This window comes from Synergistaceae bacterium (genome assembly GCA_031267575.1).
Classification (GTDB): Bacteria; Synergistota; Synergistia; order Synergistales; family Aminobacteriaceae; genus JAIRYN01.
On record JAIRYN010000067.1, the window covers coordinates 1 to 40,559 of the forward strand.

Genomic DNA, 40,559 nt, shown 5'->3' on the forward strand with positions numbered 1-40,559 from the left:
GCGTCGAGGTCACACCCGGATCCATGCCGAACCCGGAAGTTAAGCTCGACCGCGCCGATGGTACTGTATGGGGTACATACGGAAGAGTAGGTCTCTGCCAGAGAACTAGAAAAATAAAAAAGAGGGAAGTAAATCTCCCTCTTTTTTATTTTTCTAGTTCTTATTTTTTAAGCGGTAACGGCATTCTCATTATGGGACGTAAATATAAATTCTTCTCTCACGAGATTATGGGGAAAATAAAAATCCTCATACCAGATTTTGCTATATCTCCCCAGATTTTGCTATATCTCCGGTGCGAGCAGAGCGATTAGGTCGGTGGGGGAGGAACCGGCGAAGAGCGCGTGGGTGTCGAACCCCTCGATCGCTTGGGCGACGCTCTCTTTCGTGTAAGAACAACCCACAAGGCACGAGAGAAGCGGCGCATATTCTCCACTGCCGAAGTAATCCCCACGGAACGAACATTCGGAGATCTTTCCCTCATCAACAACTAAAAAGACCTCGACCCCGCCCCAGGAAAAACGCGTCTTTTTGCGCTCTGTGAAACAGGGCGACGAACCGTAATTCCACTCCCAAGTAGAGTATTTCTCAGTTTCAAGACGTTTGACCTCGGCTAGAATGTCTTCGTCCAGAGCCAGGGGCGTCAAACCTTGGACTCCGCGTTGCAGAGAATCTTGAAACTCGCTTACCGATAGAGGAGCTTGCAGGTAGGGCTTGATATTTCCCACCCTACCACGGATGGACTTGACAGCTTTGCTCTGGAACTTGTCCTGGGAAGGGCGCAGGGCTTGGGATAAAATCTCCAAGTCGGCGTCGTAGAGGAGAGTCCCGTGGTGCAGCATGACACCGCCCCTTCGATATTGCGCGCCGCCGGAAACCTTCTTGCCCTCGATAGCCAGGTCGTTGCGCCCCGACAACTCGGCCCGAACCCCCAGGATTGCCAGGGCCTGAATGATCGGCTCGGTGAAAAAAGCGAAGTCGAAATCTCCGGAATCCGGCATGACGAAGCTATAATTGATGTTTCCTAGGTCGTGGTACACCGCTCCCCCCCCGGAGTTGCGGCGCACCACATGTATGTGTCGTTCCTCGACAAACGACGTGTTGATTTCCTCCAATGTATTCTGAAAACGCCCCACGATGATGGACGGTTCGTTCCGCCACAGCATGAAAAAACGGGATTCCTCGCGCGCAGCCCGGAGACAAAGGTATTCCTCCAGCGCTAGATTGTACTGGGGTTTGGTGTTTCGGTTTTCAATCACGTACATCTCAGGCCTCCTCAGGGTTCTTCGGCGCCGCGCCGTTTTTTTAAATTTTTTATTGAGGAATTTCTCCGCGCAAAATCAGGTGACGAGCCGCCTGTACCTCGTCCGGGCGCGACACCTTCGTGTTTTGGGGCGCGTTTTTCACAACGTCGGGGTTCGTCGCCGCCTCCTCCGCCACGGTCTTCATTGCCTCCACGAAACCGTCAAGGTCGGCCTTCGATTCCGACTCCGTGGGCTCAATCATCAAAGCTCCCTCCACTACTAGCGGGAAGTAGATCGTAGGCGGATGATAACCCAGGTCGATCAGGCGCTTGGCGATGTCCAGCGTCGTCACTCCCTGTTTGTGCTGAGCGGCGTCATTGAAAACGCACTCGTGCATACTGGGCTGGGGAAAGGGGAGGTTGTAAAGTCCCTTCAGTCGCGATTTGACGTAGTTGGCGTTCAACACCGCCAGCTCCGTCACGTCCTTCAGATGCCGCCCCAGGCTGCGAGTGTAGGCCAGCGCGCGGGCAAGCGTCGCGAAATTGCCGCAGAAAGAGTGAAGCCGGCCGATAGAAAGAGGCGTGTCCCAAACCAACTCGTATCGCTCTCTTTTTTTCATGACCCTGGGAACGGGCAGGAAGGGCTCCAAAACATCTCGCACCACTACGGGGCCAGCTCCAGGACCTCCGCCTCCGTGGGGCGTGGCGAGCGTTTTGTGAACGTTGATGTGAAGCACGTCGATGCCCATCTTTTCGATATCGGCGTAGCCCATGAGGGCGTTCAGATTGGCACCGTCTCCATAGACCAACCCGCCTTTTTCGTGAACGATCTGCGCGATTTCCGCGATGTGTTTCTCAAAAATCCCCAAGGTGTTCGGGTTGGTGACCATGATGCCCGCGGTGTCCTCGTCCATGACTTCGCGGATTGCCTCTGGAGTCACGATCCCATCGGGGGAAAGCTGCACGGGAACCGGAGTGTAGCCGCACAGGGCGGCGGAAGCTGGGTTGGTTCCGTGAGCCGTGCTGGGCATAATGATCTTGTGACGCTGTTTGCCCTTATGGGCGTGATAGGCGTGGATCATCAACATTCCCGCCAGCTCGCCATGGGCGCCAGCCGCGGGTTGGAGCGACACGGCGTGCATCTTCGTGATCTCCAGTAGATCCCGTTCCAACTCATACATCAGCTTCAACGCGCCTTGAGCGTAAGCATAGGGCGTCAAGGGGTGCAAGTTCGCGAATCCCGGAAGCCCGGCGAGGTGTTCGTTGATTTTAGGGTTGTACTTCATGGTGCAGGACCCCAAAGGATAGGTTCCCGTGTCCACGCCGAAGTTCCAGGTAGAGAGTTTGGTGTAATGCCGAGTCACGTCCACCTCCGAAAGTTCCGGCAGTGCCGGTTTCTCGCCAACCAGACCTTCGTCCAGTTCAACTCTGGGAACGTCTTGTTCGGGAAGGCTTATACCGATGCGGCCCTTCTTGCTCCTTTCCCACAGCAGTCCTTCTCTAAAAGCCAAACCTTGAGTGCCTGGATGCGGGGCCATGTCAGGCCACCTCCTTCAGAATCGTGAAAGTAGCGAAGAACGCGTCCAATATGTCGCGGGTATGGGCTTCAGTGGCGCAGAAGAGGTAGGCATCCTTGTACCGGGGATCTTGGTACTCAGGGAAGAGATCCAGCTTCAGGCCGGCGAAGAACCCCCGCTCCAACAAGGCTTCATGACGCTTCTCGAAACCAGCGGGGGCCGTCATGGCGAACTCGTTGAAAAATGGGACGTCGAAAAGAGGTTTAAAACCTACCTTTTCCAATCCGGTCTTCAGGTAAACGGCTTTGTCGTGATTGAGTTGAGCGATTTCCCTCAGCCCCTCTCTGCCCGCCGTACTCATGTACATGGCAGCGATCAGGGCGTTGTGCCCGGAGTTCGAGCAGATGTTTGAGACGGCTTTTTCCCGGCGGATGTGCTGTTCTCTGGCCGACAGGGTCAGAACGAAGGCGCGCTCGCCGTTTTTATCAACGGTCTCACCCACCAGGCGTCCGGGGATGGCGCGGACGAAGTCTTTTTTGCAGGCTAGCATTCCCACACCGGGGCCGCCGAAGCTGTGGGGGATTCCAAAACTTTTCCCCTCCCCGGAAACGATGTCCGCCCCCTGGCTGCCAGGATTTTTGAGGAGCCCCCAGCTCATGGCCTCGGCAAAGGAGACCACCAGAAGAGCGCTCTTGGAGTGAGCAGCCTCCGCGGCGGCTTTCAGATCTTCGATGACTCCCAAAAAATTGGGGGACTGAACGACCAGAGCGGAGACGTCGTCGGGCATCGCGGCGTAGTCCGTTGTTCCGTCGACCCGCGCTTCCAGCTCCACCACCTCGAAGGCAGTGGGTCGGAGGTACGTCCGCAGCGCCTGAAGATAGTGGGGATGGTTGAGTCGCGAAACGGCGATCTTGGGCTTTTTCTTCACTCGGATAGCCATCAGCGCGGCCTCGGCCAAGGAGCTGGCCCCGTCGTACATGGACGCATTGGCGATTTCCATGCCCAGCAGACTCGCCGTCATGGTCTGGAACTCAAAGATCGCCTGGAGCGTCCCCTGACTAATCTCTGGTTGGTAAGGGGTGTAGGCCGTGAGGAACTCGGAGCGGGACGCCAAGTAGGGAATGTGGGCTGGCACATAATGAGCGTAGGACCCCGCACCGACAAAAGCCACGAGATTTGAGGCTCCTGCCATTTCCTCGAACTCGCGGGACAGACGCCATTCGCTTCTCGGCTCGATGTCGATTTCCGAATCCCGCCTGACGTCGAGAGGAATGGAGTCGAACAGCTTTTCGATGCTTTTGACCCCGATGACCTCCAGCATTTCCCGAATGTCGTCGGGGGTATGGGAGAGATAGCGCATAGCACTAGTCAACGGGATCCAAGGTTTTCAAGAAGGCAAGGTAGGCGTCGCTCTTCATCAGGGCGTCGAGTTCTTTCGAGTCCGCCATCTCTACCTCGATAATCCACCCGTCCTCGTAAGGAGAAGTATTGACTAGGTCAGGGTTGTCGGAGAGCGCTTCATTGACGGCCACGATCTTGCCCGTCACGGGGGAGTTTACATCACTGACGGCTTTGGTGGACTCCAGGGATCCAAAAGACGCTCCCGCCGTGACCGCTGTTCCCATAGAGGGTAATTCCACGTAAACGACGTCTCCCAGGCTGCTCTGAGCATAATCGTCCACGCCTATCCGCGCGTTGCCGCCAGTTTTTTTGACCCATTCATGGGTTTGCGCGTAAAACAAATCGTCTCTGATATCCAGTTCTTCAAAAGATTTCATTAATAATATACCTCCCCAATAAAATAAAAGTCTCAAAAATCATGGTTAAATTCCAACGCGCGCTGTGCGGTTCGGCCGAATATCCGATACGATCTCTACTTCTATGGAGCGGCGAGAGTCTTTCAGCGTCACCTTCGCGCCCGGCTCTAGAGGGCGCTCCACGCGAACGAACCCGCAGACTAGGCCCTTGGGTTTGAATGACGCCGGCTTATCGGGACTGGCAACGCTGTAAATTTTGCCTTCCATCCTGCCGATAGCCATGTCGATGGCGCAGGTGGATACCGTACCGATGGGTGCTTCCTCCCAAAGAACGGATGTGCCGTGGGTTTCGGTTTTCCGGGGATCGAACCCGCAGAAAGGGTAAGTGTACGACGAAAGGGGGTTGTCATAGATTCCAGAGCCGATAAAGTCCTTCGTGAACTTGCCCTCTTTGTCTCGAGGAAGAGCAAAGTCCCACGGGGTATGGACGAAGGGCCAGTTTCCGATGTCCTGGTGAGAAAGAGGCAGCACGGCCCCTACCCGTAAGGAATCGCGCGCGGCGAGCCCACAGGGGATGACGTCGCTTCCTCCCGCGTCAAGGATCATGTTCCAAACGTCCAGAGTCTTGCCATAGGGCATGATGATCTCGAACCCGACCTCGCCCGTGTAACCCGTGCGGGAAAGCAGAATCGGGATGTTCCCATCAAAGGCAATTTCGGATACGGGGTTGGAATAATCGCCGCGGAACTGAAAATACCGGAGCCCCTCTATCGTTCCCCGACCCTTTTCTAAGAGCCTTTTTATGATGGCGACCGAGGCGGGGCCTTGGAGGTCGATCTTGCTGAAGCATCCGCTCTCGTCCGTGACGGTCACATCCTGAAAAACGTTATGTTGTTCCAGATGCCGCTGTACCGCCGGACCCATCGCGGCATTAACAATCAGGATGTACTCGTCTTTGCCGAGATTGTCCTTGCCAAGGTTATAAACGATGGTGTCGTCTACAACATGACCCTGTTCGTTTAGAATCATACTGTACCCGCACGCTCCAACTCCTAACTTCGAGATATTCCGGGTCAGACAAAGTTGAATCAGGTTGAAGGCCTCTTTACCTTTGACGCGTAAGAGGTCCATGTGCCCGATGTCAAAGACTCCGCTTTTTTCGATAACGTACAAATGCTCTTTGACGCTGCCTGTGGAGTACCAGAGCGGCATTTCCCATCCACCAAAGTCCGTGAGTTCTCCCTTGAGTTCCCTATGGATCGCGTTCAACACCGTTTTCCTAAACAAATTTCCATCTCTCCTTTCCAATGAAATATTGAAAGCGTTTATGAAAAAAATAAAAAACAACCCAACAATAAGCTATCTTGATTGGCGAACGCCAACACAAAATATTCCGTGAACAACGCAAAGTTTTTCAGTGACTCACAGTAACTTATCGTGTGAATATCTTACTTGAATTGGACCATTATGATTACTTATATGGGATACCACATGACACAGTTCCCCCTTAAGACAAAATTCCTCTGTCACGACATCATAGGCACTCAAAATTCGTCATTTCAGAGTCCTGTCCAGGTACGATCCCTTTTGCCTGAGAGTTTCCATTTCGACCCGCGGCCAGCTCAAAACTTGCCCCTTCGGCGCCTCGGTTTTACGCGTCGTTCACGAAACGTAAGACCAAAGTCTCTCACGTACCTTTCTTTCAGGGTTATGTGATAGTGTATTATGGGAGAGTTTTAAAATTTGTCAAGAGGCAAATCAAGCCTGTGTTGTTCGTTGCTCCTCATGGTTGCGAGGCTTTGTTATGTTCTGTTTTTTGTATACTTTAACAGTAACAGTGCGCGCGGTGGTGTGAGAGGACGGCCACTCGACTAACGGGCGACCGTCTACTTGATTACTCCGTCTACTTGATTACTCTATAGGTAGAACATCAATGGAATAGAACGTCAAACCGTTGAGATGACCGAGGTCGGAATTTTCAACGCGCGCCTCCAACTGAATGAGGTTGGGATGCAGAGGCGAATTTTGTACGACTTCCTCCGGAATCTCGAACACGAATCCGCCGTCGTAGTCTTTCAGTTTCGTTCTTTTGACTTCAGAGCCATTACAGTAAAAAGATACACCGCTTTCCTGATCTTCGGCATTGAAGGGGATCGCGTGTACGATAATTTTACAAGCCTGAATTTTATCGATGGGAAGCGCCAAAACCATTCTCTCTTCAGCGGAACGGCGTCCTTTCTCTGGGGCTCTTCCCAAAAATTTCCCAAGATACCCGATATTTTTTCTCCAGCCGCTTATCAGGATTGTCTGCTCAATATCCCGATGCGGAGACGAATGCTCAATAAAACGAAACCATCCATTGGGGCTGAATTCGGCAAGTGCGGTATCCGGCGTCAACGGCGGAGCGGGGTCGAGGGCGGCGTCTCGCATGAGAATATCCCGCAAGCTCTTTTGGAACGTGTTCTCCGGTTCGGCCCAAACGGGGAAGTAATAGACCCTTGGCGCTCGCCCAGCCTCCGCGAAAGTCTTCAGGCTAGGATAAGGTTCACAGGAAGACAAGGCTTGTCCCAAATTGATAACTTGGACATTCTCGTAAGATTTCAGCCGATTCAAAAAGTCATCGAACGCCAGCGTTTGCGCCACGCGAAAAGCGTTGACCCGCGTAAGGCCAAGAATGATCAGAACGCTTACAAGACCCAGCGCCCAGCTCCAGCGCAGAAGGTGACGCCTGAAAAGCGCATTCCCGCGCCACGCGTATGTCAATGTCCTCCGCAAAGGAAAAAGGGCGACGAAAAAAAGCATGACTAAAAACAATTGTTCCACATATCCATATCGGGACACCAAGCCAGTGTCACCGTTATAAAAAATGAAGTTTCCTAGAACACAGGCCGAGAGCACGACCATCGCGGCACAGGTTTTTTTCGTGTCCTCTATTTTGTTCTTCGCAAAACACCAACAAACATAGAAAAGAAGAAAAGCTGCCGCGATGATGGCGGCGCGTGGTCCTTCGTAGAAGAAATCAAAGACCACCCTTGCTCTCGCGAACAAAGATAATGATCGCCCGTAAATATCCACGGATTCCGATAGTCTGGAGGTATAAAGAGCAACGGAACCCCAGACAGCACAAGCCATGCCCCAAGGAAAAAGAATGGAAAAAACTTGCCGTCTGATCGGGCGTTTTTTCAGAACACTGTACGCGAGTACAGTCAGTAACGGAAGCAACAGCAAAACAAAATTTTCCTTGACGCCTATCGCCATGAAAGCGGCCAAGCACATCACAGACCAGGCGAAAGAATAGTTTTTGACATAACGGGCAAAGCCGTAAATGAACATTGCCGTCCACAGGCAACCTTCAATTTCGGACGGGCCCAATCTTCCCCAAATGTCCACATAACAGGGCAGCGCCGCAAAAAACAACATCCCTAAAAGAACGAAAGGCGCAGGGTAAAAATAATGGATGGACAGCCCTATGCAGATGATAGAGAAGAAAAAGACGAAGAAATTACACAGAAACCAAGTTTCAGCGTTCATCCCGAATAAATATATTTTTGCGGTTTGCCAGAAATAATATACCGGACGATAACGTCCCGTCTGCCCCCATTGAACGACTTCCGTTTTCGAGAGAACCGCCCGAAAAGCCCGCAAAACATCATGATCGTTTTTCTCCATCACCAAACGTGAAGCTACGATCGCGTGATCATCAATGATCCATAATTTTCCTCGGTAGAGGGGCCATAATAAGACAATAGTGATGAGAAATCCTAAACAATAAATATAACTTCGTCGCACAGTCTCTACCCCCCCCCATAAGCGGATAATTTACGCCGCCTATTGTCTACTCCGATTTGTCCTTTATGACAAAAAAAGGTCTATATTTTGCCTGCATATGAACTTTTCCAAGATATTCCCCAATAATGCCCATACACATCAACTGTATTCCTCCAATCAACAGAATACTCGCTAAAATCGAAGTCCAGCCAGGCAAAGCCGAACCTCGTAGGTAAGCGATAATCGCATATAAACCATAACTCCACGCGGCCAAAGAAAAAAATACCCCTATCAACAATGCCCAGCGTAAAGGCCTGACACTGAACGATGTAATTGCGGAAAAAGCCAACATGAACATTTTTTTAAGCGTGTATTTCGATTTTCCATACAATCTTGCTGGTTGCTCATAATCGACATAACCGTGAGTGAATCCCAACCATGCTACTATTCCCCTTATAAACAAATGTTCTTCTTTCAAATTATTGATGTACTCCACAACGCGCCTATCTATAAGGCGAAAATCAGCGACATCTTCCTCTATTCGACATTCGGTCAACACATTGTTCAATTTATAAAAAGCCTTTGATGTCAGCTTTTTTAGTGCGCCTTCCTTTTCATTTTTTCTCCTGGCGCTCACCACTTGGCATCCATTTATCCATTGTTCCAACAGTAAAGGGATTATTTCGGGAGGATGCTGAAAATCTCCATCCATCGTTATGACGCCGTCGCCTTTACTGTACAATAACCCCGCTCTCAGCGCCACTTGGTGCCCAAAATTTCTGGCAAAAGAAATATAGCGTATTCTGGATGGAAATTGTTTGCTCAGACCGCGCAAAAGCTCCAATGTGCCATCTGTACTGGCATCATCCACAAGGACGATTTCATATTCGATTTGATTGGCGATCACCTCGTGTATTTTTTCAACAAGAAGAACAATATTTTCCTTTTCATTGAAGACAGGGATCACTATTGACAACAACTTTTCCGTATTCATATTCTTTATATTTTTTTATAAATCGTCAGTGTGGCAAAAGACATGTAATACGCTAAACAAGTTCTCCATAGACATCTGTCTTCCAAGGAACTTAGCAGTGACACCATTTTTAAATATCCATGATTTAAAAAAGGGAAAGCATCCGGATTGTACCATAAAATGTAAGCTAAAAGCCCCGGATATAAAGTATCAATGGCCTTTAAGTCGTGATTTAGAAATAATCGGCGCAATTCAGGAGTTTCAAAGGCTTTTTCTGTTGAATCATCGAAGAGAGCGTTATTTTTATAAATTGACGACCTTATTTTTTTGAGAAAGTAATTATTGTTAGTAGGTTCAAAATTGATGAAAATACCTCCCTTTTTCAGAACTCCGCTTAAATTGCGTATAGCTCTATCGACATTGGAATAAACGTGATGCAAGCCGCCAATAAGAATGATTAAATCATATGTTTCTTCAGAAATATAGCTCGTGACATCTTGAATGGAAAAAGACAAAAAGGGATATTTTTTTTGAGCGTAATGTATCATTTCTTTAGAATAATCGAAGCCATGATACTCGAAATCTAACCTCAGATTATCTTGCAGGATTTTATATCCGTCCGCAGAACCACACATCGCCTCCAATACCTTTACCGGATCGCTCAAATTCCATAAACGTGCGTTTCTAAACGCGGCTTTCCAGATATTCTTCTTTAATAAATCAGACCTCGGATTGTCGCGCGCTTCATGATATTCACGCGCGATTTTGTCGAAATGTTCTTGTTGATGTTGCACTAAAGAGTCTACCATTGCCCATTCCCCAATCCGGCCTCTGTGATAACCAAGGTTTTACTTTTTTACTTTTTACGAATACCTCTGCGAAGTATACCAAACGATTGTCAAAAAATCATCTGTCACCTGGAAAATATGATTGTGACAAGTATCAGGATCCTCACCTTCCGGCCTTTTCGTGAGTAGGAACAAGTGTTAATATGACAGAACGTAACCGAAGGACAAAAAATCACTCTCGGCGGAAGGACGGGATGGAAGATGCAGTTGCAAAAAGAGAAGTTAAAAAGAAACAGAAATCTGGCCAAGGGATACTCTCCCGACGCAATAGAAGAAAAGTGGTACGACGCTTGGGTCGCAAAAGGACTTTTCAACGCTGAAGTAGACAAGTCCAAGCCTCCTTTCTCTATCGTGATTCCGCCGCCCAACGTGACGGGTTCACTTCACATGGGGCACGCCTTCAACAACACCTTTCAGGACATCCTGTGTCGTGCGCGGCGAATGCAGGGCTACAGCGTCTTATGGCTTCCGGGTACGGACCACGCGGGCATCGCGACGCAGAACGTCGTCGAGAAAGACCTGGCCGCCAAGGGTAAGACGCGCCACGAGTTGGGGCGTGAGGCTTTCGTCGAAAAGGTCTGGGAGTGGAAGAAAATCTACGGCGACCGTATCATCACCCAGATGAAAAAGCTGGGGAACTCCTGCGACTGGCGGCGCGAACGCTTCACCTTCGACGAGGGGCTGTCGCGGGCGGTACGGGAGGTCTTCGTGCGACTCTACAAAAAGGACTTGATCTACAAGGGAAAGTACATTATCAACTGGTGTTCCCGATGCCACACAGCCCTCTCCGACCTGGAGGTGGAGTATGACGAGAAGCCGGGCAAGTTCTACACCGTCCTCTACCCCTTCGAGGAAGGCGAAGGAGGCATAACGGTGGCAACGACCCGCCCTGAGACGATCCTGGGCGACGTGGCTATCGCCGTTCACCCCCGGTCGGAGCAATTCAAGCATCTGATCGGCAAAAAAGTCCGAGTGCCTCTGACGGGAGACGGAACCCAGCGCGCGATTCCCATTATCGAGGATAATATGGTAGACCCGGAGTTTGGAACCGGCTGCGTGAAGATCACCCCTGCCCACGACCCCAACGACTTTCTGGTGGGGTTGCGTCACGATCTGCCCCAGTTGCAGGTGATCGACGACCAAGGGATCATGAACGAGGCGGCCGGCGCGTACCAGGGGCTTTCTGTGCAGGAGGCCCGCGTCAAGGCGGCGGAGGAATTAGAGAAACGGGGATTTCTGATCCGAGTGGAGGAGATCACCCACGCGGTGGGTCATTGTCAGCGATGCAGCACCACGGTGGAGCCTTACCTGTCGGAGCAGTGGTTCGTCCGGGCAAAACCCTTGGCCGAGCGAGGGGTGAAGGCGGTTCAAGACGGCCTCATCCGCTGGGTTCCCGAGCAGTGGGAGAAAACATATTTTCAATGGATGGAAAATATCCGGGACTGGTGTATCTCCCGTCAGCTCTGGTGGGGTCACCGTATCCCCGCCTGGACCTGCGGGGATTGCGGGCACGTCACCGTCTCCGCCTCTGACCCCGACGAGTGCGAGCGCTGCAAAAGTAAGAACATCACCCAGGACGAAGACGTGCTGGACACATGGTTCAGCAGTGCGCTCTGGCCTTTCTCCACTATGGGCTGGCCGAACAAGACGCCGGAGCTAGAGTACTTCTACCCTACATCCCTGATGGTAACGGGGTTTGACATCATCTTCTTCTGGGTCGCTCGCATGATCATGATGGGGTTGGAGTTCATGGGCACGGAACCCTTCAAAGACGTCTATATCCACTCCCTGATCCGGGACGAGCACGGACAGAAGATGAGCAAGTCCAAAGGCAATGTCATTGACCCCCTGGACATGATCGACAAGTACGGCGCCGATGCCCTGCGCATGGCACTGGCGGCACTCTCGACCCAAGGGCGCGACATCTTGTTGTCCGCGGGGAAGATCGAAACTTACCGCTTCTTTATGAACAAGCTGTGGAACGCGGCCCGGTTCGCCCTGATCAATCTGGACGACGAATCTTGGAGCATCGACCCAGCTTACTTGCGGCTTCAAGATCGTTGGATCCTCTCCCGAATCCAGGAGGTCCTGGAGCAGGAGACGCGTTTGATTGACGAGTATGACATCGGCGCGGCAGCGCGTATGCTATATGATTTCATCTGGGGCGACTTCTGTGACTGGTACCTGGAGATGACTAAACCCGCCCTCCGGGGAGAAGAAGGGGAAGAGCGCAAGAAAACGGCCCAGGGGGTTCTGGACGAGTCCTTCAGGACATTGTTGCCCTTGCTGCATCCTTTCATTCCTTTCGTGACGGAGGAACTGTGGGCTGCCTTTGGCTATGACGCGGAAAGCGACAACACCGAAGGGAAGAGTGCCATCAACTCCATCAACTCTATCAACTCTATCAACTCCATCATGATGGCGCCTTGGCCGAAGATCAAAGACGAATACCGGGACCTTTCGATCCGAGGAACGATGCAGAGCTTTCAGGACGTGACACGTGCTTTGCGGAATCTGCGGGCCGAGGCGCACGTGGCTCCACAGCAGTGGATGGGTAAAGCCGTCATTCGCGTGGATCGTCCCGATGTGACGGCGATGCTTTCGGAGACCCTGCCCTTGGTTGTCATGCTCTGCCGCGTCAAAGAAATTGAGGTATTGCCCTTGTCCGCGCCACGCCCGTCTGCTTGCCTGTCCTCGGTGGTGGGAGAAGGGGAAATTAGTCTCCAAGTGGGGGACGTGCTGGATCTGGACGCGGAGATTGCGCGTCTGAAGCAAGATTTGGCGACGATCGAAAAATCTGTGGCCGTCAGCCGAGGACGTTTGGACAAGCCGGATTTCGTGGCCCGCGCTCCCCAGGAGGTCGTGGAGAAGGAGCGCGCCCGCGTCGCCGAGGGGCGAATTCAGATCGCGCGCCTGGAGGAAAATTTAAAGAGTCTCAATTCGTAAAAAGCAATGACCGACGGTAGAAAGCAACGACCGACGAACGAGCTTCAATAATTATTCATTAATAATCGACATTGGGGGGCGAAAATATGTATCTTGTCATCACGGCAAGTCCAAACGCGGATGGCCTTACGGCGGCATGTGGCCGCGCCGCGCTACGAGGGCTCGAACAGGCCGGGAAGACCGGAGAAATCATTGATCTGTGCGCCTTAAAGATACAGGGGTGCCTTGTCTGCGGCGATGGTTGGGGGATTTGCCGAGAAGAGCACCGTTGCGTGATTGAGGACGAATTTTCCGTGTTGCAGGCGCGCCTGAAGGAAGCGGAAGGATTGGTTTTGGTAACGCCTGTTTATTGGGGTCAGCAGTCCGAGCGGATAAAATATTTTTGCGACCGTCTGCGTCGTTGCGAAGCTAGAAAAGGGAACGGAAGCGTTTTGGCGAGAAAGAAAACCAACCTGGTGGCGGCGGCAGGGGGAACGGGGAATGGTACGGTCTCCTGCCTCACCGACATGGAACTTTGGTGCCGTCACGTGGGCGCGATTCCCTTCGAACGTATAGGCGTCACGCGATTCAACCGGGAGCCGATGCTCGCCGTGATTGAGCAAGCGTCGAAAGAATTGGTCGCGACCCCGTAAAGAGACCGGAACGAACGCAAATGCAGACGCAGACGTAGACGTAGACGTAGAGACGCACTACCGTGCGTCTCTACGTGGTTACGCATTTCTACCGTTTTCTGGCTAGGCAAAAATGTCCACTCGGTCGTCAATTTGTTCTTTCAGGGCTGCGAGGAATTTTATCACTTCGTCCGCGGGCACTTTGCGAACGACTTTTCCGTCTCGGCTGTCGATCACCTGAATTTGCACCACGCCAGCTTCTTCCAAGATCTCGTACTTTAATTCTCTGTCGAATATGGAAAGGAGGTCGACCGTGTGTTCCAGCAGTTCGGAAAGTGTTTTATGGTCGAAGGCGTCAGCCTGGTCCTGGAGCGTCTGTTGGGGTAGGACCGCTTCGACGGAAGGCGTGGCTCCTCCAAAAACCCCGCTCTGGATTTTTTCGAGAAGCAGGGAGCTGGAAAAAGGAGTTTTCGGCAACTTAATCTCCATAGTCCTCACCTTCTTTAAATTACAAACTTTAAATTATAAACTTTAAATTACAAAGAAGGGGGCGCCGAAACGCCCCCTCACGTTGAACCCCTCGCTAGCAGAGAGCGGAGCAAGTTGATCGAGTGGGTTAAGTCTTTACCGGAGCAAGCCCAAGACGTTCTGCGGCAGGCCGTTGGCTTGAGCCAGCATACTGGTGCCGGCTTGAAGCATGATCTGAAGTTTTGTGAAGTTCATCATTTCTTTCGCCATGTCCGTGTCACGGATACGGCTCTCGGCCGCCGTTAGGTTCTCGCCCGCCACGGTTAGGTTGTTGATGGTGTGCTCCAGGCGGTTTTGGTACGCGCCGATCTTCGCGCGCTGCATGGAAACCTTGTCGATGGCGCTGTCGATGATGGTGATGGAGCGGGCCGCCGCTTCACGGTCGGTTACGAGCACTTTCGTCAGGCCTAGGGCCTCGGCGCGCATGTCGCCGATATTGATGCCCATGTCCTCGCCCTCGTTAGCCCCGATCTGGAACACCGTGGTGTTGTCAGCAAGGTGGAGAATCGTTGATTCCTGAGTCGCGATGTTGTACTCAAAGTACCCCGTGTCGGTGTTGAGATGAGCACTGATCCCGGTCATCGCGTCGAACACCACATCCACGTTCTCGTGGACCATACCGATCAGTTTGTTACCAGTCACTTTGCCTGCCGTAATGTTCTTACCCGTGTGGGCATCAGTGACATTCACGTCATAACTGCTCTCCCGCGCTTCCTTCATGATGTTCATAGACAGGGCCTTTATCAAGTCTTCGTCTCCCGCGAAAGAGAGTTTCCCATCCGCGCCCGCGACGACAGAACGGATTACGAACGTTCCCGGCGCGGTATCCGCGGATTCGCCAAAAGCCGTAATGGCCGAGACGTTCGACTTGGCGTTCGCCGCCGTCGTGTAAGTGACGAACTTGTTCGCGTCGTCCCCCACGTACTTGTTCTGCTTGAGGTCGACGGCGATGGCATTGTTGAGCTTGTTCATCATGTCATGTATGGTGTCGTCCCCGTAGAGGGTGACTTGACTTTTCGTCCCGTCGCCCTGAGTTATCGTGAGAGTCTGGGCGTCCGTCAAAAGGAAGCGCCCTTCAGAGTTCCAGAACTTGTCGATGTCACGCAGTTTCGTATTCAGTGTTGCGATGTCGCCGATCTTGGCGAATACGAAATTCTTCGGAACTTTGACCTTCACGCCGAATTCCTTCTCGGGTCCCTTGGCATCGTAGCCGTAGCGTGTTAGATCCAGATTTTTGCCTTGAATGCCATTGGTGTCGAAGTTATAGACGACCTTAGAGCCATCGGTCCCCGTGACCTCGATGCCCACGTCCGCCGCCCTGGATTGGGAGAAGAACACCGAAAATGCATCTCCACTATTGAAGAGCGCTAAATCTTGTTGCGGCGCGTTAGTGGCGGTTAAAACATTGGTGGCGCTGCCGAGTTCGAGCGTGTCGCTGCTTGTGCCACCGGCAGCCCACGTCAGCGTCTTAAGAGCGATGTCGGTTTTCGTTCCGTCCACGTCCCAATACGTTCCCTTCACTTCTAATTCGAGCTCACCAGTAGCACTGCTCTGAGCGACTTTGAAAGTCAATGCCGCGTTGCCTTTGGTGAAACCGCTCATACTAAACAAACTTTTAATGAGCGTCTCATCAGCCCTACTCTTGCCCGGATCAGACCTGTAAATATCTGTCACCGTAAACGCCGTAGCCTGCGCTTCCACCGATTGCGCGCTATAGGTGACCGTGCTGCCGGGGATTTTGTTCGTTCCAACGATAATCGGAAGAGATTTATTGGTAGCGTTGTTGGCCGTGGCCTTAATAACCTGCTCAGTGGGCATCAGGAATTCTAGGTCAGGGACTGTGCCACCGCCAACATAATCGTGTAGCTTCAGGGTTGAATTTTTAACGTCCGATCCTTTAAGCGCATAGTCCGTACTTCCCACAGTGACAATAACATCATCTGCGGTAAGTGCTGAAGTACCCTTCGCGACGTCAGTGGGTTTGTGTTTGAAGCCGGCTCCAGTGTAATCTGTGCCACCACCCACGCCGAACGTAAAGCCAACTTTGAAACTCCCTCCAGTAATATTGAGAGTCCCGTTTACCTTCGTAGCTTCCGTAAAAGTGCCGGTTATCGTTTGATCCTGAATTTCGCCGTGCGTACCGTCGGTCTTCGTGTACCAGCCTTTAACTTTGAACGAGCTGACCGCCGTGGCGGTACCGATAATATCGGACACTTCCAGGTACATTTGTGAGACGTTATTCACTGAAGCCTCAGACATATCAAGGGCCAACGTTTGGGCGCTTGTATGAGTGGGGTCAAGCGTGCCACCGCTAGCGGTGATGGCACTAGCGGCTTTAACGGTGATGTGGTTGAGAATCGGCTCGTTCAGCTTATCTGGGGTTTTCCTATCGACTGAAGCGGAGGTGATCTCGACGGGTTTGTGCTTGATCTTGAATTCGTCGGTCTTCTTGACCTCACCTTGTCCCGGCGTCGCTTTGATTTCGATCTTATAATTGCCTTCGGCCGCGTTCTTTTGGCCGAACTGGTCGATGGTGCGAAGCCCGCCGTTGATGTTCGCCTTGGTCGACAGCTTGTCGCTGGACCATAGTACGGCAGCTGACCCGTCCAGCAGTTTCTTTTTGTTGAACTGCGTCGTGTTGCCGATGCGCGTGACTTCCTCCCGGAGCTGGTCGATCTCAAGCTGGATGTAGCTTCGGTCCTGCTGGGTCAGAGTGTCATTGGCCGCTTGTACGGACAGCTCGCGCATACGCTGTAGGATGCTATGGGTCTCGGAAAGAGCGCCCTCTGCCGTCTGGATCATGGAAATGCCGTCTTGAGAGTTCGCGACAGCGCGGTCAAGGCCGCGGACCTGGGCTCGCATTTTCTCGGAGATGGCTAATCCTGCTGCGTCGTCAGCGGCGGAGCTGATGCGTAATCCGCTGGAAAGTTTCTGGATGGATTTCTGCAACGAATTGGTGGTGGTGGTGACCGCGTTGTAGGTCTGAAGCGCGGGGATGTTGTGATTGACAATAAGCGCCATGAGAATATACCTCCTTGTGTTTGAGGGGTTTGACTTCAATGTCTATCCCCGTTTTACGTCCGTTGGCATCCATGTCCGACGGACTCGATCCTTCAAAATAAAACAACATAAAACAACATAAAACAACATAAAACAACGTGGGCGCTTTTGTTGAATGCGCGGCTGAACACGCGGTGAAAATATGAAATCAAATAAATAGTTCTATGACGGGCATCGACCTCCTCGCTTCCGTGCGATTTTCCGCGCCCTCTGTGGCGCACCCGACGTAAAGCCCACTACGCCGGAAATAAAGTTGACCCTAAATATGCTTTTCCTTGACCGCTATCCCATAAATCTTGAAAGCAAAAGTATCAAAACTTCGAGGAGAGAACAAGTTTGTGCGCTCCGCTTCCCTTACCCGATGTTATATCATGTAAGCTAAAAGATCGTCAATGGCGAAAATCCGAAAAATAAATGAGAAACGATCCGTGCCAATCACCTATTCTCACGCGCGTGATCCTAAGTCCTAATGAGGTATATTCTCATGGCGCTTTTTAATATATATATTTAATATATATATTGAATATACATTGATATTGGAGAGAAGTGGACGACGCGTCTAAAAAACTTCCGTTATAATGGACAAAATGGACAAAATCGAGTTGCTTACTCACGGAGTGACCGAGGTGACACAAGAGGTGACACAAAATGGACGAAAACGATCATTTCTGTAGAGTACTGGACCTTAAGCTCGGAGCCTCACCCGATAAAATTCGATTCGCCTACCGTCGGCTGGCGAAATTGTACCATATTGCACCATCCCGATTGCACCATCCCGACAAGAACCCGTCGCTGGACTGGAAAACGCCATGAGAGATCACTCCACATGGCCCAGGTGAAATACGCGATAAACGAGGTGTTTGAGATGAGTGAAGTGCCTGAAATGTCTGAAGTGCCTGCAATGCTTATGGAGGAATGTTACGCTTCCGGTTGGCCCGTCTTTGGTCCGCGAAAAGCAGCCGAGGCGTTGCCGCCCCGGCCATCGGGTATGAATAAAGGGAACCGAGGGCGGATTTTGGTGGCGGGCGGCTCGGAAAACTATCCGGGAGCTGCGGCGCTGTCCTGCCTAGGAGCGCTGCGAAGCGGAGGCGGGGTCGTCTCGCTGCTCTCCTCGCCAGAGGTTTGCCACGCTTGCGCCTCTCGCCTTCCGGAAGCGGTGCAGTTGCCCGTAGTGGGAGCGTGGGACTCGCGGATAGCCGCGGCGCTGGACGAGTTGCCCCGCGCCAACGTCGTCGTGGCGGGGCCGGGGTTGGGGCGTTCCGGCGCGGCGGTGGCTTTCGCTTCGGCCCTCTGGAAAAAGTGGGATAAGCCCCTCCTCATGGACGGTGACGCCCTCTACGCTCTGGCCACTATCGCGGAAGATCTGTCGCCTCGGGCAAATTCCGTCCTGACCCCTCACGAAGGAGAAGCCGCGCGCCTTCTGGGCTGGACTCCCGAAGAAGTGCGTGAGAACCGCGAAGAGGCGGTACAATGTCTTTCAAAACGTTGGGGATGCGTTCTTCTCAAAGGAGAGGGAACGTTGCTCGCCGCCTTCGAGAAAAGGGCCCGCCTGGACCAAGGGGGCGCGGAGCTTTCCGTTCCCGGCTCTGGTGACGTACTCTCCGGGTGTATCGGGACCTTTCTGGCCCAAGGACTGAAGCCTTTCGAGGCGGCGTGTCTCGGAGGAATACTCCATGGCATGGCCGGGCGTCGCATAAGGGAGAGCAGGGGCGTGGATGGGGTCTTAGCCTCGGAGATCGCGGACGGCCTTCCCTTTGTCATCGGCTCGTTGCGGGCACTGCGTGCTTAAAAGTCGCTCGCTTAAAATTTTTTCAGGAAGGAAGTGCTCTGGAATAATGAAGTTGGCGGATCGTTATAGTAAAGCGCAGCCGTCGGGGATGATTAAGATCTTTCAGGCGATAGAGACAATGGAGGATGTGCTGAACCTCAGCATCGGAGAACCCGACTTCGATACGGAACACGACATCATCGACGTCGCGACAAAGGCCGCGAAGGAGGGGTTTACCCATTACCCGCCTCTACAGGGGTTTCCCGACGTGCGCAAGGCGGTGTGCGGCTACTGGAAACGTCGCCACGGCCTCGATAGCTCGCCTGATGAGGTTTTGATGACCGTGGGCGGCATCCAGGTCCCTCATCTGGCGATGCAGGCGCTGCTGAATCCGGGTGACGAGGTCCTATTGGTGGAGCCTTACTTCGCGCCTTACCTCATCCAAGTGGAGGACAAGGGAGGCGTGGCGGTCCAGGTGAGAACCACGGAAGAAAACGGTTTCGCCCCAACCGTGACTGACCTCGAAAAGGCTTTGACACCCCGCACAAAGGTCCTTTTACTGAACTCGCCCTGCAACCCTACGGGACGCGTCGTCCCCCGCGAGCAGTTGGAGGAGATTGCCGCCCTCGTGACCCAGCGCGACCTCTTCGTTTTGAGCGATGAAATATACGAGTCCCTGATTTTCAAAGGAGCACACGTGTCCTTCGCGACGCTCCCAGGAATGAAGGAGCGCTCCTTAACGATGGGAGGACTCTCGAAGAGCCATTGTATGACCGGGTGGCGCGTGGGATACGGTATCGGGCCGGTAGAACTGATCCGCGCCATGACACTAATCGCCAGCAGCCAAACCTACGGCTTGAACGCCCCAACCCAAAAGGCCAGCGCCTACGCCCTGGCGAACCACGACCACAAGTTGGCCGAGCGCAACAAAATCTTCGCCGAACGCATGGATTACGTCGTGAAAAGACTCAACGCCATGAAGAACGTCACTTGCGCCGCCGCCGAAGGGGCCTTTTACCTCTTCCCCAACATCAAGGGCACGGGTCTCACCAGTGAGGCGTTCGTTTGGAAACTCCTGGAGAACGCGCACGTGGGCACGATTCCCGGTTCCGCCTTTGGAGTTAGTGGCGAAGGCTATCTTCGGGTTGCCTGTACCCAGTCCATCGAGATTCTAATCCAGGCCATGGATAGGATGGAAGATTTTTTAGTGACTCTGAAGTAATTTTGAAGTAATCGTAAACTTTTGGAGCCGGCGATCCGGCTCGAACGGATGACCTGCTGATTACAAATCAGCTGCTCTACCTGCTGAGCTACGCCGGCTTATTTACTATACCTTGAGCATATTCTTGAGCATATTAATAATATATAAGCCTAAACTACATATAAACCTAAGCTATTGATATAGCTAAAAAAATCTAGTAACATATTTTACAGAGAACATCTGTTTCTGTCAAGGGGTTGCTTATTGGATTTCGGCGCTGGCTCTCTGCTGATCGGTCAAAAACGGCCTCATTGGCTCCCTGAAATCTTCATATAAACTTCATACACACATACCAGCTAAACTTCATACACACATACCAGCCTCCACACATACACAGCCTCATCCCGTGTATAGCAGAAATGTATGCCCGTGCCGCGCCACCGTGCCCGCGGCATCAGACTTGTTCGCACTTGATTTTCGCCAGTATAAATGTTATTATTTATCACTAAATTAGAGAATTAACGACTCTGCGCACTACATTTAAAATATTCAAGGAGCCATGAGAGAAAGTGAAGGGAAAATCGAGAGTTCTATGTACTATTTTAATGTCGGCGCTGTTGCTGGGAGCGGAAGTTCGAGCTTTTGCTGAGCTTCTAGAGGTCAATATTGAACGCGCGCTGGGACTGGCGATAGCGAATAATAATCGTATAAAAATCGCGAAGTCGGACGTGGCACTTGCGGGAGAGGCAAGGCATTTGGCCCATAGGGCGAAAGGTGTGAACGTGAGCGTTACCCATAATTCCTCTTATACAGATTACCAAGGGGAAGGGTATCCTCAAAGCTACGGAGAGTCTTACAGCAACAGCATTGTCGGCTCCTATCGGCTCTATACGGGCGGAATCGTCGGCAGCACTATCAAAGAAGCCGAGAGCGATTACCAATTCCAAAACGAGGTCCTGCGTAAGACCCATCAGGACTTAAAGCTGGATGTGGTTCGTGGCATCTATACGATACTTCAGACCGAGGACGCGGTCCGCCAGGCGGAAGAATCGGTGAAACGCTTGACCGCTCACGTGGATAACGTGAGCATCCTCTACGAAAACGGCAGTGTGGGCAGAGCCGATCTGCTGAGGTCGGAGGTCGAGCTTTCCAACGCGAAACAAACTCTTATCCGCGCGTCGAGCTCCTATGATACCGCGGTGAAACAACTCAACAGTCTCATGGGAGTTTCGCTGGACGCGCAGCTTCTCATAGACGAAAAAATGACTTACGAGAAATACCCCCATACGCTGGAGGAGTGTGTCTCCTTTGCAAGGCGGATACATCCCGACCTGGCGGGGGCTTCTCACGCCATAAAGTCCGCGAAGGCCGGGGTCGGTGTCGCCCAAGGAGGGAGGCTTCCCCAGGCGTCTTTGATGGTCACTCAAAATCTCGGATCTATCAACTCGTGGCCCGGAGCGAAGGCGGACTCGCTTTCTGTGGGTATCAACATCGAGTTCACGGTCCTGGACGCGGGGGCGGGCGCCTCTAAGGTCTCCTCGGCTAAAGAGTCCGTCCAGAAAGCCCAATATCATTATGAACAGACCATGGAAACGGTTATTTTGGCGGTCAACTCTGACTATAATAGTATTATGGAAGCGGCTCAAAGGGTGGAAGAATCGATGTCGGCGGTGGGGAAAGCGCAGGGGGCGTATGACATTGCGGTGGACCGTTATAATGAGGGAGTCGGCACAAATATCGACGTGGTGGATTCTCAAGGCGCTTTGACATCAGCCCATTCAAACCATACCCAAGCTCTATGCGATTATAATATAGCGCTCGCCAACATCGAACATTCGATGGGAGGACCTTTGGAGTGAAAAAGTTTGAAGCAAAAAAATTCAAAATGAAAAAGACAGGTCAATTGCGTTCATGAAAAAATTTTTTATGGGGGCGATGGCTGTCATCATTTTCCTTTCTATCGCCTTTGTGGGGTATGGAATATACCTCAACCAGACCAGCGACAACCATATCGAGACGATGATGGCCTCCCGTGTCGTGAATGTGCGGGGAATCCGAGTGTCTTTACGGAACATCAGGCCGGAGATTGTCTTGCCTCGCGCGAATTTTCAGACGAACCGAGCGGCCGACGTCATAGCCCCAATAGAGGGAACCATCGATGAGGTTGCGGCCGTTCAAGGCCAGGCTGTGAAGCGCGGGCAACAACTTTGCACTCTCGTCAATAGGGATATAGCGCTTCAGATCTCCAGGGCGAACACTGACGTCGCCAAGGCCCAGGCCTCGTATGCCCAAGTCCGAAACGAGGCCGATAGGAGCAAACGCCTTGCCGAGAGGGACGCTATCTCCCAAAACGAGTTGGAGACGGCGACGGCGCGCCTGAAGGCGGCGGAAGCGGAACTGGAGGCGACCAGAATCGCGCTCAGACAACTCAATCAACAGAAAAGATTTCAGACCGTAACCTCTCCCCTGGATGGTTTTTTGGTTGCCTTTTACAAAGAAACAGGTTCCTATGTTCAGAGAGGCGAGCCTGTGGCTATGGTCGCTGATTTTTCACACCTCATGTCCAGGGGACAGGTTACGGACGCGCAGATCAAGAACATAACACCGGTGGACGACGTTTTTTTGATGCGCATGGACATGTCGTACCTCACGGAAAAAGCTCTAGATATGGCATTTGCGTCCGGTTTCGAGGAGAATTTCATCATAAAAACCAGAATACGGAACATTGATCCGCCCATGAGCGAGAACGCGCCTCTCAGGATCGTGACCTGGGAGATGGAGAATGATCGGGCTCTGCTGGAGCCGGGATATTACACGGACGTGACGATAAGCAGGAACGACATGAAAAACACGCTGGCCGTGCCTCTCATGCTGATTAAGGATATAAAAAACCCGTCACTTCACGCGCGAGACTCGAACTCGAAACTCGCCGTCAGAAAGGTCGAGACCGGTGTTTATGGCGAAGGCCTGATTGAGATTCTGAGCGGGATAGAAGAAGGCGACGTGGTGATCACGTCGGACATTGAGGGTATCGGGCTGGAAACCCAAGTAGACGTAACGCTGGAGGACTATTGACGATGAAAAAAGAGATATTCAGCGAAGCCGCGCTAGCGCGGCTTCGTTCGCCTGAACAGTTGGATTCCCTTTTTCGCGTGACCCAACCCGTGACGTGGATGGCTCTCGCGATGCTGTGTGTCTTGACGGCGTCCGTGGTGTTGTGGAGCTTTTACGGAGTCCTGTCTGAATCAGTGACCACCGTGGGCATGATCATCGACTCCGCTGGGGTCGTCAACGTCTATCACGACGTTGGGGGACGACTGACGGAAGTGCTGGTGCGCCCAGGGATGCGGGTGAAGCAAGGCGACGTGGTGGCCCGCCTGTCCCAGCCCTCCATGTTGAACGACATCGCCATGTCCAAACAGAACATTGCCGTATCCACGAACAAGCAACAGGTGGAAAGTGGTATCGCGAACTTTGATTCCGTGACGAGCAAATGGTATCAATCTGCAGAGGTTGTGAGCGCCTACGACGGGATCATCTTGGAGGTCGCCGTGAACGAGGGAAGCATCCTCGCCCCAGGGTCTATGGTGATCTGCACCATAAGGCGTGACCAAAATAGGGATGACGTATCGGCCCTCATGTACGTCCCCATGGAGTCCGGCAAAAAGGTGAATGTGGGGATGGTCGTGCGCCTTACGCCCAGCGGCTCGGACGCCGACGAGGACGGCAGCCTCATGGGGGTGGTACGGCAGGTATCGCAGTATCCGGCCTCCAGCGCCGGGATCGCCAAAAATATCGGCAACATGGACGTGGTACAGTGGATAACGCAAAACTTGGGAGGCGCCGTTGTCGAGGTGAGGGTGGACCTCGTCCGCGACCCGAAGTCTGAATCGGGTTATCTGTGGTCGTCCATCACGGGCAACCATCCCAAGGTAAGCGCGGGAAGTTTCTGCAGCGGCATGATCGTCGTGAAGCGCACCCCGCCGATAGAGAAAGTGTTCCTGAAATTGAGCCAGTGGCTCCGAAAATCCTGAAATGTTCCATGGCCGCTGGTTTAATAAGCGAGTTCACCATACTCCCACGTTGCTTCAAATGGAGGCGGTGGAGTGCGGCGCCGCAGCGCTGGGCATTATTCTGCGTTTTTTCGGCCGAATTGTCCCGTTGGAGACGTTACGCTCCGAGTGCGGAGTGAATCGTGACGGCAGCAAGGCCAACAACATGGTGAAGGCCGCCAGAAGATTTGGCATGAATGCCTCTGGAAAGCGTTTCACCGCGAAAACGGTTTTATCCGAGGTGCGCACAAAGGGAACTCCGATGATCATACACTGGAACTTCAACCATTTTATCGTTCTCGAAGGAAACAAGGGAAACGACGTTTTTCTCAACGATCCCGCAATGGGGCACAGGACGGTGAATAAGGAAGAATTCGTCAGTTCCTTCACCGGCATCGCGCTTTTGTTAACTCCTGGCCCCGAATTCAAACGCGGCGGTAAAAAGTTTAGCGTGATGAAAGAGGTCGCTAGGAAATTAGGGCGTGAAAAAGGCGCTCTCGTTTTCGTTTTGATTGTTGGGCTTTTGATGATCGTGCCGGGGCTCGCAAAGCCGGTTTTTGACGAGATTTTCGTGGACGAAATACTCAGCGGGCATCATATGAGCTGGATGATAGATCTCATCCTCGCTATGAGCGTTGCCTTCCTAATGGACGGATTCCTCTCGTTTCTGAGACAGATGGTTTTGATCAAATGGCAGACGAAACTCACGCTCTCAGACTCCAGCGAGTTCCTTTGGCACATCCTCAGATTGCCGGTGGCGTTTTTTCAGCAGCGCTTCAGCGGCGAGATCGCCATGAGGGTCTCCTTCAACGAAACAGTCGCCAATAACCTCACTGGCGAGGCCGCCACGGCTATTCTGGACATTTTTGTGGCTCTTTTCTATCTCGTCCTTCTCGTTCAGTACAGCCCGTCTCTTACCGCTATCGGGGGATCTTTCACCCTCCTCAACATCCTGCTGATGTCCATTTTGAGAAAACGCCTCACGGAAATGTCCATGAGGATTCAGCAAGAGAGCGGAAAAGCGATGGGAACTGCGGTCAGCGGACTCCAGGTGATCGAAACTCTAAAGGCGAATGGCAATGAGGCCGATTTCTTCTCGAAGTGGGCGGGCTACAAGGCGAAGGAAAACGCGAGTATGCAAGAGGTCACCCTATCGGCTCAGGTAATGTCCGTCGTTCCTGCCTTCTTCAACGGGCTGAATGTTGCCCTCATCATGCTGGTGGGCGGCTTCAACATCATGGACGGCCTGATGTCCTCGGGCATTTTCATAGCGTTCCGCAGCCTAATGACGAATTTTCAGGAGCCGGTGACGAAACTGATGAGCCTCGCGCAGACCCTCAAAACCACCGAGGTTCAGATGCAGAAGCTCAACGATGTGAGACGCTACGAAACGGACGCCATCAATTATCCCGAACAACCGGCGCAGCCCATTGGGAGAAACAAACTAACGGGGCTTGTGGAATTTAAAGATGTTTCCTTCGGCTATAGTCCGCTGGATCCGCCGCTGATCGAGAACTTTAACTTTACTCTCAAGCCGGGCAGGTGGGTGGCGTTGGTCGGCGCGTCCGGCAGCGGCAAATCGACTGTGGCGAAGTTGGCGAGTGGCCTGTACCACGCCTGGAGCGGAAAGGTGTTTTTCGACGGGCTGGAGAGGATTGATGTTCCAAAAGACGTGCTCGTCAGCTCTATAGCCTGCATCGACCAAGAAATATATCTCTTCTCCGGTTCGGTCAGAGAAAACCTCTCCCTGTTCGACCCGTCCGTCCCGGAAAATGACATTCTCGCGGGGGCCAGAGACGCCATGATCAACGACGACATAACGGCGCTCAAGGAAGGATACGATTACCGGATAAGCGAAGGCGGTTCCAATTTCAGCGGGGGCCAGAGGCAGCGGCTCGAAATTGCCCGGGCGCTTGCTGTCAATCCGTCGCTCCTGATATTTGACGAGGCCACTAGCGCGTTGGACCCGGTGACGGAGGAAGCGGTTCTCACAAACATCAGACGCAGGGGATGCGCCTGTCTCATGGTGGCACACAGGCTGTCGGCGTTTCGCGACTGCGACGAGATCATCGTTCTTGAGTTTGGCAAAGTGGTCCAGAGAGGGACCCACAACAAGATGATCACGGAAGATGGCCCGTACCGCAGGTTGGTTTCCGCCCAGACGGGCGGTTCGAGCAGCGACTGACATGGCGACGATTACGCTCGCGCAGAGCGAATACCACAGCGTCCCTTGCGACGATGCTTACGTCTACACTCTGACGTCGGGGAAGGTCGAGGTCTACGCCTGCACGCTGGAGGGATCGGCAAACTATCACAAGATGTTTCTGGCGGTTATCGGGCCAGGAGAGGTCTTTTTCCCTCTTCTGGAAGCTCAATCCCCCTTAAAAATTTCCGTGTTCGCGATGACCGACGCGGAGATTTTGGAAGCAGAAACGGCCCAGACGCCGCCGGATATTTTCGCGGAGATGGCGAGCAGGTGGTTCAAGAAATTGAGCGATTTGCCGTGGCTCCGCTATCTTGTCGGCATAAACGACGACGTGGTTTCCCGCTGGTTCAGCGAAACCGTATTTGACGAAACCGGTCAGGCTTCTTTTGGGGCTTCTTTTCAGGCCTCTCTCGGCACTGTGAAGGAAACATTCCTGTTTAATCAAGAGATTCTTTCCATACTCATTTCGGCTCGATTCAGCGCCGACGAACGGCGCGCGGGAGAACGCGCTGAGAATCGGGCAAAGCAGAGAGTCAAGACGATGTTCGCGGCGATAGCTTCTATCCTCAGCACGGAATACACGTGGTTCGATAGGATCAAAGATTCCGCCATGAACCTCGACGATCCAATTTCTTTCGCCGTCAGGATGGTGGCGAGGCATTTCGGCATGGCGACGGAAACCGTTAAACTTCCCCCGGACATGACGTCGAAAATGGACTCGCTGACCCTGATGAGACGCCTTGTCAAGAAGGCCAACATGCAAACGCGTCTGGTCACTCTGCCGAAAGATTGGTATAAAAGTGACGCGGGGACGCTTCTTGGCTATTACGGAGAAAATCGCGAAATTATTGCCATTATCTCGGAGGGCATCGGGAAATACCGCCTTTTCAACGCGTCGACTCCTCAAGGGCTAAAGGTGAACGCCGCCGTCGCGGCGCGAATACAGCAAGACGCGTTTGTGTGTTATCCTGGTCTTTCGGCTAAAAAACTGAATTTTCGGGACCTTCTCCGTTTCGCTCTGAAGCACGTCTGGAAACACGATTGGCTGACGATATGGGGGCTCAGCGCTCTATCGGGAATCCTGGCCTTCGTCTTGCCTATGGTGACGGCGACCGTGTTTCAGGATATTATTCCCATCAATGATCGCCAGGCTCTTGGTACCGTGACTCAGGTCATGTTGGTATCCGGTTTTACCACCGCTGTATTGGGTTTGGTGAGAAGCGTGGCGTTCATGCGGGTAAAGTCTTACGTTGCCCTGGTCGAATCTGCCCTATGGTCCAGGCTTTTGTCTCTGCCGGCGCGTTTTTTCAGACAGTACGAAATGGGGGATCTTCTGAATCGGATGCAGGGAGCGCCTATTATCATGGGGCTTTTGGACAACAACCTGCTTTCGGCCATTTTCGATTCGCTGTTTTCGTTCTGCAGTCTCGTCCTCATGTTTTACTATAGCTCCGAACTCAGTTGGAGAGTGATCATCCCTTGGGGTGTCTATATCGTGCTCTCAGCGTTCGTGTACAAAAAGCTTTTGTTCCTCTCCGAGAAAAAAATAGAGGCCATGAACAAAACTTCCGCCTTGACCCTTCAGATATTGAGCGGCTTGTCCAAGTTCAAACTGCAAGGCGCGGAGAGTTCCGCGTTTCATCTGTGGACGCGGGTGTTCAGGGAAGAGTGGAGCTGGAAGTTGAAGATGCGGTGGCGGCAAAGTTTCGTATCAATTCTCAACATTGTCCAGCCCACCCTCATGACGATGGCGGTTTACTGGTTCGTGATGGAGCCAGTGAGGGCCGATCCGAGTGCGCAACCGTTTTTGACTGTTTCGAAGTTCATGGGTTTTCAGGCCGCGTTCGCTGGTTTTAACGCTACTCTCGTGTCTCTGATCCCCTACGCGGCAAATATTTTCACCGCTAAACCCTATATAGAAAATCTAAAGCCCATTCTAGAAGCCGAGCCTGAGGTTACGGAGGACAAGATGGACGCGGCAACCCTGAGTGGGGACGTTGAGATAAAAAACGTGTTTTTCAGCTACGATCCGGGTTTGCCTATGGTATTGAAGGGAATCTCTTTACACGTGCGGCCTGGCGAATCTGTCGCGTTCGTCGGCAGTTCTGGGTGCGGCAAATCCACTCTCATTCGTTTGCTGCTGGGTTTTGAAACGCCGACTCAGGGCGCTATTTACTTTGACGGGCAGGCCCTGGCCGGCCTGAACGTCTCGTCGGTCCGCTCTCAAATGGGCGTCGTACTGCAAAATGGACAACTGATGTCGGGCGATATCTTCACGAATATCGTCGGGACTTTGCCGCTGACGGAAAACGACGCGTGGGAGGCCGCTCGCATGGTGGGACTTGACCGGGACATCGAAAACATGCCCATGGGAATGCATACGATGATCAGCGAGGGCGCTGGCAACATATCTGGAGGGCAAAGACAGAGGATACTTCTGGCGCGCAGCCTGGCCAACCGGCCAAAGATCATCATACTCGACGAGGCCACCAGCGCGCTGGACAACACGACCCAGTCCATAGTCACCGAAAGCATGAAAGCTATCCGGGCGACGAAAATAACCGTTGCCCATCGCCTGAGCACGATCGAGGACGCGGATCGAATTTTTGTCATGCAAGATGGTGTAGTAGCGGAAGAGGGCAACTACGAGACGTTGATGAAACGGGATGGCCTATTCGCCAAACTTGCCAAAAGGCAAATGGAGTAAAAATGGGGTAGATGTCAATGACTGATTTCATGGACGCTCTTGTGGCGAATAAGTATTTGGATTATCGATACTCGATTCCCGAAAAGATATTCAAAAAAGAAAACTTTCCTCTTCCAGACGAAGCATTTACCTCCAAGTGGATTGCTTGGCTGGAGAACCGGGATAGCGATTTTCCTGATGATGTTTGCGCCTTGCTCTCGGGACCGGGCGTGAGGGTGTGGCTAGAGGCGACGCCCGCTGGCGGAATCCCCGTCGTGTACGCGGAGGACAGACGACTCTTCGAGAGATTAACCGCTATTTTGAGCATGGAAGACGAGGAGAGGACGCTTCCCGCCAGTGTTAACGCGTTCACGCTTCCCGCCAAGCACCCCGGTTTTACGGGACACAGGGTGATATGCCTGGCCAAGGCGGGGTATAGCGCGCTCTCCGGTGAGGACGTGGGGATCGAGAACGGGGAATGGTTGGAGAAGTCCGCTACCATACGGTTGCGTCACGAGTGCTGTCATTACTTTACGTTGAGGGTCCTGGGAGGCATGAAGAACCACGCGCTGGATGAGGTGGTGGCGGATTGTGTCGGGCAATTATCCGCTTTTGGGCGTTACGACGCCTCGTTGCAGAGAAAATTTTTTGGTTTGAAAGATGATGGCATCGTCCAAGGCGGGCGTCTGGAGTTTTATGTAAAAAAATTGTCCAAAGGCGCGGTTGCTTTAGTTTGCCAGAGAGTCGAAGAAGCTTTGGATGGCCTGGAGAAATATCTCGAAAAAAACGACGAAATGGCCTTTAAGGATCGTGGGCCGGAATTGATCGTGAAGCTCGCTACTCTCGGCCTTTCCGGAATAGCGGAGCTGGGTCGTTAGTTTAGTTGTGTCTTGCGGTTGTGTCTTTCAGCTATGTCTTTCAGTTATGTCTTTCAGGGAAGCCAGTTCTTCAAGGAGAGGTGCTTATGCTTTTCACAATATCGCGATTGATATCGCGAGACGGAGTGGATATCGAGAGTACTCCCTACGCTGAACAAGACGAGATCAACTCCTGCGTTTTTGACGCGACGGATTTTTTCAAGGTGACCGGCATCGAAAAATACAAAATGAACTTTTCCGTACCGCGGAAAAGGGAGGTCGCAATAGAGGTCCTAAAGACGTCCTTCGCCTATGCGGCGCTTTCGTCGCGACTGGACGCGGTGAAAAACCGCATTCGGGAGTTAAGCGAGTACAGCAGGAAAAATTTTTTGTTCCAAAGCCCTGACTTGACAGAGGAGGAATCTCGCGTCGCTGGCGAAACCAGGCTTCTGCGGACGGAAAAGACGCACCTTCTGGACGAGATCCAACGCCTGACCGTCTCGGAGATCGGCGCTCGAAAAGAAAATCGTATTTTGACGTATAAAGACACGGTTTTGTGCAACTCTCTCGAAAATATGGAGACGATCCTACCCGAACTCCGCGGAATGGACGCGGGCAGACTGGAAAGAATCCCGATATTTACGAAGGCCTTCGACGAATTGCCCGCGAAACGAAAGAGTGGTCAGAGACTGGCCGTCGTGGGTGGCCCTTGTCTACTGGGGACCGGAGAAATGCTCATTCACGTGATTCACAGCAACGGCAGCTCGTCCTGCTTCGATTTCAACACGGGAAACTACAGCGGCAATCTGCGCGACGAGGACGCCCTCGGACCCCACATCAGAGAAAACGCTGACAGAATCGTGAAAATTCTCTTTGAAAACAAAAAGAACGCGCTGACGCTTCAGGACCACGAATTTCTGCGGTTGCCGATGGAATTCGCACGCATGCTGGAGGTTCCCGTAGTCATTCCCTTGCCCGACGCGGCCTATATGAAATATATCGAATCGGTCACCTCCTCTGCTGCTCCGGATGTCCGCGAATCGGTGAAGGGGGATTTTGAGGTGGAAATACGCCAGATTTCTCGGCTGTTCCTGGACGCCATCGAGGAACTGAAGCGCCATCTGTGCCCTCCGAAGCTGGCGGTGCTCCATGCCGGCGATGAAGCGGGGCTCAATGCCTTTTACAACGGCAGGCGATGCTATTATGACCGATTTCTCTCGTTCAGTCAGGGATTAGCGCCGATAACCAGGAAAGCCGATATGATTGAATCTGTGACGGATTATATTTTTTACCCCGCGCTACCTTTTTATTTGTGGGGTATCGAAAATATCATTCAAGTCGATTCCCTGAACGAAACAGATTCTCTGCGCAAATGCGCGAACGCCCATGGGTCCGCGATCCATCTTTTCGGCGTGCTCTATCCCGAAATGCTCGATAAAAGCGCCTCCCGGGCCATGTCGATGGCCCCCGTCGAGGACAAGGAGTACATGCGTTGAAGAGCAAACGTTCTAAATTAGATTTTTACAAATTAGATTTTTACAAATTAGATTTTCACAAATCAGGTTTTCGGGCGATATTTTACGTGATATTCTGTGCCGCCATAGCCTCAATCTTGTTCTTGCATCAAAACTTTCGCTACGGGCAACTAAATCCGTTTAGGGAGGTTGAGCTGCACAATATCCTGATGGCCAAGACGGACGTTGCCGGAGACACGTATATCATAGACAGCGGCAGGAGTCGAATCGTCAAAATGAATGAGGACGGCCGCGCCAGCTATGAGATAAAAGGGGGAAGCGACGGCGACGTCTTTTACAATGTGTGTAACCTCGCCGTCGAAGACGAAAAGAGCTTCTTTCTCCACGAAGTCGCGTGGGACGAAAGCGGAATGAGTGTTATCACCGAGCGCATTCTAGAGTTTGACAAGAGATCAGGGGCGTCGCGGGGGGAACTGTATCGACTTGACCGGAACGCGATTAGCGCCGATAAAAACCTGTCGGCTTTGATTGCGTTGAACATCCTGAAATTTGAGGCTGGGAAGCTGTGGTTTGTGCGAAAAGATGAGGATTTTTTCGCGCTTCACAGCCTTGTTCCGGGAGAAGCGGCCGTTACGGAATATACCTTCAGTTACAAGGAAGCTCTGTGGACCTTGGGCGATTTTGCGGTCGATGTCGTCGCGAAACGGCTTTTCTTCACGGACAAGACTGGCGTCGTCAAAATTGCCGACTTCGATGAAATCAGCAATGGGGGAAAAAATAAAATATCCGTCCTTTTCAATCCGGTATCTGGAGTTTCGGCGAGGGAATTTTCCCTTCCGTACCGGTTGGCCCTTGGCGAATCCGAGCTGTATTTTTCCGACATCGGCAAACGGGCAATTATGCGCTTGGACGGCGAAAACACGGCAAAAATCGTGTTAGGCGGCTGGGAGGATGATTCTCTGCCGGTTCTCTATTCTTTTGTGCATTTTAGAGACATGCCGCCTAAGGACGGCCTGCTGACCTTGAATAGCGACGCTTCCATCCTCGGTCTTACTCCGGCGGGAAAAGAAGTCTTCCGTGCCTCGTCGCTGCCGGTTGGGCATCGGATCCTGTTGCTGAGGATCTGTTTTTGGGTCTCCATGTTTGTTCTCCTGTCATCTCTAGTCCTGGTTTTCACGGGGACTGTTTTTCGTTTTTTGAACAGCGAAAAGACGAACGTCAAGGAACTGCTGTCGCTCTCTATTATCGTAGGCATGGGCTTGGCGTTTATTGCGGTGGTACCCACGGTCTTCAGCGAACTGAGAGCCACGGCGAAAAATGAAATGATGAACCGGCTCTCCTATATCATGGAAGTCTCCTCTCAAATTCTCGACACGAAGGCACTGGCCGAAATCAAGACCCCCCAAGACTACAATGGGCTAGCATACAGGAACTTCAGGGATTCCCTGGACGACCTTGTGAAAAGAGAAAAAGAGTGGAACAGACAAATATACTGCGATGTTTTCCGATTCAAAGATGGAATCCGGTATAGCGTCTGTTTTTTGGATGGAACGATCGGAGCGTTTTTCAACCCAACAAGCGTTGAAAATTCCGAAGCCCAGGTCTGGGAGGAGAAGGACGAATGGATTAAAAACATGGGCTACCAAGACGCCAGTGGAAACTACATGTCCCTGACCGGTCCGATTTACAACGCCGACGGTGGAGTAGGGGGAGGAATCGAACTTGGGGTCGATTTGTGGGCACTGGAAAATCGTATTCGCGTTCTGTCGAAGGGCGCTCTGGTTCGCACTCTGCTTATATTGGCGTTCTTGCTCTTTCTCGTTTCCGAGATCATCGAATCCATCCCCTTTACGAAAATCCACTCCAGGAATGAGGACGAAAGAGAAATCCCCATCGCTTACCTCCGTCCCTTTACGTTTGTCGTTTTCCTGGCGTTCAACTTGTCCACCGGATTTCTTCCCAACTACGCGATGAAACTGGGCGCTTCTTTCATGGGCTTCTCTCCCGAATTCTCCGCTGTTCTGCCGATCACCGTCGGCAATGTCACCCTAACAATCGCGCCGTTGATATTGCCTTTTATGATCGCGCGCTTAGGTTTTTATAGCTCTTTTGTTGCCGGTTTCGTTCTGTGTGTCGCGGGGTACACACTGAGCGCCGCCGCGATCACGGTCGATTCGCTTACCGTGGGAATGGGTGTTTTGAGTTTGGGTGCTGGTACGTTATTCACTTTGACGCAGACATGCGTCGCAGCGCGGAAAAACGCCGACGAAAAGGCTTTGGCGTTTTCTTCTTTCGCCTCCGCTAGTTTTTCCGGCATCAATTGCGGTATTATGATCGGAGGTATTATCGCCGTCTCCTTCGGTCAAAAAGCGGTTTTTTCCTTCGGCACCTTTGGGATGCTATCGGTGATGGCGGCGTTCCTGTTTTTGACGAAGAAAAAGATGGAAATCTGGCGTCCTGCCGGCGTGGGTGTCGCGCGCCCAGCTCGCGCGCCATTCGTGTTTCCCCGGAGGATTATCGAGTTTCTGGCGTTGTCGTTCTTTCCATTTACCCTGTATAGTGGGTTTATATACTATCTCGTTCCCGTGTTTGGTAGCCAGTCTGGATTTTCCGACGCGGAAATCAGCTTGGTTTTCGTCTTTTTCGGAATGGGCCTCATGTTCCTGGGGCCAAAAATCGTGGCTTTCACGCGCGGGGAAACGAACGACATCTCTTCTTTCCTCTGGACGGCTCTCGTCATAGAGCTGACGGGTATTCTTTGCTTCGCCTCCTTCCAATCCATAGCCGCGATGCTGGCGGCGGTTTTTGTCCTGGGAGGAGCGTCCGGTGTGGGCAACGTGTATTTTCCTCTTTACCTTACAGAAATGCCCGAAACCAAGAAACTCCGGGAAGGCAGCGATATGGCATTGTTCAATTTTACCGAGAATCTGGGATTCGCAGCTGGCCCCATGATCTTCAGTGCCATTTTACACTCCGGATCTTCCGCCTGGTATTATGTCCTGGCTGCCTCGATGCTGCTGACGTCCTTGTTGTACCGCACCGTCCGGCGCGACTCACAAGACTCTACTGGGCTTCCTCGATAAGAAAGCCTGGGCGATAAAAGAAAGCCTGGGCGTAAAATCATGATATAAAATCATAATAAAAGTGAGCCAAGCGCCAAATGGTACTTGACTCACTTTCTTTGACATACTTCCACGACTAAAGTCGTGTGATTTTAAGACCGACAAAGACAGCCAATTGAAGTGGGTCTTACGTCTTCTCTCTCAAGAGTCGATGCCCCGACTCTGCGGATATTCAGCGCCGCATTGATATCGCAATCATGAAAGAAGTCTAATATGAATTTAGAGACACGACAAGAAACAAAAACGAACACCACTCGTTGGCAGCGTTGCGATTCTTATCCAACGGCTGAAGCCCTTAGCTTTCTCATCGCTTTATCGTAAAGGGCTCTTCAAAGAGAGCAACCTGCCTCGTTCATCTCATTCATCTCATTCATCAATCCCAATCCTGTTAATCCCGTTTTTTCTGATTTTACTTTAAAAAGGCGTCAAAATTCTGCTGTTCCGGGGTTGAACCGGGCGCGCATTCCTGCCGATCAGATCCGTAAACCACTGTATCTGTCCTGCACCCGCCGTTCCGTGCTCGCTCAGGATAACCCAAGAGACTCCCTCGGTTGTTGGTGGAGTAGTCAGAGAACCGTTGTACCGGATGCCGCTCAAATTCCGTGGCAACAAGTTCGTCAGGGGAAATGTTTTTTCGATCTGCTCCGTCTTACCACGATCCCTCGGCGCCGCACTCCAAGCTAACGCAATCGCTTCGTTTTCGGGTCCCTCATCGATAAAAAGCCCCACGACGGCAAGACGTCCTTTGTCGTCGCCATGTACGAAGTGAATTTCCATTGGCGCCTGCGTCCCGTTCAGTGTGTGCTCCGATGGCGTGTGAAAGTGCAGTTGCTGAAGACGATACCGGACACCTCCCAGGACGATGTAATTTTCCGCTCCGTCTTTGGGAACTACCTGTAAGGTGTGTCCGTTATTCAGGATGGAAAAATCGCCATCTTTGTAAAAAAATTCAACCCCATTCCGTTCACTTTCTGTAGGGATATCAATAGGCGACTGGGCATCGCCCACCGCCTCTTTAAAGGCAGGCGAAAGATTCTCCCAGTTTTCGGGTCCTTCCGCTCCTGAATAGGACCAGTGGACTTCTGACGCGAGAGAAGAGGAAACAAATACACTTAAGAAAAACACACAACATATCGCGGATATAAAAACCTTCCATCTGCTCTTAAAGTTCTTGTTCTTGAAGTTCCGCCGCTCATTGACCTTGAAAATTTTCATCATTTTCTTTCACTCCTATCCGTAATAGTCAGAGTCACTTCCGTTCTAATTCATGGAAACCAACAAGTTCGATCTTGTTTTGTCGCACGATAACCTCCACCTCCTCTCTCTTTTCGCAGGGAAACTCGCAGGCCAAGCCACAACTGGACGAAAGTTTGCGAGGTACAGGGGCAATCCGCGCTTCGACACCCGCGCTCCGACACGCCCGCTCGAACAAAAGAGCCATGCTCGTCGTCTTGAACGTCGCCAGACAGATCAAAAATCCCTCTCCCTTTCGAGTTCTTTTCCCGCTATTATAACAGTGTTTTCGCAGAACGCCGTTTCGTTTTCCGGCGTGCGTCGTTCCTGATAACGTACTATAATGACAATACTTTTCTAACTGGAGGCCGAGCCTTGTTTTACTTAGTGATCGGAATTGTGCTTGTCGTCGTCAGCGCCATAATCACCCAGCGTTCGAGGTATCGGACGGAGCAGGAGGAGAACCAAGACAGCGGGGTGGAAATCCAAGGATCTGAAAGCCTAGATTCAAAGGCACAGAGTGTCGAAGCCGGGAATACCCCTTCAAACGACAAAGACGTGGCAGAACCCTCACGCCCCGCGGAAACAGATGTCGTGCCCAAGGCCGATTCGAGCCCCACGAAAGTGGCGTCTGGGGAGTCCTCTCCAGAAGCGGTAACCTCCGAAGCGGCTTCGTATGGGGTAGAAGAGGAGATCGTGCCGTTGAAACCCCTTTTGGCAGCCACTCCTATCAGTTCTCCCAACGCGTTGACCAGCGCCACTTATTCTGCCGTCGCGCCTCCGACCGTCGGCGATTCTCCCTACGCTTACGGCAACACGGAGGAAACGAAGACAAAACCCGAAGCGACGTTGCTTCGCTGGAGCGGCAAGACGGGTTCTATTCAGATCGGGGAGCTGATCATCCGGGGGCCGGTGACCTACTGGTCCGATGGACCCAGCAACACACCGGAACCGTCTTGTATCGACGTCACGCTTCCCGTGGAGTACCCCGATGAAGAACACGCGCTCCCCAACGAAGGCGCGGGGTCCTATCAGGAAATGACGCCGTTGCAGAGGGGCGGGTACCTTCTCTGGTTGGCCGGTGGGCGCATTCAGCCTCCTCCTCATGTTTCTTACCCGATTCTCTGGCTTTTCGGGTTGGAGCGCCGCGTCCTGTCCGACCGTCTGGATATCAGCATCTGCATTGGGGAGGCCTTTCGCCTGATTCCATTGATCCGGTGGGAATCGCTGCGACAAACCTTGATCAAATTCATCACTTGGATGGCAGCCAAAGTCTGGTTACCCGAAGAGCAGCTCGTGGCCTTCAGCCGTTCTCTTCCCACCGTGCCCGCGGAAATTTTGGACATGTTACTGAGGCCCTACGCCGACGCAAAACTACCGCTCCCCTCCGCGGTAGCCTTCACAATCATGCGCGCGTCTCCTTTGGCCGATGGGGAGGACCTGAAGCGGTCGCTACCCCACTCCGAAGATCTGGTTGCGCAGTTTGCGATCAAGTACAAGTCCAAGTGCCAGGGCGGGCTTATCCTTTCCAAGCCCAAAAGCTCCCTTTTCGTGGCCTACGTCCCCACCAATCCAACGCTCTCCGGGGACAAAAACGCCTCCGGAGGAGTTCTGGAGCTTCCAGATTTCTTTAAAGACCTTTCAGACTTCGTGCCCCTCGTCGCCGCCTGGAGGAATTTTCTGAAAGACATGCCCGGCGCTCCGGATGAGCCTCTCGACGCGGCCAAAGAGCTGGAAGATCGGCCTGACTGGGAATCCTTCATTCGTCGATTGCGAGGTCTGTCCGAGACGGCGGTGCCCAGCGAAGAAGAGACGGCACACCCGCCCCTCGTTACCAATCTGAGGGCCGTGGCGGACCTGATGCGCATCGAGAATTCGGAGGAGGGAGACGATCCTAAAAAGCGAAAGCCTGGCGCGGCGAACCGTAAGATAATCTCTGAAGCCGCCCGGGTCGAGGGTCTTCTCGTTTTACCAGACCTTGGGATCGCGGGCAAGGAATATCACTGGGACGACATCCTAGTGCTGGCGCCATTTCCGTTGGGAGCCCGACCCTCCCTGGACTACAACGCCGCCGCGCTTTTGCTGGAGTACGCCTGCGCTCTGTTGGAGATTTCCAGCCTGGACGCGCTTGAGGACTTTAACAAGATGAGGAAACGCTTGGAGGACTATTTCTCCCTGTCTTCCGACGAGCAGGCACGCTTGGAAGAACTCGCTAACGTTTTCCTGGCCGCGTCCGCAAAGGCGGAGCCGGGTAACCTGGGGGAATGTCTCCAGTTTTGGCTGCAACAGGAGGAGAGGGCCACGATACGGGATTTTCTCGTTTTGTTCCTAATGTCGGAGTGGAAGGAGGAGCGAAAAGAAGAACAAAAAAAAGAACTGGTCCGTGGAATCTGCGGTTCCCTCGACGTCCAAGAAGGCCCGCCCCCCGCCCCTCGCTCGGCGGAAGAACGGCTGGAACTCGGTCTGCAAATCGGCAAGATCTTGTCGCCCTTATTTAAAGATTGACGTGATGTGGCGCGAGGAAAAGACGTAAGAGATCAGGTATTCGGGAGGTATTCGGGCGTTTTTATTGTTTCGCGAATACGGAGTTGGCAAAAAGAAAATCGTTTGATATAATAACTTGCTAGGTATAGAGTTCTTTTTCAGAAAAAGCCGGCGTGGCTCAGGGGTAGAGCAGCGCACTCGTAATGCGCAGGTCAACAGTTCAAATCTGTTCGCCGGCTCCAGTAAATACAAGGATTTACGATAAAGCGATGAGAAAGCCAATGGCTTCAGCTATTGGATGAGAATTGTAACGCCGCCTTTGGCGGCGTTTGTTTTGTATTTGGTTTCTTGCCATATGTCTACTTTCATGTTAAATTCCTTTTATGGCTTTATGGCTTATCAACGATGGATTTATTCGAACACATCTATGTTCAATATTGGCTATCATCTTAATCTGGTGTCCAAAATATCGGCGCAAGGTGCTTGTTGGTGATGTAGAAATCCGACGACCCCGACACTACGCCGGATGTGTCGGAAACGATCCAGGAGGCCCAGCTTGTCCCCGGTCCTGTTCGGTACGACATTGGCCCGGTGGAGCTGGACCCCGATGAGACACCACTGGTCCTGGCGAAACGGGCGAAGCTAGCCGCAATCGCCACCACTCGATGGAAGGCGGAGGTCGGGGGGGTGAAAGTCGGCGAAATGAAGATCGATACCTCGCGGGAAAGCCGGTCGCCCATTACCGGCGCAGCACTGGCAACGGTGTTAGATGAAACATATATCTGCCAATGGAAGACGGCGCAAGGGTTCATCACTCTCAACGCAGAAACGATTCTGGCGGCAGCCACGGGGGTACGTCAGCATGTACAGGCATGTTTCGATCATGAGGCGGAGTTGACGGCAGTCGTTGCCGCCGCAGAGATGATCGAGGCTGTCGAATCGGTCTCCTGGGAATGAACTGGACGCCGAGGCAGCCTCGGAAGCTGGAGGCGGAAACGCGCGAGGCAGAACGGGCGGTAATCGCGGAGATAGAGGAACTCCATGGGCGGACGGCGAACGTTTGCCCAGAGTGTGGGAGTACGAACTATCATCATGTTGACGGGTGTATGGTGTGTCAGTCATGCGGATTTTCGCCTTGTGGGGTTTAGTATAGATAGAAAAATTGAGACAGCCGCTCCTTCGGGGGCGGCGTTTTATTTGGGAGGTTGAAATGGGAGACATCAGCAAGGACTTCAATGCTTCGGAATTCGCGTGTAAGAGCGGGTGCGGGTTGAAATATCCCGCACCCGCTCTGTTTCGGAATTCGGGAAACGGTGGACAGACCTATTCTCATCGTCTCTGGGTGGCGCTGTGCCCTGCACAATCATGCTGTTGGCAGCAAGCTCCTGGGGAAACAGGGATTCGGGCGTGGCCAGGTGGGCGACGCTACGGCCTCGGCTCACACACGGGGCGAGGCTTCGGATATTCGAGGACGCTCGCGATTTGGAGGCTCATTTGACGCAAATGGGTGTAGATGCAGGAAGACCCAAGGAAGAAGCCCAAGTTACCGCGAAAATCGCCGTTGCGGCCGCTCGCCGCGCCAGTCAGGCGTCGGGGTTGCCTGTGGAAAATTTCGTTCAAATTGCCATGAGAAACATAGATCACGAGACGTGGAACAAGGAGCGACAGAACGCTCAGACGGAAACTCAAACAGAAGACCCCGCTTCTGATATTAGTTTAGAACAGGGCATTAACCCGGACGTTCCTCAAATTAGCGCAGGCGAGAAAGCGGAACAGCCTGTACAAAAAGCCGATGATGCGCGGAACAACGCAAAAATGATGAAGATGCTGGATGCTCAGTACCTGGCGGCGGTTAATGCCGGAGACATGGAAACCGCGCAAAAAATCATTGACGACCAGGCTCGGAATAACGGGTATGTTCCCATAAGCGATATCCCAAAAGACGATTGGACGAACTTGTATTCGTATCCGCATGAGTACGATGATTATGAATCCTTCTACACTATGAGACAAATCACGGACTCTCCCGGACGAATAATAACGATGTTTAGCGCGGTACCGAAGACCGTCAAAGAGGGCTCTTTCCGTAATGGCGATTGGATAACGCCCTCAAGGGACTATGCGCAGCGTGAGGGTAAGTCACTCCCCGGTGGGTATAAAATTATTCAACAAAGAGTGAATTTAAAAGATATTTGGTGGAATGGTAAATCACTCGACAGGTTCAGAT

29 protein-coding genes, 2 tRNA genes, 1 rRNA gene and 1 riboswitch are annotated in these 40,559 nt (G+C 52.4%); of the genes, 18 read left to right on the top strand and 14 right to left on the bottom strand.

Going from position 1 to position 40,559, the window contains the following annotated elements:
- Positions 1–103, top strand: a 5S ribosomal RNA gene (rrf, locus tag LBJ36_10975); the annotation flags it as partial.
- Between the two features lie 178 nt (positions 104–281).
- Here rrf and LBJ36_10980 read toward each other — a convergent pair.
- From LBJ36_10980 to LBJ36_11015, 8 genes are all read right to left on the bottom strand, one after another.
- Positions 282–1,262: a lipoate--protein ligase gene (locus tag LBJ36_10980; protein MDR1379555.1), complete on the bottom strand. Its 981-nt coding sequence runs from the start codon at positions 1,260–1,262 to the stop codon at positions 282–284.
- Between the two features lie 49 nt (positions 1,263–1,311).
- Positions 1,312–2,778, bottom strand: coding sequence for an aminomethyl-transferring glycine dehydrogenase subunit GcvPB (gene gcvPB / locus LBJ36_10985; GenBank protein MDR1379556.1), 1,467 nt, complete (start codon positions 2,776–2,778; stop codon positions 1,312–1,314).
- A 1-nt stretch (position 2,779) separates the two neighbouring features.
- A complete protein-coding gene (gene gcvPA, locus LBJ36_10990) occupies positions 2,780–4,129 on the bottom strand; it encodes an aminomethyl-transferring glycine dehydrogenase subunit GcvPA (protein MDR1379557.1) in 1,350 nt (449 codons plus the stop codon).
- Complete coding sequence (gene gcvH / locus LBJ36_10995) at positions 4,122–4,535, bottom strand: glycine cleavage system protein GcvH (protein ID MDR1379558.1); 414 nt, start codon at positions 4,533–4,535, stop codon at positions 4,122–4,124. The genes gcvPA and gcvH overlap by 8 nt, the downstream gene beginning before the upstream one ends.
- Before the next feature lie 45 nt (positions 4,536–4,580).
- The gene (locus LBJ36_11000) at positions 4,581–5,786 is read right to left on the bottom strand and encodes a hypothetical protein (GenBank protein MDR1379559.1); all 1,206 of its coding nucleotides are present in this window, start codon (positions 5,784–5,786) and stop codon (positions 4,581–4,583) included.
- Positions 5,787–6,082: 296 nt separating this feature from the next.
- Positions 6,083–6,216, bottom strand: a riboswitch (glycine riboswitch).
- Between the two features lie 209 nt (positions 6,217–6,425).
- Complete coding sequence (locus LBJ36_11005) at positions 6,426–8,186, bottom strand: hypothetical protein (protein MDR1379560.1); 1,761 nt, start codon at positions 8,184–8,186, stop codon at positions 6,426–6,428.
- Between the two features lie 163 nt (positions 8,187–8,349).
- The gene (locus LBJ36_11010; GenBank protein ID MDR1379561.1) at positions 8,350–9,276 is read right to left on the bottom strand and encodes a glycosyltransferase family 2 protein; all 927 of its coding nucleotides are present in this window, start codon (positions 9,274–9,276) and stop codon (positions 8,350–8,352) included.
- A 5-nt stretch (positions 9,277–9,281) separates the two neighbouring features.
- Positions 9,282–10,064 carry a methyltransferase domain-containing protein gene (locus LBJ36_11015; protein MDR1379562.1) on the bottom strand — a complete coding sequence of 261 codons (783 nt, stop codon included), beginning with the start codon at positions 10,062–10,064 and terminating at the stop codon, positions 9,282–9,284.
- Positions 10,065–10,304: 240 nt separating this feature from the next.
- Between LBJ36_11015 and LBJ36_11020 the strand changes: the two genes are divergently transcribed.
- Both LBJ36_11020 and LBJ36_11025 read left to right on the top strand, forming a co-directional pair.
- Entirely contained in the window at positions 10,305–13,049 is a 2,745-nt protein-coding gene (locus LBJ36_11020) for a valine--tRNA ligase (GenBank protein MDR1379563.1), read from the top strand.
- Positions 13,050–13,135: 86 nt separating this feature from the next.
- A complete protein-coding gene (locus LBJ36_11025; GenBank protein ID MDR1379564.1) occupies positions 13,136–13,681 on the top strand; it encodes a flavodoxin family protein in 546 nt (181 codons plus the stop codon).
- 102 nt (positions 13,682–13,783) lie between these two features.
- Here LBJ36_11025 and LBJ36_11030 read toward each other — a convergent pair whose 3' ends face one another.
- Both LBJ36_11030 and LBJ36_11035 read right to left on the bottom strand, forming a co-directional pair.
- On the bottom strand, positions 13,784–14,149 hold the full coding sequence (locus LBJ36_11030; GenBank protein MDR1379565.1) for a flagellar protein FlaG: 366 nt from the start codon (positions 14,147–14,149) through the stop codon (positions 13,784–13,786).
- Between the two features lie 135 nt (positions 14,150–14,284).
- Complete coding sequence (locus LBJ36_11035; GenBank protein ID MDR1379566.1) at positions 14,285–17,209, bottom strand: flagellin; 2,925 nt, start codon at positions 17,207–17,209, stop codon at positions 14,285–14,287.
- Positions 17,210–18,113: 904 nt separating this feature from the next.
- Between LBJ36_11035 and LBJ36_11040 the strand changes: the two genes are divergently transcribed.
- Positions 18,114–19,037: an NAD(P)H-hydrate dehydratase gene (locus LBJ36_11040; protein ID MDR1379567.1), complete on the top strand. Its 924-nt coding sequence runs from the start codon at positions 18,114–18,116 to the stop codon at positions 19,035–19,037.
- 46 nt (positions 19,038–19,083) lie between these two features.
- Positions 19,084–20,238 carry a pyridoxal phosphate-dependent aminotransferase gene (locus LBJ36_11045; protein MDR1379568.1) on the top strand — a complete coding sequence of 385 codons (1,155 nt, stop codon included), beginning with the start codon at positions 19,084–19,086 and terminating at the stop codon, positions 20,236–20,238.
- Between the two features lie 22 nt (positions 20,239–20,260).
- Here LBJ36_11045 and LBJ36_11050 read toward each other — a convergent pair.
- Positions 20,261–20,336: transfer RNA gene (locus LBJ36_11050), tRNA-Thr, on the bottom strand.
- Between the two features lie 486 nt (positions 20,337–20,822).
- Here LBJ36_11050 and LBJ36_11055 point away from each other — a divergent pair.
- The 8 genes from LBJ36_11055 to LBJ36_11090 all read left to right on the top strand — a co-directional run bounded on the left by LBJ36_11055 (position 20,823) and on the right by LBJ36_11090 (position 34,576).
- Positions 20,823–22,076 (top strand): TolC family protein, encoded by a 1,254-nt coding sequence (locus tag LBJ36_11055; protein MDR1379569.1) that lies wholly within the window; start codon positions 20,823–20,825, stop codon positions 22,074–22,076.
- 52 nt (positions 22,077–22,128) lie between these two features.
- On the top strand, positions 22,129–23,292 hold the full coding sequence (locus LBJ36_11060) for an efflux RND transporter periplasmic adaptor subunit (protein MDR1379570.1): 1,164 nt from the start codon (positions 22,129–22,131) through the stop codon (positions 23,290–23,292).
- 2 nt (positions 23,293–23,294) lie between these two features.
- Positions 23,295–24,251, top strand: coding sequence for a biotin/lipoyl-binding protein (locus tag LBJ36_11065; GenBank protein MDR1379571.1), 957 nt, complete (start codon positions 23,295–23,297; stop codon positions 24,249–24,251).
- Position 24,252: 1 nt separating this feature from the next.
- The gene (locus LBJ36_11070) at positions 24,253–26,454 is read left to right on the top strand and encodes an NHLP family bacteriocin export ABC transporter peptidase/permease/ATPase subunit (GenBank protein MDR1379572.1); all 2,202 of its coding nucleotides are present in this window, start codon (positions 24,253–24,255) and stop codon (positions 26,452–26,454) included.
- A 1-nt stretch (position 26,455) separates the two neighbouring features.
- Positions 26,456–29,182, top strand: coding sequence for an NHLP bacteriocin export ABC transporter permease/ATPase subunit (locus tag LBJ36_11075; GenBank protein MDR1379573.1), 2,727 nt, complete (start codon positions 26,456–26,458; stop codon positions 29,180–29,182).
- Between the two features lie 11 nt (positions 29,183–29,193).
- Positions 29,194–30,039 (top strand): hypothetical protein, encoded by an 846-nt coding sequence (locus LBJ36_11080; GenBank protein MDR1379574.1) that lies wholly within the window; start codon positions 29,194–29,196, stop codon positions 30,037–30,039.
- An 86-nt stretch (positions 30,040–30,125) separates the two neighbouring features.
- Positions 30,126–31,514 (top strand): hypothetical protein, encoded by a 1,389-nt coding sequence (locus LBJ36_11085; protein ID MDR1379575.1) that lies wholly within the window; start codon positions 30,126–30,128, stop codon positions 31,512–31,514.
- Positions 31,511–34,576, top strand: a complete 3,066-nt coding sequence (locus LBJ36_11090) for a hypothetical protein (GenBank protein ID MDR1379576.1) — start codon at positions 31,511–31,513, stop codon at positions 34,574–34,576. The genes LBJ36_11085 and LBJ36_11090 overlap by 4 nt, the downstream gene beginning before the upstream one ends.
- Before the next feature lie 453 nt (positions 34,577–35,029).
- On the opposite strand, the gene LBJ36_11095 is transcribed toward LBJ36_11090, so the two are convergent.
- Both LBJ36_11095 and LBJ36_11100 read right to left on the bottom strand, forming a co-directional pair.
- Positions 35,030–35,833 carry a carbonic anhydrase family protein gene (locus LBJ36_11095; GenBank protein MDR1379577.1) on the bottom strand — a complete coding sequence of 268 codons (804 nt, stop codon included), beginning with the start codon at positions 35,831–35,833 and terminating at the stop codon, positions 35,030–35,032.
- A 31-nt stretch (positions 35,834–35,864) separates the two neighbouring features.
- Positions 35,865–36,089, bottom strand: a complete 225-nt coding sequence (locus tag LBJ36_11100; protein ID MDR1379578.1) for a DUF3343 domain-containing protein — start codon at positions 36,087–36,089, stop codon at positions 35,865–35,867.
- Between the two features lie 134 nt (positions 36,090–36,223).
- On the opposite strand from LBJ36_11100, the gene LBJ36_11105 reads away from it, so the two are divergent.
- The 4 genes from LBJ36_11105 (at position 36,224) to LBJ36_11120 (ending at position 39,480) form a co-directional block, all read left to right on the top strand.
- Positions 36,224–38,353 carry a TerB N-terminal domain-containing protein gene (locus LBJ36_11105; GenBank protein MDR1379579.1) on the top strand — a complete coding sequence of 710 codons (2,130 nt, stop codon included), beginning with the start codon at positions 36,224–36,226 and terminating at the stop codon, positions 38,351–38,353.
- Positions 38,354–38,499: 146 nt separating this feature from the next.
- Positions 38,500–38,574: transfer RNA gene (locus LBJ36_11110), tRNA-Thr, on the top strand.
- Positions 38,575–38,860: 286 nt separating this feature from the next.
- Positions 38,861–39,289, top strand: a complete 429-nt coding sequence (locus tag LBJ36_11115; protein ID MDR1379580.1) for a DUF4376 domain-containing protein — start codon at positions 38,861–38,863, stop codon at positions 39,287–39,289.
- Positions 39,286–39,480, top strand: a complete 195-nt coding sequence (locus LBJ36_11120) for a hypothetical protein (protein ID MDR1379581.1) — start codon at positions 39,286–39,288, stop codon at positions 39,478–39,480. The genes LBJ36_11115 and LBJ36_11120 overlap by 4 nt, the downstream gene beginning before the upstream one ends.
- Before the next feature lie 84 nt (positions 39,481–39,564).
- On the opposite strand, the gene LBJ36_11125 is transcribed toward LBJ36_11120, so the two are convergent.
- Positions 39,565–39,774, bottom strand: coding sequence for a hypothetical protein (locus LBJ36_11125; GenBank protein ID MDR1379582.1), 210 nt, complete (start codon positions 39,772–39,774; stop codon positions 39,565–39,567).
- A gap of 61 nt (positions 39,775–39,835) precedes the next feature.
- On the opposite strand from LBJ36_11125, the gene LBJ36_11130 reads away from it, so the two are divergent.
- A partial coding sequence (locus tag LBJ36_11130) for a hypothetical protein (GenBank protein ID MDR1379583.1) occupies positions 39,836–40,559 on the top strand: 724 nt, incomplete at its 3' end.

Excerpts from the sequence above, each read along its gene's own strand:
- LBJ36_11035 (MDR1379566.1), bottom strand. The coding sequence starts at position 17,209 with ATGGCGCTTATTGTCAATCACAACATCCCCGCGCTTCAGACCTACAAC.
- LBJ36_11015 (MDR1379562.1), bottom strand. The coding sequence starts at position 10,064 with ATGGTAGACTCTTTAGTGCAACATCAACAAGAACATTTCGACAAAATC.
- LBJ36_11010 (MDR1379561.1), bottom strand. The coding sequence starts at position 9,276 with ATGAATACGGAAAAGTTGTTGTCAATAGTGATCCCTGTCTTCAATGAA.
- LBJ36_11020 (MDR1379563.1), top strand. The coding sequence starts at position 10,305 with ATGCAGTTGCAAAAAGAGAAGTTAAAAAGAAACAGAAATCTGGCCAAG.
- LBJ36_11085 (MDR1379575.1), top strand. The coding sequence starts at position 30,126 with ATGCTTTTCACAATATCGCGATTGATATCGCGAGACGGAGTGGATATC.
- LBJ36_11080 (MDR1379574.1), top strand. The coding sequence starts at position 29,194 with ATGTCAATGACTGATTTCATGGACGCTCTTGTGGCGAATAAGTATTTG.
- LBJ36_11030 (MDR1379565.1), bottom strand. The coding sequence starts at position 14,149 with ATGGAGATTAAGTTGCCGAAAACTCCTTTTTCCAGCTCCCTGCTTCTC.
- LBJ36_11060 (MDR1379570.1), top strand. The coding sequence starts at position 22,129 with ATGAAAAAATTTTTTATGGGGGCGATGGCTGTCATCATTTTCCTTTCT.
- gcvH (MDR1379558.1), bottom strand. The coding sequence starts at position 4,535 with ATGAAATCTTTTGAAGAACTGGATATCAGAGACGATTTGTTTTACGCG.
- LBJ36_11065 (MDR1379571.1), top strand. The coding sequence starts at position 23,295 with ATGAAAAAAGAGATATTCAGCGAAGCCGCGCTAGCGCGGCTTCGTTCG.
- LBJ36_10980 (MDR1379555.1), bottom strand. The coding sequence starts at position 1,262 with ATGTACGTGATTGAAAACCGAAACACCAAACCCCAGTACAATCTAGCG.
- LBJ36_11055 (MDR1379569.1), top strand. The coding sequence starts at position 20,823 with ATGTCGGCGCTGTTGCTGGGAGCGGAAGTTCGAGCTTTTGCTGAGCTT.
- LBJ36_11120 (MDR1379581.1), top strand. The coding sequence starts at position 39,286 with ATGAACTGGACGCCGAGGCAGCCTCGGAAGCTGGAGGCGGAAACGCGC.
- LBJ36_11040 (MDR1379567.1), top strand. The coding sequence starts at position 18,114 with ATGAGTGAAGTGCCTGAAATGTCTGAAGTGCCTGCAATGCTTATGGAG.
- gcvPB (MDR1379556.1), bottom strand. The coding sequence starts at position 2,778 with ATGGCCCCGCATCCAGGCACTCAAGGTTTGGCTTTTAGAGAAGGACTG.
- LBJ36_11095 (MDR1379577.1), bottom strand. The coding sequence starts at position 35,833 with ATGATGAAAATTTTCAAGGTCAATGAGCGGCGGAACTTCAAGAACAAG.
- LBJ36_11025 (MDR1379564.1), top strand. The coding sequence starts at position 13,136 with ATGTATCTTGTCATCACGGCAAGTCCAAACGCGGATGGCCTTACGGCG.
- LBJ36_11070 (MDR1379572.1), top strand. The coding sequence starts at position 24,253 with ATGTTCCATGGCCGCTGGTTTAATAAGCGAGTTCACCATACTCCCACG.
- LBJ36_11045 (MDR1379568.1), top strand. The coding sequence starts at position 19,084 with ATGAAGTTGGCGGATCGTTATAGTAAAGCGCAGCCGTCGGGGATGATT.
- LBJ36_11075 (MDR1379573.1), top strand. The coding sequence starts at position 26,456 with ATGGCGACGATTACGCTCGCGCAGAGCGAATACCACAGCGTCCCTTGC.